Below are 45,409 nucleotides of genomic sequence, written 5' to 3' on the forward strand. Positions count from 1 at the left end.
TAGCAGGCACGTTCAGCCCTTGAGCATTCAAGCGCAGCATATGCGCACGGTCACGGGTCCGATAAGGAACTGTCTGAGCTTGCCGCAGTTCACTTAAGGTACGGTCTTCCTCCTCGGTCAAAATGATACGCAATGGGGCGGGCATAAGGGGGCTTTCTAGTTAACCCTCCCATCTTACGTTTAATTCAAACTCCCTACTTAGGTTGGTTTGAGGCACGAGACCCAACGCCCGCATGGGTTACGCTATCGCTAACCCATCCTACATTTGAACCAGCTCACCCACTTATTGATTAGCTTTTAATTGCTTTAGTAACCGTCCCCTGAGCGGAGTCGTTTGCGGAGCCGCCCCAGATAGGCAAAGGGACATCTCGGGCAAGTTATAGAAAAAGTTTCAGCGATCGCACTTGGTCATTCCTTACTTCTCGAACTAAAGTGCAGGCTTTCTCCATATATAGACTCCTAGCACAATCATCCAGAAAAGTAGTAAGGAGCTAGAGGGCATGTTAAGCGCCATTGCCAACCCAGAGAATCCTGTATAGGCCATTACAATACCTGCGATCGCAGTCGGCACACCCCCCAAAATTGCAAAAAAGCCCAACCATTTTGGAAAAGCTGAGTCTATCAACAATGCTACTCCGTATATGGTCACCGTAATGCCAAAGAGCAAGCTCATAATACTCGCAAAACCTATCTCGATTTGCCTAACCGCAAACGCTGAGTAGAAAAGCATCTCTTTTTCTGGTTCTGGCGCGTTGCTCCAGGCTGTTACCATTGCTTTAAGCGCTATGCCATCAACCGCTTGTAGTCCTGCTGCCACAGCTAAACCGACTACTGCGCCAACTGCGCCCAAAACTGCTGCAACATGGGCCGGTCCTTTTGCTAACTTTTGGGCAAGGAGTATGAGTGCAACGACAATTAATGCAACACCAAGGAGCTGCATCAAATGACTGGCTACCCAGTTGCGATCTGCGGCGTATTCTGTAAAAGCGGCCAATGGCACATTAGGATCAGCACTCATTGGATGCAAAATTGTGCCAATTAGCAAAAAGAGTGCACCGCTAATAGCCGAAATTGCGGTTATTTTCTTCCCGTAAGGCTGAGACATAACTCTCCTTAGCATTTGCTGATGCAGTTATTGTTCTTCGCAAAATCTCAGATGGTTGGATCGCTCGTTGCTTTCAGGTCTACATCGTGAACGTGAATTGAGTTTGGCAAAAGATCGCTTAAACGATTTGGCAGCTTAGGCAACAGGTTTTCATCCGTCAAATCAACCTACAGGAGATCTGCGATCGCGCTACTTACCTCATTTGCCGCTGAAATCCACGGTACCGAGTTCCTTGATAGGTCAATGTGCCTTGGTCTCCCTCAACAAGCTGGCCGTACTCTTTACCAGAAATACGAAACTCGTGTCGCTGACCACGTTCATCCTCGAAGGTGCAGTAATAACATGTTGATGTAGTACGAACGCGATCGGGTGGAGCATGTCCACTCACTCGTGTTCGCTTGGTAACAACACGAGATGCCATAGATAAAACGGGTTGCGTATTATTGTGCTGCCATTTCGCTATTGCTTTTATTATTGTAAATATGAGGATGCCGACTATAAGGATGGCGATTAGCGCAATAAAAATCGGAACAATTGTGGATATATCCATGGATAGAGGTTGCCGATTGTAGGTGACAACGGTGAATAAGTAGATGGCTGCTGGGGGTTAGACGCGGCGATCGCGCATGGTGAGTGAAGGAATTTGTGCGCTTAGGGTTAGGTTGTTGGGCAAGAAAAATATTAGAGAAGTTGGGCTTCCTTCGTCAACCTAACCTACAGGAGATCTGCGATCGCACTGCAATCGCTCTTGGAACCATTTAATCAAAGCTGTCCAAGCCGCTGCATAATTAGATCGGCAACCTCTACCGGCTCACGCCCCTCGGCGTTGACATAACCATCAATAGAAAACAGGCCTGAAATGTCAGCATCATTTAGGCGCACCAGCATAATCTCGGCACTCTTTTTCTGCTTCAGCAGGTCTCGCACCGCTCGCCATTCCAAGCCACACCATTCCTTCTGTTCGTATTCAGTGCAGATAAACACCACCACCAGTTCGGCTTGTTTATGGTAGATATTCTGCAAATAAGTATCCAAATTAGGGCGGGCCAGCTCTGCTTCGTAATAGGCATCGTAGAACACACGTTCACGGCGGCCCATCTTCGCCGCCAATGTGTCAGCTACAGTTTTGACAAATTGCCGGTGCTCACCTGGGAAAGAGAGCGCAATGTCAAAGCGTTTTCTACTTTCCGGGGTACTCTCCACTGTCCTAATTGGCATTTGCTCCCAGTGCTGGTGCAAAGATTCGCGCAGCGGGGCGAAACCGGCGTGGTCAAAGGGAATGGCGTACAGGTTTAGCACCAAATTAAACAGGCTGACCCGGTAATGGGTGTCATCGCAGAAATTACCAGGGCTGCAACCCTGCAGATTGTGTGGGGATGGCGCACCAGCTTTGCTTTCTAGGGTGAGGGCAATCAAACGACGTTTGTTGTTGCCTAGCCGCGCTTTGACGAGATTGACGTCTGCTTCAAATGCCGAGGTGGGGTGGCGATAGACGTGCTGATAGGCAGATGTATCCAGCACCACAACATAGTCATCCGCTCCTACCTGCGTGGTTGTTTCGATAATTAAGATACCTGCGTCCTGCAAGTCATGTTTGATTCTTTCTGCATCGCGCGTTTGTTCGGGAGCGTGGCTAAGATAACAACGGGGTGCGGCCCACCCACGCCGATAGCCTTTGACACGCACCAGATGCGCTTCATACGTGCTGCGCAGACGTGCTACCGATTCTTCGCGCTGGAGCCACCCGATTGCCTCAATGCCGATGCCGGGCTTGTCAAGCTCGGGCAGATCGACCTTGGCTCCACATTCGGCACAGAAGGCGAAGGTTTTGCCCTCGCGGACGCGGCTGACGACTGTGGCACGTTCTAAGCGGTGTTCTTCTGGACATATCACTGGCGGATAGCGCGTTACTTCGACATCGCGCAGGTACAAAAAGCGTTCGAACAAGGCCTGAAACTCCTCTCGTCCGCGACGAGGCATCTGCTCGCTGTAATAGAGAATCAGTTCGATCTCGCCTTCGCGATCTTCAACCATACGAAAGCCGCAAATTTCGGCCTGCCCCATTTCGTACTGGGCCTGGTTTTGCCACTGGTTGATGCGAGCAAAGCTGGGGGTATAGCCCAGCAGCACCACCAGCATCGAGTAGAGGTTCTCGATGCGGCCGCGAACCACGTAAGAGACGTCATCAGTTGCCGGGAAGTCGTCATCCAGGGGACGCCGTTGCTTGATCAGTCCGGGGAAAATGAGCACGGTGTCGCTGTCAAAGGTCTCGCGGAAACAGACGTTGTGTTCTAAAAAACGCTGCACCGCCGCATCGAGCAGGATGTGTTGCTCTGCCTCATCCAGGTTGACGAGTTCGTCAAAGGCGTAGTGCCCCTGCAGTAGTTCCGTTTCGTCGACCGCGCCCAGTTCGCGCGGGTGTTTATCCGCCAGCAAAACAATCGACGAGACTAGATCAACCAGCAAAGCAGGCATGAGCAAAATATATTGATCGCCCGATGAGCTTTTTAAGATACTCACGAAGCCGTGGGTTGCCAGATGGCCGACGGCTGTCATCATTTCGGCATCGCTGAACTGCCAGTCGGTGTCGGAGGCTTGTAACTGACGGCGCAGCTCAGCTGGATTGACCAGAAGATTTTGAGGTCCGCTTTCTTCCTCAAGCGCCAGTTGCTCTTTGAGGGAAAGCACATGCTCTTTGATGCGTTTAAAGGTGCGGGTCGTGACCGTTGTGGTCATCTCATCCCAGGGTATTTGGTCTTTGAGGGTAGCCAGCAGTTGCTCTACGCCGTCGCCGCCTTTAGCGCTGGTGCTGATGTAGCCACCGCTAATGCCGTAGCGCTGGCAAAACTGCTGCAAAAACTCTTGGGAGACGGTTGAACCACCGCGATCCATGCGAGCCCCGACTAGTACGCTAGGCGGTAGTTGACCTTTGCCTTTCAACTGCTCCAGCCAGAACTCTGCCCCTTTGAGCGGATCTTGCCGGTTGGTGGGGTCAAAGAGAACCAGCGAGGCATCAACTTCGTCCAGGAAGATGGCGTGGATAGGGCGGTAGACGTGTTGCCCGGCTAAATCCCATAGCACAGCCTCGCACTTGGTGCCGTCGGCACGAGTGGTACCAAGATCATCAACCACCCAAAACTGCTGACCGTGAGTAGAGGCGTGCTCTTTGAACTGACCATGGGCCAGCCGCCAGCCCAAACCAGTCTTGCCCACACCCGAGTCGCCGACCAGGACGAGTTTGGCGGAGGTACTTAGTGGTGCAGAAAACTCCTGAAACCCCTATAAATTAAGGATTCTCACCGAGATGGCGATATTGAGGTTTATCGGGTAAACGAACGAGGGCAATGGGTTTCAGGCGCTGATTTAACCGTTCAGGTCATCCATCATGAGACTCAAAAAAGTTTTCTGCACCACTAAGGGCGGAGGTATAGCGTACAGACTCAGTGGTTGTTTGGCCTAGCAGAACTTCTGGATCAATATCCCAGATGCGTATGACAGTGTCCTTTTCGCCGAGGGTGGCGAGGATGTGGAAAGCAGGATGAAAAGCTAGACCTCCGTGACTACTGTCATGAGTTTCCTCGAAAGCTGCCAAAGTTGACCAAGTATCGGTACGCCAAATACGAACAGTCTTGTCACGTGACTTAGAAACAAACAAGAAATCGTTTTTAGAGAAAGAAATTGCGTTGATACTTTCAGTATGACCTTCGAGGAACTGTATCAATTGTGAAGTCTCAGTATTCCAAACAGCAATTGTTCGAGAAAATCCAGACGCTGCTAATAATGGCCTAGATGATGCCCAAGCAACATTACTTACCGTCTCAATGGCTGCACCAAGCCGATGACTTTTCTGAGTTGCCTCATCATATAAATGGACTCCTTTATAAGAACCTAAGGCAAGGCTTTTGCTGTCGGGTGACCATACCATGCCGTAGCTACTCGTAATGCCTAATTGACCTGATGATACCAACCTATTTGAAACAAAGTCTAAGTAGTAGATGCACTCGTCACGCCCCCTTAAGGCTAGTTTTTCCCCATCCGGCGACCACACCACGTTTTGGATTCCTTCTTGGTGTCCCTCAAACACAATCAGGTTTCCCAAAGCCTCAGCATCCCAGATGCGGATAGTCTTATCATCAGAACCTGAAGCTAGTCTGCGCCCATCCGGCGACCACGCCACGCTATTGACCTTATCTTCATGCCCCTCAAGTACAGCTGTACATTTTCCACGGGCGACGTCCCAGATGCGGATGGTTTTATCATAAGACGGCGAGGCCAGGAAACGGCCATCCGGCGACCATGCGATGCGGTTAATGCTACCTGTATGCCCACGCAGGATGCGCTTCAGAGTCAGGCCAGGTACGGGGCTTTCGCCCACGCGCACGCCGTCGGCGGGTTCGGGGTCATAGTTGGGCAAGTCGGGGAGGAAGTCGGATAGGGGGTTGGTTTGATTTGGGGTAGTCATAGCTCCACCTCGATTTCGGTCCACATAGGGGTTTGTGTGACGCCTAGGTTTCCGCCGCCCAACTCGAAATTAGAGGAAAACTTTCCACCCAATCATTCCTATAGGGGTATTAGACGGAGGACTTTAGTATAACTGTCCTCTCAAGTCAGCAAAAATTTCTCGAACTCCCTTCATGCCTGCTTTTCACCCTACGGTTGACGGCGATCGCTAGCAGCACTATCATCATCCATTAAGCCGTTCAGCAGAGCGGTGGTTACGCAGAACTCGAAAATTTTGGCGCTGTCTGAAGGTGGTGGAACACCAACAGACAGCTAACCCCGCAAGTCTGACCGGCAGATTGCGAGGCTAAGGTCCATCGTACCCTAGCCCCCTCAGTTTGCAATTCAAGCGTGGGTGGCTAGGGTTTTCGCGTTCTGTCTTCCTAACCCACAACTGGAGACAGAAGCGATGTTTGAATATCTCGAACCCGATGCCAGCGGGGCATCTAATCTTCCGCCGTCTTCGCGCAGCACCCCTCAGCCTCGCCCAGAGCGGGTGCGCCACATGCTCTACGGCAGTTTGGCCGCCATCGATCGCACCATCAAGATCCTCCACGCTCTCGGCTACGCCGACCCCAACGACTGGAGCGACCCCATCCCCGCGCCGCCTGGTGTCGAGACGCGGTCATCGAGCGGAGTCGAGATGCCAGCGTCGAGCGGAGCCGAGACGTGGATGGCTATTCTTACCAAAACGGTACTGATTGAGTAAGTCTCTTGATCACAGGTACCGGGTTCCTTTGCCAATAGCCTGGTTTGGGCGGCAACAACAAGAACCTGGTACCTTATCGCCCCCATTCTTAATCTGCGCCCTGCGATCGCCAAACTGGCACAGCAGTTTGGCATGTTGCACCCTGCGATCGTTAAACTGGCACAGCAGTTTGGCATGTTGCACCCTGCGATCGTTAAACTGGCACAACAGTTTGGCAATGTGGCACAGCAGATCGCCAATGTGGCACAGCAGTTTAATGATCTGCACCCTCAGATCGCCAATGTGGCACAGCAGATCGCCAATGTGGCACAGCAGTTTGGCATTGCAGGCTAAAAGATCGGCACTGCGGTAGGCCAGTTAAAGATAATTCGCTCTCCATTGATAGTTTGCCGGGCCATTTGACCATGTTTGCCGCAAACTCATTCGCGGCAGTTGGCAGCGGCAAACTTAATGCCCGGCTCAAACCTCCAGGGCAACCCCAGCGGCCAGCCAACAGTTCATATAATATCCAGACAGTTGTGGGGGAAAATGCAGGCGTACCCTGCCTGCTCTTTGCTGCCCTATGCTGCTCCGCTACCGATCGCTGAGGCTATTCTCTGCCCTTGCCCTAGGCCTGGGGGCGGCCTTGGCCACCGCCCTACCGCTGCGGGCCGCAGACAGCGTAGAGCTAGAGTTTGGCCCCTTTAGCCGCTCAATACCAGTCGAGTCGCTGACCACCTTTGCCGAAACGGGCACCGTTGACCGCCAGCTGGCTCCCTTTTTGCGGCGGCTCGACCTGACCCAGCAGCAGGGGTTGCGCTCTGCCCTGAGCCGCAGCCGAGCGGTGAATGTGGTGCCGATTTCTCAGTGGTTTAACAGCCCGATGGGCGATCGCAGTCTGCAATTTTTGGGCCAGCTGGCCCAGACCGAGGCGGGGCTAAACGGCGGGCAGGCGCTGCGGGCGGCGATCGTGGCGGCGGCGGCTGAGGATGGCGACATTTCGCTGCTCGATATTATTCGCCACTTCCCCACCAGCAGACTGCGGCTAGATATCGCCCAGGGTATGACCATCGCTGGCCAAGTGCGGGCCGAGGCGGTAGCTACCCGCTCGATTGTCGAGGCCGTTAAACAGCAGTCTGAAGCCGAGGCGGCCCAGCCCCCGGCGCTCGATCTAGCTGCCCTGCCCGACTTAACCCAGCCTGGCCCCTACGGCAGCCGCCGGGTGTCGCTCATGCTGACAGACGCCAACCGAGGTCGCACCTACGCTGCTGACGTATTTTTGCCCCAAAATCTGGCGGCTGTGCCCGGCCCCATCCCCATCGTTGTGATCTCCCACGGCCTGGGCGACAGCCGCACCACCTTTTTTGATTTGGCGACCCATGCCGCCTCCCACGGGCTTGCGGTGGCGCTACCCGAGCACGTGGGCAGCAACAGCAGCCAAAAGAATGCCATGCTCACCGGGCTCGATCGCGAAACCTTTAAGGCCCGCGACTTTTTAGACCGGCCTTTGGATGTGAGCTTTTTGCTCGACGAGCTGGAGCGGCTCAATGCCAGCCGCTTTGAGAATCGGCTGAATGTGGAGCGGGTGGCGGTGGTTGGCCACTCCTTTGGCGGCTATACCGCTCTGGCCGCAGGCGGAGCCATCATTGATTTCGATCGCCTGGCCCAGCGCTGCGACCCCGCCGCCAACCTGCTGCTCGATGCCGCTATGGTGCTAGAGTGCCGAGCCCTAGAACTGCGCACCGATACGGCAGTAATGGCACGCTTTGCCCAGGGCACGAAGGACGATCGCGTTCAGCTCGTGATGGCTTTTGCCCCGGTAACTAATCTGTTTGGCCCCCAGGGGATGGCCCAGGTGGCGGTGCCGGTGATGCTGTTTGGCGGCGAAGTCGATCTGCTGGCTCCGGTGGTGCCGCAGCAGGTGGCCGCCTTTAGCTGGCTACAGGGCCGCGATCGCTACCTGTACTTGGGCGAAAATACCTCCCACGGCCCCGACTTTACCAAGCTGGCTAGCCGCTTTTTGTACCTCGACGATGCCTTTGAGCAGGGCATTGACGAAGCGCTGGCCGCCACTCGTGGGGTAAATAAGTCGCTGGTGGTAGCGTTTAGCCAGGTGTACCTGGCCCAGCAAGAGGCGTATCGACCCTTCTTGCGATCGCACTATATTGAGGCCGTTAGCGCCGACCCCTTTCGGCTGCATCTGGTGCGCGAGCTGCCAGCCCCGGTGGTCGAACGGCTATCGGGGCTACCCGGCCTGGAATAATAGGAAAGATCCTTTTCTGTTGGCCGACCTATGACCGCCCCTACCCTAGATACCCCGCTGCCCCTCACCCTGCCCGAGATGGGCTGCGGCACCTGGGCCTGGGGCAACCAGCTGCTGTGGGGCTACGACCCGAGTATGGATGCCGACCTGCAACAGGTGTTTAACCACTGCCTCAGCCACGGGGTGACACTGTTCGACAGCGGCGACTCCTACGGCACCGGGCGATTAAACGGGCGCAGTGAGGCATTGCTGGGGCAGTTTGCGAAAGACTACCAGGGGCCGTATCGAGAATCCCTCTGTTTGGCTACCAAGCTGGCCGCCTACCCCTGGCGGCTGACAGTTGGTTCGGTGGTGAAGGCTGGAGCCGCCTCAGCCCAGCGGTTGGGCCAGCCGATCGATCTGGTGCAGATGCACTGGTCGACGGCCAACTATCTGCCCTGGCAGGAAGCCCCCTTTCTCGACGGGCTGATGGATTTGGTGGAGCAGGGCCAGGCTAGGGCAATTGGTCTGTCAAACTTTGGCCCCAAACGGCTGCGGCTGGCTCAGCAGCGATTTCAGGATCGGGGGCTGAGCATTGCCACGCTGCAAGTGCAGTATTCACTGCTGTCGACCTACCCCGTGACCGAGCTGGGCCTGAAGGATCTCTGCGACGAGCTGGGCATTCGGCTGATTGCATACAGCCCCTTGGCATTGGGCTTACTGACAGGTAAATATTCGGCCCAGGGGCCATACCCAACGGGGATTCGAGGATTTCTGTTTCGCCAGCTGCTGCCGAAGATTCAGCCCTTGTTAGACACGGTGGCTGCGATCGCCACCCACCGCCAAAAAACCTCGGCTCAGGTTGCCCTCAACTGGTGTGTTTGCAAAGGCACCATTCCGATTCCAGGGGCAAAAACCCTGGCCCAGGCGGAGCAGAATATCGGTGCCCTAGGCTGGCGGCTCGACACCAGCGAAGTGGAAGAACTGGATCGGGCCGGGCAAACGAGCGATCGCCAGATGGTGCAAAACATCTTTCAGTCTCGGTAGCTCAAAGCTAGGGCTGACTGGTACTGGTTAACGTCATCGCATACCAAATCCGCCTTGGCTACCCCCCGTTGGGCTAGGCAAACACCGTTTGCCCCTGCGCAAGCCTCCTAATTTGGAATCGGGGTTGTGCGATTCGGTTTTGGTATCAGCTATCAATCCAACGATATAGCTGTAGCCAGTCTAGTAAGGACTGTTTCCCTGAGAACGTTCAAACGTTTGAACGTTCTCAGGCTTTATGGATGTCCTAACCCAGGTGACTCTGGCTATATACCCAGGCAAAGAAAATTCTGTCCTAGGGAAGACGGTGCCTATGACCAACGGGCAGATGCGCCAGTGGATTCAAATCTTGATAATCGTTTCGTTGGCTCGACAGCCAATCTCGTTCAGTCGCCCTTCCCCCTTAGGAGAATCTCCATGTTACGCTACGCGATCATTTTTCTGGTTGTCGCTTTAATCGCCGCTTTCTTTGGGTTTGGTGGTGTAGCAGGTACAGCCGCCGGTATTGCCCAAATTTTGTTCTATATCTTCCTAGCCATTTTCGTGATTTCGCTGATCATGAGCTTCGTCAAGCGGACCTAGAATCAGGGATTCAATAACGTGGGATAGCCGTCTCGGCTGCCCACGGTCAGGCAGAATGCCTGATCCTGAATCCGCTTTGGCTACCCCCGACTGGGCTGGGCAAACACCGTTTGCCCCTGCGCGAGCCTCCTGTTTGGATCGGGGTTATGTAATTCGGATGTGCTCTGCAAATGGCCGTCCCATCGACTTCGCTCAGGGAACGTTTACTTCACCCCTCGCAGGGCTACCATCCACCGGTTGGGCTTGCGTTTGGTGCGGGCCGTTACATGCCAGACCCGACTGCCGGAGAAATGGTTGACCACGGCTACCATGCCAATGAGCGCCTTCAGCCAAAAGTAAATGGGCGACAGCAGGCAGTAGAGCACTCCATGGCGGCGAGTATAGGTGGAGGCTGCTGGGCGCAGCCCCATTGCTACCGCTACCTGTAGCACAACGCTGAGCGTGAGTAGCCCCATCAGCAACAGGTTGAGGTTCTCAAAGTTGAGATCGCGCGTGCTGCGGCTGAGGTGAATGCTGAGCAACATGGGCACTACCTGCCACACCAGCGGATAAAAGCCCTGGCTAAAGAGCAGCATGAGCACCCAGTAGGGCTTTTGGGCGGTGTCTAGGTGGGGCGATCGCAGCACCGGCCCCAGGTGTAGGCCTGCGATCTCTAGCCAGCCCTGGCTCCATCGCTGGCGCTGTAGCCACAGCCCGCGCAGATTGTCGGGGGCTAGCTCGGTGGTGACAATGGCCGGGTCGTGCACCAGGCGAGCGCCCTCCAGCAGGCTCCGCACTGTAACATCAATATCCTCGGTTAGGCGGGTGGGGTGAAAGCCCAAGTGGCGCAGGGCGGCGGTGCGCCAGTAGCCATTGGAGCCGCCAAACAGGGCGGTATCGGCCAGCAGCGATCGCCCGTAGTGGCTGATGCCATAAATGCACTCAAACTCCACCGCAATCAGCTGGGTTAGCCAGCAATCTTGGGCATTGCGAATAATATTGCGCCCCTGCACCATGTCGTAGCGCCCCTGATAGAGCCAGGCCCAGGCTCGGCTGAGGCAGTCTGCCGCCGGGTGGTGGTCAGCGTCAAAAATGCCGGTCATTTCTCCGGTGGCCGTCTGTAAGGCGGCATTCAGGTTTTCAGCTTTAGAGCGGCTGTTAGCGACAGGCAGCAGCACCAGGGCCGGGTAGCGTCGGGCCAGGTGCTGTAACCGGGCTTCTACCGGCAGTCGAACCGGGCTGTTGTAGGCCAAAATAATTTCCCACCCCTGGGCCGGTGGCGTTACCCGAGTCAGCCAGTGGAGCAGGGTGTCTTCGATAATGTCTTGCTCGTTGGGCAGGTAGGCCGCCACAATGATCGAGACAAAGGGCACTGAGGTGTTGGGTTCCGAGATGGTGGGTACCGAGACCTGGGTGGGCAGTAGCGCCGGGGCTCGGGAGGTCTGCGCCAGCGCCGCCGGACGACGACGAGAGCGCCCCAACCGACCCAATCGCTGCAGCAGACCTCGGTTAAACCAGGGGTTAGATCGGCGGCAGCTATAGATCACCACGGCGGTTTCGGCATTAATCACCACTAGACCAATTAGGGAAACGATCAGCAGTGCCCCCTGCAATATCCCCAGGCTGTGGTTGTGGTTAAGGGCGACAATGTACACCGCCATCGGTATCCACAATAACCAGGTGCTCAACCAAAGCAGCCGCCTGGCGATCGCCAGAATAGGCTCAGCAAACAGCGCCAGGTTCAACTTCATAGGCGGGGGTCAACTCCTTGTGGGTAGGTAAAAAGGCCAACAGACCAACGATAACCCTGAGCCGCGAACAGCCGTAGAGCACTGTGACAGCCAGGCCAAAATTAGCCCTGGGGCCACCTGGCCAGTTCTCTGGGTGCCCCTCAGGCCCTAGCGAGTATTTCTTACCTGCTGATTGTCCCAAAAAAAGCGAATTATGGATGAACCTTGGCGGCGATTGCTGCCCCGGCCCATTGAAGTTGCATTGATAAAACATTGGCTAAGGTCGCGATCGCTCGCCAGGAGCTAGTCTCGCAGGTTGCCATCCTGGCTGTCGCGGCGATAGCGGGGGTCGCGCCAGGCCCCGCCCACGCCGCGCAAAATCCCTCGCCCAATCAGGCCAATGCCGCGCCCAATCACGTCGGTGAGCACGTAGACGATGCCGCTGCCCACCAGCGATACCGCTGAGCGAAATCGGGGCGCGATCGCATCGCGGGCCTCTACCGCCAGCGTGACCGCCCGCTGTAACCCCGACAGCTGCTCTAGCTCGTCGCGTCGGGGCGAGTACACGGTCTCAGATTGAATGCCGCGCTCGGTAAAGCCAAACAGGCGGTACTGGCTCTCAAAAATGGCCCTGGGTTCGTTAATCAACCCGTCCCAGCGATAGCGCCAGGACAGATCATTGCGAAAGCGCTCAATGTCGCGACTGGTCATCAGGCGACGGTGGTAGAGGTTTTTCTTCAGCAGTTCCACATCGGCAAAGTGGTTGAGCACCGGCTGTACGACGGCATTGGCCAGCTGAATCAGCAGGTGCTCTAGCAAGGCCTGACTGCGGGCCATCGCCTCAGGGCTGGTGGCCTCGTAGAGGCCGCCGTCCACCACCAGCGATTCGTTAAACAGCAGGTGGCCCAGCAGATCGGGCACCAGGGGAATGCGATCGAGAATGGCGGCCTGCACCACCGGGGCCTCGACCAGCAGCGTAGGCACCACGGGTTGCTCCAGGTTACCGACCTGGAGAGTGTAGTAGCGGCCAAAAAAGTCGGTGATGGCGGCCTGCCACAGGTCTTGCAGCACCAGGGGGCTTTTTTCGCTGAGCTGGCCCGGCAGTACTCCGGCCTGGCGCAGGTTGTCGAGGCTGTCTTCGACCTTGCGCAGCACCAGGTAAAACAGCTCTCGCTTTTTGTCGTTACGCAAAATATCGGTTTCGAGGGGTACCCCGCTGGTGTTGTCGAGTAGCCCCTGGAGCTGGTTAAACACCCGCTCAAACACCAGGCTCGCCAGATCGCCCTGGCTGAGGGTGAGGCGCTCGGCGGTCGCAACGGTTAGGGCCGATTCTGGCGAGCCAGCCACACCCTCCTGTGACATCGAACGCGGTGACATCGAACGGGGTGGAATCGAGGGCATGCGTCGATCTACGCTGGGGAGCATCTCCTCCGAGTTTGGCCCTAGCCCTCGCTCAGGGCGACGCGAGGCCACGGCTGGCTCTAAGTCAGCCAGGTTGGGGGTGGCGAACAGTCTGCACATCAGCCAGCGAGCGGCCCGCAGCTCTCGGTAGCGCCCGGCCAGTACCGCCTCGTTCAGCAGCGACCCCCGCCCCCGCCGCTGCTCGGCTTCGATCGCGGCCATAACCGCCTCAATTTGCTGCACCGACGATCGTCGCAGGCTGAGTCGCAGGTTGGTGAGGGCACTGGGCGCTGGGTTGAGGTTAGGCAGAGGCACCTCTCGCATCGATACCGCAGGCGATCGCACTGGCTCAGGGCGCAGTCTTTCCCCAGCCGGTTGGCGGTTGAGTCTTGGCCCTGCCAGCTGCTGAATCAGGTCGCCCAGATCGGCGACGGCCATACTGCGAGCCCCAAACCCATCCGCCCCCATTTGGCGGGCGGCGGCCTCTAGCACTGGCTCAGCCTGGGCGCTGAGCACCAGCACGGGCAGGGCGGGGTAGCGAGCTTTGATATCGGCACAGAGGCGCAGGCCCGGCAGCTGGTCGGGTTGTCCGGCTCCCAGCCCCAGGTCAACAATTACCAGGTCGAGGTCGGGGCGAGGGCGATCGGCTGGGGTGGCCTGGGTATCGGCCCATTCGGAAATGGCCTCGCCACTAGTCGCCTGCGCGGCGCGGCTAGCCAAAATAGCCAGGGCATCGTCGGCTCGGGTGGCCTCGGCTACGATGCTGTACCCGGCGGTTTGCTCCAGCCAAATGCGTAGACCCAGCCGAAATACGGGGTCTTCGTCTACCAGCATCAGGCGCAGGGGAGCGATCGTCATTCTGACTCGGTCGTTGAGGAACTGTCCCCACCGGGCACCGGGCGGCCCTCGGCCTCCCAAATCGACCAGATGTAGGCGCGCTCGGCTTTCCAGAGGGCGATCGCATTTCTGGCCTCGTTGTAGAGCGCCCGACCCGGCCCAATTTGCCCGGCCAAATTGATCGCCGCCGTCAGGCTGCCGCCGTAGGCCAGATCCTTAGCCTCATCCAAAATCGGCTTGTCTTCGGCAATTTGAATCGAGGCTGTCCACTCCTGCACCAGCCCCTGGGCGCGGCTGTGGAGGGCACGACCGGGCTCAATTTTGTTCGCTTCGGCGATCGCCTCTTTGAGCTGATCTTGCTCGGCCAGGGCCACCGCCGCATCGAGAATGGGCCGGTCTTCGATTACCTGAATTTCCTGCTGCCACTGGGCCACCAGGGTTTGGGCCTCTACCCGCAGGGCGCGACCCAGTTCGACCTCTGACGCCTTGGCGATCGCGGTTTCGAGGGCGGCAATCGTGCCGGGTTTGGCCAAACTGCGGGCCTCCGCCAAAATGGGCCGGTCGGCAATCCGCTGCAGGTTGGCCTGCCACTGGGCCACCAGGGTCTGCCCCTGAATCCGCCTGGGGCGGTCAACCTTCACCATCTGGGCCTGGTGTATGGCCCACTCGTAGGTGGTGCGCTGGCCCAAGCGAGCCACCATATCACTAAACTTTAGCCGTCTCAAATCGGTAATCTGCTCGCTCCACTGGTCTGTTGACGATAGTTCAGCCGCCGCATAAGGACTGTTCGCCGGGAGCTGATTGACGGCACTAATGGCGGCCATCAGCCCAAACATGTGGCCGTAGCGCGGCGCTACACCCTCAGGCGCGGCCTGTTGGGCCAGCGTCTGTGCATGGCTCAGGGCCAGCAGATCTTGGGCGGCGGGCAGTAGGTCAGGGCTGGGGGGCACCACGCTGGCTAGCTCCAGGGCACCGGCGCGATCGCCCACCTGCCAGCGCTGTAGGGCCACATCCAGCACGGTCTTACTCCAGGCGTCGATATCCCGTTCGGCGGCCTGCCACACCTGGCTGCGCAAGTCGATGCCGCGCGCCAGCACCACCGCCTGGCGCAAATTCTCAATTTGGTTAGTGCTCGCCAGGGTACGGGCCTGCAACAGCTGATTCCATGCCTGCTGCTCAACTAGAAACTGCTGCTGCCAAAATACATAGCGTGCGGTCAGCCAGTAGTCACTCTTGAGGGATTTAAACTCCTGCAGGTGGGTTTTGGCCAGCGCCCAATCGCTAGCGGCCAGCGCTGGTTTAAGCTTGGCTTCGATCGCCCGGCCCTGTTCCCAGTCTTGTCGCCATTCAAAAATGACCGCCTGGGCCGACTTGCGCAGGGGCGTATCGAGGGGAATTTTTTCCGCCAGCGCGATCGCATCATCGAGCTTGCCCGCCTGAGCCCAGCGGTTGGCTAGCACCAAAATCTGCTCCGAGGCATTCTCCAAAACCTCCTGCGACTCGTCATACTGCGAGTGGGTCTTGGGCCAGTTAGCGGTCAGCAGCACCGACTGCACCAGGCTGTTGGGCTCGCCCGTGCGGGCTTGGGCTTCAGCGCAGTACAGCAGGTCGCTTTCTGAGTGAAAGGGCGTAATCTGGTCGCAGTCGGGCAGGGGCGGAATGCGGGTCAGCCACATCAGCGCCCAGCCGCAAAATATCCCCGACCCCGCCAGCAGTACTACCCATAGCGTCAGCCAAAACCACTCCCACGGGTTAACCTGACGGCTCGGTTTAGGTCGCTGCCGACGCGAACTCAAAGGCGAAGAGGCCGGTGTAGATGCCATGAAGTCGAACTACCGAGAGCGAGCTGTAGAATCTAGACTGTCAGAATGGTAAGAGCCAGCCTTAATTGACTCAAACCCTCGCTGAAGGCAAAGATGCTGACACATTGTAGAAGCAATCTATCGACTTGACTCTAGCTTTTGGGCCTATTTTTTGAGGGATGATATTGGGATGGCGCACGGCATAACGAAACATTTGGATAGTTGGCCTCAAAAGCCTGGGCTGGCTAGGGTTTGGCCCCAGCGGGCGATCGCCCTGGCGGCCCTGCTAGGGTTGGCAGCTGCGCCCGTCGCCGCCAGCGATCAGCTGCGGCAGTTTCTAATTACCCACAACTGCGTGGGCTGCGACCTCAGCGACAGGGTGCTGGCCGGAGCTAATTTAGAAGACGCTGACCTGACTGGGGCCAACCTGGCGCGGGCTAACCTACGCCAAACCCGCCTACCCCGCGCCCAGATGACCCAGACCGATCTGCGCCAGGCCAATCTCAGCCAGGCCGTCATCAGCCAGTCCGATCTATCAGAGTCTGACCTGGCTGGGGCTAATCTACGCGAGGTCACCCTCACGGGCAGCCGCCTGGTCAGGGTCAATGCCGTCAACATCAATATGGAGAATGCCGAGGCCCGCGACAGCAACTGGGCCAACAGCAATCTCAGCGACAGTCGCCTAGACGGGGCCGTATTTAACCAGGCCGGCTTTTTGTCGGCTAACCTGAGCCGCACCACCCTAACCGATGGCAAGTTTTACCGCGCCAATCTCATTGGCGCACAGCTAGACGGGGCCGACTTTACCGGAGCTGACCTGCGAGAGACCCTGATTCGAGATGCCTCGGTCAACGGCACTAACTTTACCAATGCCGACCTACTGGGCGCAAATCTGGCCCGCACCGACTTCAGCAACGCGCTGTTTTGCAACACCCGTATGGCCAATGGAGACATCAATAACGATCACTGCGCCGCCGTCAGCCCCTAAAGCGATCTCTGGAAAAGAGTTTCCCCTGGTAAACCCAACAGTTCGGTACCTAAGCCTGGATTTGAGAGCGGGTTTCATAAACGGTTTCTAGGTAATCTTCAAAGTCTGAGCCTTCTCAAGTTTCGGTATGGCTGAGTAGAGAACCACTCGATGGGGGGCGGAAGTCGACAGATTCAGTGACCTGAGGTTGGGCTTTATGCTTGGTATGAATTAGAAAGTTGAGGAAGTCAGCTACCAGGCGGAGGCGATCGCCGTGGGGGAACCTTAGGGCCTGTAAAAAATTAAGCTCATGGTTCTGAAATGCTTCTATTCCACGTGGGACGGGCTTTCGGTATCAAAGCGTGAACTTGTTTCTTTACAGCTCCTTAAAGGGTATTGCTTTTACCAGGTGAGCATCCCGAGGAGAAGACCCCAGAGTTTTTCAAAAACTCTGGAGTCTGGATTGTTTTGTCTCTACCCCAGCACTGGCTCTGCGATCGCACCCTGCAAATACCCCAGCCACTCGGTCAAATTTTCGGGCTTGAGAATGCCCAGGCTGCGCACCACTTTGCCGCCGCTGTAGACAAAGCGCAACTGCATATTGCCGACTCCCTAGCCAACCAGAACTATGACTGCGGAATTGCCTCAATAAGGGCTCTTAGGGCTTTATTAACCGATTCAGGAGTCGTGAACACCCGAGCCACATCATCATCTAAAACAACAACCCTCAGGTTCTCAGCCTGATTGCGAGCTGCAAAACGATTGGGCTTTGCTTTTTGGTAGTCAAACCGATATTCAGGCTGTAAATCATCTTCAGGACTGGATATAGGGTCAGAGGGCATTTCGTTCATAATCCTCACGCTCTGGTCGGGTGGTTAAACGGGCGCTAATGACTCGAATCTTGCCAGATCGCTCAGTGAAGGCAACTAGCAACAGCCGATTCTGCTGGGAATGGCCAATGATAATCTCACGCTGCTCATCCATTGAATGAGCTGGATCATCAAAGATGACGGCCAGAGAGTTGGCAAAGACAGTTTGAGCTTCCTCAAAGCTAACACCATGCTTTCTGAGATTGCTATCTGCTTTAGCTGGATCCCACTCAAATTTCATCGTAGGACTCCTTTAGTTTAGCTAGCCAGCGGTTCTGCGATCGCACCCTGCAAATACCCCAGCCACTCGGTCAGACTCTCCAGCTGCTTTTCGGGCTTCAGCACGCCCAGACCGCGCACCACCACCTTGCCGCCGCTGTAAACAAAGCGCGACTTCAGGTGGCTGGGCAGCTTTTCGCTGATCTTCTTCCAGGCGGGTTCTTCCATGGGGGTTTCCATCACCACGTGCTGCTTGCCCTCGGGCTTGATGCGCGAGAAGCCTGCCGCTTTGGCCACTAGCTTAAGTTCGAGCATGCGCACCAGCTGCTCGGTGGCGTGGGGGATAGGGCCGTAGCGATCGCTTAAATCGGCCGCAATTTGCACGAGTTCTATCTTGCTGCTGGCTGAGGCTAGCGATCGGTAGGCCCCCATCTTCTGCTCCAGGTCGGGGATGTAGTCGTTGGGCACAAAGGCGGTGACGTTGAGATCGACCTGGGTGTCTTCGACCTTGGGAATATCCTGACCGCGAATTTCGGCGATTTCTTCTTCGAGCATGTCCATGTAGAGGTCGAAGCCGATCGCATCCATCTGCCCCGACTGCTCGGCTCCCAGCAGGTTGCCGACGCCGCGAATTTCCATGTCGCGCATGGCCAGCTGATAGCCGGAGCCGAGTTGGGTAAATTCCTGAATGGCCCGCAGGCGCTGGCGGGCTTTGTCGGTGAGCGATTTTTTGGGGTAAAACAGCCAGGCGTGGGCCTGAATGCCTGCCCGACCTACTCTGCCCCGGAGTTGGTAGAGCTGGGAGAGGCCAAAGCGGTGAGCGTCTTCGATCAAAATCGTGTTGACGCGGGGAATATCGAGGCCTGATTCGATGATGGTGGTGCAGAGCAGCACTTCGGCGTCGCCATTGCTGAAGGTGAGCATGGTCGATTCCAGTTCGCCTTCGTCCATCTGGCCGTGGGCGATCGCGATCCTCGCCGTGGGCACCATTTCGCGAATTTTGGCGGAGGTTTCTTCAATGCCCTCGACCCTGGGCACCACGTAAAACACCTGGCCACCCCGGTCAAGCTCCTGGCGAATGGCGGTGCGGATCGCTTCGGGATCCATAGGCGATAGGTGGGTTTTGATCGGTCGGCGCGACGGCGGCGGCGTGGTAATTAGGCTCATTTCGCGCACGCCGGAGAGGGCCATGTAGAGGGTACGCGGAATCGGGGTAGCGCTGAGGGTGAGCACATCCACTTGGGTTTTGAGCGATTTGATCCGCTCTTTTTGGTTGACACCAAAGCGCTGCTCCTCGTCTACCACCAGCAGGCCCAGGCCCTTAAAGGTGACGCCTTTGCCGAGCAGCTGGTGGGTACCCACCACAACGTCCAGTTCACCCGTTTTTAGCCGTTGCAGAATGTCTTTTTTCTCCTGCTGAGTGCGAAAGCGGTTGAGCAGCCCCACCTGGATGGGGTAAGGGGCAAAGCGCTCTTTGAGCGTGTGGTAGTGCTGCTGGGTGAGAATGGTGGTGGGGGCCAGCAGGGCCACCTGTTGACCAGCGGTGACGGCTTTGAAAATAGCCCGCAGCGCCACTTCGGTTTTGCCAAAGCCGACGTCGCCGCAGACCAGGCGATCCATGGGGCGATCGCTCTCCATGTCGCGCTTGACATCCTGCACGGCCTTGAGCTGGTCGGGGGTAGGCTGGTAGGGAAAAGAGTCTTCCAGCTCCTGCTGCCAGGGCATGTCGGCAGGGTAGGAAAAGCCCTCCATTTTGGCCCGCTGGGCGTAAAGCTTGAGCAGGTCCACCGCCACTTTTTGGATCGCTTTTTTGGCCCGACCCTTGGTTTTTTCCCAGGCGGTGCTGGTCATTTTGTTCAGCACTGGGGCCTGACCGCTGGCGGCTCGGTAGCGGGAAAGCGAACCCACCTGGTCGGCGGCTACCCGCAGCAGCCCGTCAGCGTACTGAATTACCAGGTAGTCGCGGGTTTCGTAGTTGAGCACCAGGCTTTCCAGCTTGATAAATTTGCCGATGCCGTGGCTGCGGTGAACGACAAAATCCCCCGGCTTCATTTTGTTGGGGTCGACCTGCTTGGAGGCGGCGCGGCGGCGCTTGCGCACGTAGCCGCCGGTTGCCAGGGTGTGCTGACCAAAAAATTCGCGATCGGTAACGACCACAATGCGGAAGGTGGGCAGCACAAAGCCCTCCAGCTCCGCTAAGCCTGAGTACTTCACTGCAACGGGTACGTGCTGGGTGTGCAGTTTGTCGATCGCATTGAAATCCCTGGGGTTGGGAATGAACTGGGCCGGACAGTCGTGCTCTTGCAGCAGCGCCACCGAGCGCGAGGGCTGAGCCGAGGCCAGCCAGACGGAATACTTGCGATCGCACTCTTTGCGAATCGTCTCCGCCAGCTTGCCAAACTGGTGCGGAATAGCCTGCACCGGGCGGCTGGCCAGGTTTAGACCATTGTTGGCCTCAGCGATTTCTGATAGGTCGATGCGGGGAAAAATGTCGGCATCGCTCAGAGCATCGAGGAAAGAACGATGGATTTTGGGGAGCTGAACAGCCAATTCTCCCTCTGCCGGGCTGGCGCTGTTGACCTCCTGCCAGTGGTCTTCGACATGCTCTAGCCAGCGATCACTGTGGGCTTGACACTGATCGACCTCATCCACTGCAATCAAGCTGTTCTCCGGCAGATAGTCCAGCAGAGAGGCCGGTTGCGAGAACGCCAGCCCCAGCCAGCGGCGGGTGCCTTCTGGCAGAATGCCGCTGGCTAAGCCTTCCTGGGCCGCCTCAGACAGTAACCCATCGAGCTTGCCCTGCTCGCGCAGGTGCTCAATAATCACTGGACCGTACTGGGTAGGGGTGAGCACCAGGTGGTCGATCGCATCGAGCGATCGCTGGGTTGCTGGGTCAAATTCCCGCAGCCGCTCTAGCTCATCGCCAAACAGTTCCAGGCGTACAGGCAGCTCCGATGCCACCGGATACACATCAATAATGTCGCCCCGCTGCGCCCATTGGCCCTCGGTCTCGACTACGGTCACTCGCTCATAGCCGAGGGTAGCCAACCGCTGACCCAGTGCTTTGAAGTTGATCTCTTGCTTTAGCTCCAGCCGCAGGCAGTAGGGTTCTAGGGCTGAGACCGGGGGCAGGTGGGGTTGCAGGGCACGTTCGGTAGCGACGATCGCCAATTTTCGCGCCGCAGAGTCTTCTCCCCGCAGCGCCAGCAAGTCTGCCAAAACCTGAAGCTGGCCCCAGGTCATTTCCGATTCCTGGTCGAAGGGATCGTAGGGCGACGCTTCTGAGGTGGGGTAGAAGTGCACCGTATCCCAGCCCATGGCTTCGAGCTGGGTGGCCCAGCGTCCGGCTTCTTCAAGGGTGGCGGCAATGGCTAGTAAAGGCCGCTGCTGGGCCTGAGCCAGCGCTGAAGAGACTAACCCCTTGGGCAATCGGGCCACGCCGTTGAGTACCAACTTGCCCTGCTGGTCGAGCTTGGTCAGCAGTTCGCCCATCAAAGCCGAGCGTTGCAGGGTACGCGTAATCGAAGAAAAAGCCATAGAAACCGCTACAGGGAAGTTGAATCAGGCTCAAGCTCAGAGGTGGGGTCTCACCAGTGAGAAACGCTACGTCTAAGCTCGATATAGAAGCACAAAAACCCCTCAACTTTGCAGCCAAGGGCAGGGGCGATCGGCCTTAATAGCTGGCCTCACGTTACTTATTTTAATAATTGCTGTCTATTATGACAGAATTTTTAGACCGAGAAACGCTAGAAGCAGCTGTTCGCGTTCACAAACAAACGCGTCAGACGCTACTTATCATGCAAGTAGTGTCTGACGGGATGCCAAACTCTTGAGAGCAAACCTCTACAGTGCCGACGGAAACGTTAGCCAATCCAGCTGTAATTACTCCGTTGAAAACTCCGTTAAAAATGGACCGCATGGGGATTGGTATCAACCGCTCAGCAGGGCTTCGACAAACTCGTAGCTGGAGAAGGGCCGCAGGTCTTCGATGCCCTCGCCCGCGCCGATAAAGCGAATGGGCAGGCCGAGCTGCTCGACCACGGCTAGGGCCACGCCGCCTTTGGCGGTGCCGTCGAGTTTAGTCAGCACCACGCCGCTGAGGTTGGCGGCTTCGGCGAAGACTTCGGCCTGGCGCAGACCGTTTTGGCCCAGAGTGGCATCGAGCACGAGCAGGGCTTCGACCTGGGCGTCAGGGGCTTTTTTGTCAACGATGCGGCGAATCTTGGCCAATTCGTCCATAAGGTTCTTTTTGTTTTGCAGGCGTCCGGCGGTATCGACCAGCAATAGCTCAATATGGCGGGACTGGGAGGCGGCGATCGCATCGTAAACCACCGCCGCCGGGTCGGTGTTTTGGCCGGGGTTAGCGATCACATCGACATCGCTGCGGGCACCCCAGGTTTTGACCTGTTCTACAGCGGCGGCGCGGAAGGTGTCGGCGGCGGCAATCAGGGTGTTGTAGCCCGACTTTTTGGCGATATGGGCCAGCTTGCCGATGGTCGTGGTTTTACCCGCACCGTTAACCCCGGTCATTAGCCAGATGTTGAAGCTGCCTTTTTCGGGGGTAAAGGTGAGGTTGTGGGCATCACCCAGGGGAGCATCGAGCATGTCCCGCAGAATGGATTTCAGGTAGGCGATCGCCTGATCGGGCGGCAGCACCTCCTCGCGCATGCGGGCTTGCAGCGCTTCGATTACTTTGTCGGTGGCGGCAACGCCAACATCGGCCTGCAGCAGCAGGGCCTCAATTTCCATTACCGCATCGTCGTTGAGCGGCCCCTGGCCGACGATGGCCTTGAGCTGGTTGACCAGGCTGAGGCGGGTTTTGTTCAGCCCCTGGCGCAGCTTGTTGAGCCAGGTAATTTCTTCAGCCGAAATATCGTCGGGTCGTCGGCCCTGGGCAGCCAGCACTTCCGCCGACCAGAGAAACGCTTCGTCGAGATCAATATCGAGCAGGACGGGTGCGGGCGGAGCAGCGGCAGCGACGACTGACTCGGGCTCGGGTTCTACGATCGCAGTCGCTTCAAGCTGGGCTAAGCGCTGCTGGCGTTCTGCCTCGGCTTGAGCCCAGAAGGGACGAGGGGCAGCGGGTTCAGGCTCGGGTGCTGTCGTCTCAGGTATGGTTGCCTCGGGCTCAGGCACTTCGGCCCCGGTCGCGTCCTCAGCTACTTCTGGTTCAGCAGGGGCGGCTACAGCCGGTTCGGCGGGGGCTGGAGTGGCTGCGATCGCCTCGTTGCCAGTCGCCTCGTCCTCAGAGGTTTCTACAAGGTCAGCAGGTTTGGCCTCAGCCTGGTCAACCACGGCTGCGGCTACAGGTTCTATGACTGGGGCGGCAGCCGTGGCGTCAATGTCAGTTACTGCTGCCGCCGGTTCCGGCGATGGCTCTTCGGGCTTTTCCTCGGGCTTTGCTTCACTCTGCTGCTTTTGAATGTTTTGATAGGCGGCCTTGGCCCACTTCAGGTAGTCTTCGGACGAGAGCTGCGGGCTAGCGGGACTAGACTCCTTTTCGGTTTCAGCTCCTTTAGCCCCAGGCGCTTTGGCCTCAGATGCTTGAGCATCGGGAGCTTTAGCCTCAGCCTCGGCGCTGTCAGATTTATCAAAACTGCGCTGAAACCAGTTGAACCCAGCCATATCAGAGCTACCTTGCGGACGTCGTTACTATTTTTAATCGTATCGTTCTCGGGGCCTAACCAGAGGGGTCGCCAATCTGCCCGTGGGACAGCCTTACCCCACGGGCGGGGCCTAGCCCACTGGACTATCCACCGTTGCCTCACTGCTTGCTGCCTCGTCCCCCAAACCTCGGGTGACCACGCGACGCAGTACGCCGTTGATAAAGCGATAGCCATCGTCGTCGCTGTAGCGCTTGGCTAGCTCTACCGCCTCGTTGATAGCAACCCGGTCGGGGGTGCCCAGGTAGGTCATTTCGACCACGGCCAGGCGCAAAATATCGCGATCGATGCGGGCTAGGCGCTTGAGGTTCCAGGCCACCATGGCTTCATCGAGGACGGTATCGACGTCGCGCTGGTGCTTGGCGGTGTTGCTGAGCAGCTCCAGGGCAAAGGCTTCAATCTCAGACTGGTTGCTGAGGCGAATAAACTCGGGCAACTCGACCGCATGGGCCAGCCGATTAATAGCGGTCTGGGTGAGGGCGATCGCATCTTCGACCATAGCCCGCCCCTTTTCGACATCGCTGGCGCGGGTGCCGCTATCGACTAGGTGCTGGTTGCCCCGCTTCAGCTCATCGGAGGCAGTTTCAAGGGCGTCTTTAGCTTCGGCAGTCAGGGTTTGAATCGCGGTCAGCAGCAGCTTCTCAAAATCGCCCATGGCTAATTTGCCAGGCTTCTCAGAAAGCTGGCTGAGGCCCAGCAGGGCCAACTCGCGAGCCATACGGCGAGCTTGCATAGTCAATGTCTCCCAGAAGCAGCGGTGTAGAGTTCTGGCCCAGGTCAAACTGGCCTGGCGCGGGTTAGCGCTCATGCCAACGATCGACCTATTGCAGGGCCGACATCTGGGCTAGAACCAGGCTATATCTTAGCAATCTTCTTCCATGGGCAAGACGGAAAGTTGCTGGGGGAAGTCGGCGGTCTCGGCGTCCATCTCGGCCTCTCCCTGGCCTAGCGAGATGGGCCTGTCGCCTTCATCGACAACCGCCATAATGCGCTCAGGGGGAACAGCTGAGGCCAGATTGGGGCCAACGATGCCACCAGACAGCAGCACCTTGAAGGCATCTTCAATCGAAATTGACAGGTTCACGACGTCGGTTTCAGGCACGATGGCGTACCAGCCGCTGGTGGGGTTGGGGGTGGTAGGCACAAACACGCTCAGCATGTTTGAAGTACTGGGTGCGGCTGCGGCCGTCATAGCGCCGGTAACAAAGGCGATCGCCCAAATGCCTTTGCGAGGGTACTCCACCAGCACCACCCGACGAAAGCGCGTATTTGAGTCTTGAAAGACCGTTTGCAGCAGCTGTTGCAGAGTTTTGTACACTGACCCGGCCAGCGGAATCGACTGCACAACCTTCTCGCCTACATCGAGCAGCCAGCGCCCCGCAATATTGCGCGCCATCAGACCAATTATCAAAATCGCCAGCAGCGGCACCGATAGGCCAATCACCAGGTTGATGACATTCAGCAGAACGGGGTTAAGGCCATCAAAGGGGGTCAGCTGCTTGGGAAAGCGGGTCAACAGGCGCACAACCCAGGCCGAAATCGTGATTGTCAGCCAGATAGTGGTAGCCAACGGAATAATCACCAGCAGCCCGGCGATCAGATCGTTTTTGAGGTCTTGCTTGATCTTTTGCAGCACGGAGGGCTCGGGGTGATCAGGGCTCGAAAGCGACGGGTTGTTCAGAGTGGGCGAACCGTTTAAATCCATAATCCCAAAATGGTGTCTAGGGATGGCTGAGGCTGCGAAGGTGGAACGGCGGTTGAGCTAGTTTGTGAACCTGCTGTGAGCTGATCTAGAGGCGTTGATTGAGGTATGGGCAACCAGACTATCTAAAGTACAACTACCTTACACAAACATTGTAAACATTTGTATCGAGAAGCGGGTGAAAAGTACAGCCCTATGATCAGATTGTGGACCAGAGACTGGTCACTATGCTTCTATCCTAAGACAAATAGGTAGCGAGGCTAACATAATGGGCGGAGAGATGGGGGTTTGGGTTGAAGGTTCGAGGTTCAAGGTTCAAGGTTGAAAGTTCGAGGTTCAAGGTTCAAGGTTGAGGATTTAATTTCGTCTAACACCTTGCACCCTGATTGACGGACAAAAGTTGTAGCGTAGGTTGGCGTTGAGCGAAGCGAAACCCAACGCCAGAGACCCTTTCGATGGGTTACGCTGACGCTAACCCATCTTTGTATCTTTTTAAGAGTGCGGCAGAGAAAGGAATTCAGGAGTTTTGTCAGTCAACCAGCCTTACACCTGACACCTTGCACCCCACACCTTGCACCTCAAACCCTGCACCTCACACCTCACACCTTTGCCCTAAGCCGTCCCCAGCATGTAGCGGGCCAGATTAAGGTAGAGCAGCACCCCAAGCACATCGACAATGGTGGTGATAAATGGGGCCGACATAAGAGCTGGGTCAAACCCCATGGTTTCGAACAAAATGGGTAGGGTGCCGCCAGCGGTAGAGGCCAAAATAGAAATCGCTACCAGGCTAATGCCTACGGTCATTGCGACGGGTAGGTTGCCCTGTAGCAGGTAAGCCCACACGGTGACTACGGCCCCCAGCATCAGGCCCAGTACGGTACCGGCGATCGCCTCGCGCCGGATCACCGAAAGCGCTTGCTTGGGGCCAATTTCTTGGGTATTGAGTCCGCGAATTACCACCGTAGACGACTGCGCCCCTACGTTGCCGCCGCTACCAATTAAAAGGGGAATGAAGGCCGCCAGGGCCACCACCTGCTGCAAAATATCTTCCTGGCTGCGAATGACGGCGGTGGTGACGGTATTGGTGATCAGCAAAATCGAAAGCCATACCACCCGCTTACGGGCGACATCAAACAGATTGGATTGAAAGTAGCTGTCGCCGCCGCTCTGCACACCGCCCAGGGTGTAGATGTCTTCGGTGGTTTCGGCCTCGATCACATCGATCAGGTCGTCGACGGTGATAATGCCCACCAGGCGGTCCTCGGTGTCGACCACCGGCACCGCCAAAAAGTCGTAGCGCTGCACCAGGCGAGCCACATCTTCCTGGTCAGTGTCGGTGCGCACCGAGATTACTTCACGGGTCATCAGGTCGCCGATGGTTTGCTCGGGCTGACCCGTGACCAGGTGCCGCAGCGAGAGAATGCCGGTCATGCGGCGGGCGGCGTCGGTGACAAACAGGTAATAGATGGTTTCGCTGACGAAGGCGCGGCTACGAATGTAGTCGAGGGCGCGCAGCACCGTCCAACCTTCCTTGAGGGCGACGTACTCCGGGGTCATGATGCGCCCGGCGGTACCGGCCTCGTAGCCCAGCAGCTGGGCGGTGGCCTCGCGCTCCTGCGGGCTGAGCTGGGCGAGCAGGCTGCGCACAAATTTGGCGGGTAGCTCGTCAAACAATCGGGCTCGGTCGTCGGGCGACATTTTGTCGACGATATCGAGCACGTCCTGGCGCTTAAAGTCTTCGATTAGGGCCTGCTGAATGCTGGTATCGAGGTTTTCGTAGACCTCGATCGCCTCGCCTTTGCCCAGCAGTCGAAAGGCGATCGCCTGCATGGCCTCGGGCAACTGTTCGATGGCCTCGGCAATATCGGCAGGCTGCACCGGCACCAGGAGGGCTTTGGCCCCTGGCAAATTGCCCTGCTCCAGCAGTACCTGTAGCTGCGATCGCACCAGTTCTTGCAGTTCTCTGCGGTCTACTGTGAGGGGAATTGGTGTAGCTTGCGCATCGGTCAACGACTGCATCTCGACTAAACAACTGCCAATAGTCTAGTGGCCCCTGGCCTCCCAGAGAAGCTAACCCATCAGGATTATTCTCTCAGCCCTGGTAAACAAAGGTTCTAGGCCTGCAACTAGCCTGATCTGGTCTAGTAGATTGCCAAGCCAATATGACAGATCAGCGGGGTTCAGGGTTTACGATTTCAGGTTCACGGCCTGCCTGCACCGTATACCTTACACCTCAAATCCTGGGTCACTGCCTCTTGTCACAATTCACTTGGTTCAGTACTAGTCGGGGAATGCGTTCAGCGACGGCACACCCAGGCCAGCGACATAATAGGCATAGACCATCTTAAACCCAAACTCCCACCATGGACTTTGCTCGGGCCACCCGCGAGATTATCGATGGCCGCTACCGCATCCTAAAACCCCTGGGCCAGGGCAGCAGCGGCACGACCTATGCCGCCGAAGTGCTAGCGACAGGTCAGACCATTGCCCTCAAAGAACTCTCCCTACGCGGCCTGCAAGACTGGAAGAAAATTGAGCTGTTTGAGCGTGAAGCCAGCGTTCTTAAGACCCTTAATCACCCCGCTATCCCGCAGTACATCGACTTTTTTCAGGTCGATACCGCCGACAACCGCTGGTTTTATCTAGCCCAAGACCTGGCCGACGGCACCTCCCTGACCGACTGGGTCAAGGCCGGGGGCCGAGTCGATGAAGCCGAAGCTCGCCACATTGCCGCCGAGGTGCTCAGGGTGCTGGTCTATCTCCACGGCCTCAGCCCGACCGTCATTCACCGCGACATCAAGCCTCAAAACGTTATTCGCCGCGACGATAGCCATATCTATTTGGTCGATTTTGGCGCAGTGCAAACCGTCTACCGCAACAGCCTCAGCCAGGGCAGCACCGTGGTAGGCACCTACGGCTACATGGCCCCCGAGCAGTTTCGCGGCCAGGCCGTACCTGCCACCGATCTCTACAGTTTGGGGGCCACGCTGCTGTTTTTGCTCACCCACCAGTCGCCCGCCGACCTGCCCCAGGAGCGGCTGCGGATTAACTTCCGTCCCTACGTATCGGTATCAAACGCCTTTGCTGACTGGCTCGACCAGCTGATTGACCCCCTGGTCGAAGACCGCTTTGCCTCGGCTGAGGTGGCGCTGAAGGCTCTGACTCAGCCCGCCCCGCTGGCTACTGCCGCCGCGCCTCGGCCCCTCGCCCCTCGCCCTCCGGCGGGTACGCGGGTGCAGATACAGCGATCGCCCACGCAGCTAGACATTGTTATTCCACCCCCTGGTTTACGGGGTGAAACCGTTGGCATTGGTGTGTTTGGTCTATTTTGGAACGGCTTTGTGCTGGCCTGGACGATTGGAGCTGTTACGGGGGGCGGTTCGCTGTGGTTTGGTCTGTTTGCCCTCCCCTTTTGGTTTGTCGGCTTTGGCATGATTGCCGGGGTTGTGAATGCTCTGCTGGCCCACGTCAACCTGCGCATCGATCGCCAGCGCTTTTCGCTCATCCGTCGCCTGCTCTGGTGGACGCGCCAGTACGAAGGCCATACCGCCGACCTGGCCAAGGTAGATCTGCAAACGGCTTACACCCACAACAACCGCCCAGTACAGACGATTCTGCTGCTGGAAGGCGTTAATCAGCATAAGTTTGGCACGCCCCTAACTCAGGTCGAAAAAGCCTGGTTAGTGGACGAAATTGACGCTTTTCTGCACCAGGCTGGCAAAGATCCCCGGGTTCTTAAAGAACCCGGGGATCTGGGATACTCAGCCAACAATTCATAAACAATTCATACCTTACTCCCTGAACCAGGTTCAACGTTTTGGCAGTAGACCACCGCATTTCTCTAGTCACCGGCCCGGCGCGATCGGGCAAAAGCGAGTGGGCCGAGGCTTTGGCTGTCAACTCGGGCCAATCTGTCATCTACATCGCAACCTCCAGCGTTGACCGGGCGGACCTCGACTGGCAAAAGCGGGTGAAAATGCACCGCGATCGCCGCCCCGCCCACTGGCACCTGCAAGAAGTGCCCATCGCCCTCCCCGCCGCTATTCAATCCGCCACCGCCCAAGACTGCCTGCTGATCGACTCCCTCGGCACCTGGCTGGCCAACCTGCTGGAGCAGGACGACGATACCTGGCAAGCCACCCTGCAATCGCTGGTTGAAAGTCTGAGGCAAACTCCTGCCACCGTGATTCTCGTTTCTGAAGAAACCGGCTGGGGCGTGGTGCCCGCCTACCCGATTGGGCGCTTGTTTCGCGATCGCCTCGGCAGTCTCACCCGCCAGGTCGGCACCGTCGCTGGAGCCGTGTATTTGGTCGTCGCAGGGTACGCGGTGGATGTGAAGGCCTTGGGGAAAGGGGTTTAGGGTTTAGGGTTTAGGGTTTAGGGTCAGCCGTATACCCTGAACCGCAAACCGTAAACCCTAAACCCTAAACCCTCCTATTTACACCTCAAACGCCTCCATATCAAACCCTTTCCAGTGGCCGTCAAACTTCTCCGCTACCAGCGGGGTTAGGGTCAGCTTCGGCGGGCTGCCTGTGGATACCTCGACTCGCAGGCCTGAGTAGGGGCGCTTGAGGTGGCTGCCGCTGCCGTTGCGGCCCAGGTACAGGTGCGATGTAGCAACCGTGTAGGACATGTCATTGACGGTTTCGTTCAGCTCGGGGCCTTCTGGGCGCTGCCGCCGCAGGCTGTAGCCGCTGCCGCCGCAGATTACCCAGGGTATGTGGGCATCGCCGTGGCCGGTGTCGCCTGTGCGCACATAGTCGAAGCAGTGGGCATGGCCGTTGAGCACCAGATCTACCAGGGGACGCCCCTGGGCGAGATCGCCTACTTCAGCGGCCACGGCGTCGAGCACCTGGCGCAGGTGGTGGCGCACCGCCAGGGTTTGGCCCTGGGGCCACTTGGTCGCCTCGGTGACGTAGGGCGGATGGTGAAAGAACAAAATGCGCCCCCGCACGGCTGGGTTTTGCCAGGAGGCAATCAGGCGATCGCGCACCCATTCCAGCTGTTCAGCATCTACGGTTGAAATTCGAGAGCTGTCAAGCTGCTTGGCAATGTCGTTCAGCTGCTCGTCAATCGATTCGAGCTTTTCGGTGATGTCTTCCTTGGGGTCTTCACCGTCGAGGCTCAAGACTTCCATACCGGCTTGCCGCATCAGGTCCGCCTTTTCCTCCTCTAGCTGCTGGCACTGCTGCTGTAGCGCCTGGCGGCTGGCCCGGTCGTGAATCACCGGCAGGGGCTGGTTAAAGGTGTTGGAGTCGAGGGCAAAAAAATCGATGCCACCGTAGCGAAAGGTGTAGTAGCGGTTGGGTAACCGGGTAAACTCGCCGGGGCGATAGGTGAGGGCGCGACTGCCCCCGACCGGATCGCTGACAGGGCTGGTGTAGTGGGTATCTAAATGCTTGCCCAGATCGTTCTGCGGCACCGCCTTTAGGTAGTCTAAAAAGGCCCTGGCGTAGGCATCTCCCCGGTGAGACCCGCGCCAGCTGACGTCTAGATCGAGGTAAGAGCGGAGGGCATAGCGCAGCGGCCCGGTTATCCCTGAAACCAGGCCAACCAGGGCAGGCAGGTCGTAGTAGTCGTGGTTGCCCGGCACCGGCAGAATGGGCTGCTTAAAGACCATGCGATCGTAGGCCATATGCCGGTAGTCGTCGCCCCCCACCACCCACTCCCGATAGGGCTTAATGAAGTTTGACTGGTACTGGTCGCGCGAGCCCACCAGGTACACCACATCGCCCGTGTGCAGCATAAACCGGGCCGAGTCGGCGTGGTTTAACAGCTGCTCGGCCACCTGCCGCTGGGGGCTGCTGCTGCGGTGCCGCCCGGTACCGCTGTCGCCCACCACCAAAAATGAGAAGGTGTCGTCATCTACGCCGCTGTCGTCAATCACCAGGCGGGTTTGGTCGATGTCGCGCTCAACCAGCTGGGGATGCTGCCACCGCACCCGCTGCCGCATACAGCGAATTTTGGTCTCAATCGACGGTTCAGTGATTAGTTTGAAAGACATGGTGCTTAGATGCGGTGTGTAGAATAACCCATAGCATGGATGGCGCTAGACCGACGGAGCTGTAGCCCGATGGGCCTTTACAACGAAAAAATTCTGCCTTACCTGATCGATTGGTCGATGGCTGGCCCTACCCTGGAGCACTATCGGCAGGCGGTGCTGGCCGAGGTGAGGGGTGAAGTACTCGAAATCGGCTTTGGCACCGGGTTAAATTTACCTTACTACCCCGACCATGTGCGACAGCTCGTCACCGTGGACCCCAGCCCTGGGGTGCATCATCTGGCCCAAAAGCGCATTGATGCTTCACCCATTACGGTAGACCACCGCATGCTGAGCGGTGAGGCGCTGCCCATGGCAGACGACACCTTTGACAGTGTAATCAGCACGTTCACGCTGTGCAGCATTCCGCAAATTGATCAGGCCCTGGCCGAAATTTATCGGGTGCTCAAGCCCGGTGGCCGCTTCTTTTTTGTTGAGCACGGCCTTAGCCCTGACCCCGGTATTCAAATCTGGCAAAACCTGCTGACGCCTCTACAAAAACGCATGGCCGGAGGCTGCCACATTAACCGCAATATGCGCCAGCTGATTGAGCAGCAGTTTGATGCGGTAGACGTAGACGCCGACTACGCAGAGAAGATACCCAAGGTGGCAGGTTATTTTTATAAAGGGGTCGCTACCAAGTATTAGGGGTAAGCAGGTCTGATTGCCCCAGACATGGCTAAATAACGGTAGGGTGCCGTTAGGCTATTAACCATGCCTAGCGATCGCGCTTAGCTTCCCCAACCGCCCGAAGCTTATCTGTTAGAGACTCTGCCCACCATGGCCACCCGCCTCTGGAATTTTCTGACCACTGACTCACGAGCGCTGACGGCGCTGGATGTCGCCGATGCCGCCGATGTGGTGCTGGGCCTGGCTGCGGTACTGGCGGCAGAAGGCCCCAGTAGTCAGAAGTTGGCCCCGCTGGTAAACCACCTCGACTCGCTGCTGGATGCGATCAATGCGCCTCTGGGCAAGCTCATCGGTACAGCGCTGCCCATTGCTTCTGTCGGTACCGGGCTGCTGATGTTTTATGCAGAGACTACCAAACAAGAGCCTACCCTGGCCCAGTCGGTGGCACTGGTGAGTCAGGCCGCCTACTTAGAAAGTTTTCGGGAATTTGCCCGGCAACATCCCAAAATTGAGCAGTGGCTGACGGCTAAAGACGGCACCCCCCAGGCCAAAACCATCACCCTTCCGGTGAAGGCCTTAGGGCTCTTTGAGCTAACCGATCAAGCTACCCGCTCCGCTGTGCTGCATTTCCATCAGTCGGATCTAGCGAAGGCGTTTAACAGTGCGCTCAGGGCGCGACTGATACAGCTGGGGGCAACCCCTGAGCAAGCCAACCGGATGACTGAAGTCGTGGCCAAAAATACAAATCGGCACCTGCGAAGTGCGATCGCCGCCGCCAAAGATTCATTTCAGCACCAGTTTGACTGCGATCGCCCGTAGATGGCTTTCAGCTAGCTCAGTCCCCTGACCAACCGGCAGTATTCCTCGTACAGCCAATGCACTACACGTCATCGATCCAGCTTTCGCCGCTGTGAGAACTCGGTTTCTTGCGGCGGCGTTGACCCATCTGGGGCAGCAGTAGGTGGGGCCAACAGGCTCATGGTTGGCCAAAAATAAGTTGAAGCAGAGGTAGTAGCTTGACAGCGCGCCCTTTGCTTGAAAGGCTTGTGATATTTTACTCTTGCATGTACCTGGAGGCGACTGAATGCAGTTTTTACTGCGGGTTTCGGGTTGGATTGATCAAATTAGCAGGTGGTTGGGTGGGCTCACCATTGGTTTCACCTTGATTATGACCGCTGTAGGGGCCTACAACGCCATTACCCGGTACCTTAGCCACTACATGGGTACGAACCTGAGCTCTAACCGCTACATCGAGGTGCAGTGGTATCTCTTTAGCCTGGTATTTCTCTTGGCGGCGGCCTATGTGCTGCAAAAAGGCTCCCATGTGCGAGTCGATATTTTTTATAGTCGACTGTCTGTTAAACAAAAGGCCTGGGTCGATTTGCTGGGCACACTGCTGCTGCTGCTGCCATTTTGCGCGATCGTCATTTTCCATTCTCTACCCGCCGTGCTGAACTCCTGGAGCGTGCTAGAACAGTCCTCCGATCCCGCCGGTTTAGCCCGGTACCCGCTTAAAACGATGATTCCTGTCGCCTTTGCCTGGCTTGGTATTCAAGGTATTTCTGAGGTGATTAAGCAGGTGGCTATTTTGCGCGGACTGTCCCCCCTCAATACTGAGGAGGTGGGGTCATGAACAACGATATACTCGGCCCGCTCATGTTTGTGGGCGCTTTAGCGCTCATTTTTACGGGTTACCCCGTGGCCTTTTCCCTGGCTGGGTCGGCAATTTTGTTTGCCATTATTGGCAACCTGCTAGGACAGTTTGACTGGATTCTGTTCAGTGCCCTGCCCAACCGCATTTTCGGCATTATGGGCAACTATGTGCTGTTAGCCATTCCCTTCTTTATTTTGATGGGGACGGTTTTGCAGCGATCAGGTCTGGCAGAAGACCTGCTGGAGACCTTTGGCATTTTGTTTGGGCGACTGCGGGGCGGTCTGGCGATCGGGGTGATTTTGGTCGGCACGCTGCTGGCCGCCGCCACTGGGGTTGTGGGGGCAACGGTGGTGTCGATGGGCATGATTTCCCTGCCGATTATGCTGCGCTATGGCTATAGCTCCTCGTTGGCAACTGGGGTAATTGCCGCCTCGGGTACCCTGGGGCAGGTGATTCCTCCCAGCGTGGTGCTAATTGTGCTGGGCGACCAGCTGGGAGTGTCTGTGGGCGACCTGTTTTTGGGGTCGTTGGTACCGGGTCTGGCGCTGGCGGGGTTTTATTTAGTTTACGTCGTCATTATCTCGATCTTTAAGCCTGAGATGGCTCCGGCCCTGCCAGCTGAAATAATTGATATTTCTAAAGCCGACTTAGCCAAGCGTGTTTTTAAGGTGATGCTGCCCCCGTTGGCGCTAATTTTAATTGTGCTGGGCAGCATTTTTGCCGGGGTGGCCACGCCTACAGAAGCGGGGGCTATGGGGGTATTGGGTGCGCTCGTGCTGGCGGCCCTAAACCGCCGCCTCACCCTCAAAATGCTGATTCAGGCGCTCGACTCGACGGTCGAACTCACCACGATGGTGATTGTGCTGCTGCTGGGGGCCACTATATTTAGCCTGGTGTTTCGAGGCGTTGGTGGGGCTGAGTCGGTCGAGCAACTGTTGACCAATTTGCCGGGGGGTAGGGTTAGCTTTCTGTTGTTTGTTAACCTGCTGGTGTTTTTCCTCGGCTTCTTTCTCGACTACTTCGAAATTGTGTTCATTATTGTGCCGTTAATGGCACCAGTAGCTTTAGATTTTGGCTTTGATCTAGTTTGGTTTGGGGTGATGCTGGGGGTCAATTTACAAACCTCGTTTTTGACGCCACCCTTTGGCTTCTCGCTCTTTTATCTGCGTGGTATTGCTCCACCCGAAATCGCAACGACCAGTATCTACAAAGGTGTGATTCCGTTTATTGCGATCCAGGTGACGGCGCTGTTGTTGTTAATTCTGTTTCCTCGCATTGTGACCTGGCCTCTGAGCTAGTCGGATGACGCTGTAACCATGTAGGTTGAACAAAAACCCCTGACTGGCCAAGGTTGGCCAGTCAGGGGTTTTTGCGTAACGGCGCGGGTGTCATACGAAATCTGCATTGAGACACCCCGGTTCAAAACAGGGATCTCGTAGAGGCATTGCAGGGCAGCAATGCCTCTACACATCGGGTGCAGCCAAATAGGATTTGGCGTCAGTCGATCGCAGGGTTAGGCATTTTGGGCAAAGACAAATTCGTTGAAGCCCAGCTCTGCCGATGAGAACCAGCGGTTTGAGCCTTCGCGGAACGTGTTCCAGGCGTCGTATACCTTGCGGTAAGACGCATTCTCAGCGGCTAGCTCTTCGTACAGATCAAAGGACGTTGTTTGAGCGGCGCTCATGATCTCATCGGGGAAGCGCTTCAAATCAGTACCCTGTTCTAGCAAGCTGGTGAGGGCACCGGGATTGAGGGCATCGTAGCGAGCCATGATATTGAGGTGGGCCTCGCTGGCCGCTGTTTTGAGGGCTTGCTGATAGGCCGGGGAGAGGTCATTCCAGGCATCGAGGTTGAAGTAGAAGGAGTATTGAGAACCGGGCTCCCACCAGCCGGGATAGTAGTAGATGCTGGCGGCTTTGTGGAGGCCCAGTTTTTCGTCGTCGTAGGGACCAACAAACTCAGCTGCATCAATGGTGCCCAGCTGCAGGGCCTGAAAAATTTCGCCCCCGGCCAGGTTTTGCACATTGACGCCCAAGCGTTCCATGACCAGGCCGCCTAAGCCGGGAATGCGCATGTTGAGGCCCTGCAAATCGGCCGCTGTGTTGATCTCTTTGTTCCACCAGCCGCCCATTTGGGTACCCGAATTGCCGCCGGGGAAGCTGATGATGTTGAAGTCGGATAGCAGCTCGTGGATCAGCTCTAGACCACCGCCCTGGTAGAGCCAGGCATTTTGCTGACGGTAGTTAAAGCCAAAGGGTACCGCTGTATCGAAGGCCAGGGCCTCGTTTTTGCCCCGGTAGTAGTAGGAGTTGGTGTGCCCAGCCTGGGCAGTGCCCTGCTGCACGGCATCGAGTACTTCTAGCCCCGGCACGAGTTCGCCAGCGGCGGAAAGAGTGATTTTAAACTGGCCATTGGTGAGTTGGCTCACCCGTTCGACAAAAACCTCGCTGCCCCCATAGACGGTGTCCAAACTGGGGGTATAGCTGGAGGCCATGCGCCACTCGACGGCTTTAGACTCGTCAGTTTGTACGGCAGGACTGCTGCCCGTGGTCGATTGACTGCATGATGCGATCGCAACGGTTGTTGCGGCTCCGGCAGCTGCACTCGACACAAAGATTCTTCGTTTCATAATTACGCTCAATCAAACTCTGGAGGGCACAAAATTGACCCCATAATACTAGAACCGGAAGAAATAATATTCTTCACCTTTAAAAAACAGTCGCTTCATTACAAAAACTTTGTAGCACCGGCACAAACTAAATACTGTTGGAAGAGTGAATAGCAGCCCTGCTTTGTAGGCTTATTCTCTTGATTTAGTCCCTGTAAGGCCCTGATCAACTTACCGACTGAGCAAGTGGTTTGACTAAGCGGAGGTGAAGCAAACCGATAACATCATGCAAACTTGGGGTTGAAACCTGTGCCTAGATAAGTGAAAATAGGCTATTTTGTTTTGACTATAGCAAACCTTTATGTAAGCACTAATTGGCGAATCTCGCTGCCTTTTTTGATACAAAGCTTTTCTTTTGACCGGCTGGACTGTTGCGTCAGGCGACGCGACGAGCCTGACGGCGTAAGCTGGTCTTGCCCTGTTTGTAACCCCGTTTTGAGGTCGGCAAGTTGAGCTTATTTATAATATTCAAGATGAGGTAAATAGAATAGCTTGCCCTGTTTGTAACCCCGTTTTGAGGTCGGCAAGCCCGATCGCGCCATGCTGATGACGTATCTTAAGCTGCTGATTACCATGCTGCTCTGGGGCGGCACCTTTATCGCCGGGCGGCTGGTCGTGCAGGATATGGGGGCCTTTGCGGCGGCTTTTTGCCGGTTTGCGATCGCATCTCTAGCCCTGCTTGGGCTCACCTACGCTGTCGAGGGCACCCTGCCCCGACCGCCCCGTCGGCTGTGGCTGTCGATCGCGCTGCTGGGGTTGACGGGCATTTTTGCCTACAACGTGTTTTTCTTCTCGGGGCTAAAGACCGTTGAGGCGGGGCGAGCGGCGCTGATTATTGCCCTCAACCCGGTGGCGATCGCCCTGGGTGCCGCCGTCTTCTTTAAAGACCCCCTCAGCCGCACCAAGCTGCTGGGCATTGGCCTCTCGCTGCTGGGGGCGGCGGTGGTGATCAGCGATGGCAATCCAATAAAGCTCTTGCGGGGCGATGTGGGCCTGGGCGAACTCTATATGCTGGGCTGCGTGATCAGCTGGATGAGCTACACCCTGCTGGGTAAGGCGGTGATGGCGGAACTTTCGCCCTTTGCTGCCACTACCTACGCCTGCGGCACTGGGGCGCTGCTGCTGCTGGGGCCAGCGATCGCAGAGGGGCTGGGAGCCGCGATCGCCCGTGCCACCGCTACCACCTGGGGTAGCTTGATCTACCTGGGGGTCCTGGGGTCGGCGGTAGGGTTTAGCTGGTATTACGACGGGCTGCGCCAGCTGGGGCCAGCGCGAGCGGGGGTGTTTATTAACCTGGTGCCGGTGTTTGCGATCGCCCTGGCAGCTCTGTTTTTACAAGAAACCCCCACCTCATCGCTGCTGCTGGGCGGCAGTTTGGTGATTGCGGGCGTGGTTTTAACCAACCGCTAGCCCTCTCCGCTGACCTTGGTAGCATGAGACAGAAGCAACTTGTCTCAAGAGGTACCGATGGATATTGACAGAGCAATGGTCAGCCCAGGGAGCGTCTTTGCTACTCCAGCGGCGGTCTGCGATAGTCTTGAGCTGACCCAGGAGCAAAAAGTCGAAATCTTGCGGCGCTGGGAATATGACGCCCGAGAACTCCAGGTTGCCACTGAAGAGAATATGGCTGGCGGTGAAGACGTCCGCCTAGAGGATGTCATGGCGGCGCTGCACCAGCTGGGGGCTAGTGCGGGCCAGTCACCCCCAACCAAGCAGTAGGGGAAATCTCCAGGTGGGGCGTTGTTGATGACAGCCGTGTCGGTTGGGCGCAACGAAGGGAAACCCAACTACAACTAGCCCAGCTTGGCCAAATTTTCGCGGCAGCGCACCGTCCAGGGGTGCTCGGCCCCCAGCTTGGGTTCGAGAATGGCGAGGGCTTGCTGGTAGAGCGATCGCGCTTCTTCGGTGCGGCCTTGGGCAGCGCGGAGGGTGGCGAAATCATCCAAAAAGCGACCGTTTAGCTCGTGATCTGCGGGCAAAGCGGCTTGGGTAATCTCTAAAGCTTCTTGGCAAAGTGCTTCGGCGCGATCGTAATTAGCCGTTTCGCAATAACACCGAGCCAAGTTATTAAGGCTGATAGCTAAATTGGGGTGCTCATTACCCAGCAACTGTCGACGCAAATTTATAGCTTCTAGCAACAGGATTTCTGCTTCCCCATAGCGGCCTTGATTGCTGTAGAGAAAGGCCAGATTGTTGAGACTATTGGCCACACTAGGATGCTCGTCGTCCAGGAGCCGTCTGCGCATTGCCAGGGCCTCTTGGTAGAAGGGTTCTGCCTCGTCGGTGCGTCCTTGAATGTTGTAGAGAAAGGCTAGATTGTTTAGGCTACTGGCCACACTAGGATGCTCGTCGCCCAACAGCCGCTTATGTGCTTCTAAAACTTGCAGATAGAGGATTTCGGCATCGTTGTAGCGTCCCTGCATTTGATTTAGATAAGCTAACCAATGGAAGCTTTGGACGGTTTCTATATGGTCTTTGCCCAAAAACCGTTTTCTGATATCCAGAGAGTCCTGAGCAATCAACTCAGCATCTTTATATAGTCCTTGAGCTGAATAAAGCGAACCCAAGTTGTTAAGGCTAAGGGCGACATCGGGATGCTCGTCACCCAAGAGCCGTTTTCTCATCGCCAGGGCGTCTTGGTAGAGGGGTTCTGCTTCCTCATACCGACCCTGATAGTTCTCTAGCTGTCCAAGACTATCGAGACTAGAAGCAATATCCTCGTGCTCGTCCCTCAGCAAGCTTTGGCGCAATCTTAGTGATTGTCGCAAGAGCGGGTCAGCCAGGGTATATTGCCCTCGTCCCATAAGATAAGTGCCCATTGCGTGAAACATATCGGCGGTAGTGGTCGAGGCAATATCGCTCTGCTGGCAGTGGTTAGCCAGATCTTGTACGTGGTTTACTAGAGGGGCCAGGGTGGGCCAATCTTCATATTCAATGTCTTTCTCTTTTGCAGGAATCAGCCGCCCCATTGCCCCAAACAGCGGTTCCACCCAGTTCTGGCAGCCCTCAGCCCCCAACTCTGCTCGTATCACCTCCTGCACCAGACGATGCAGGCTAAAGCTCTGGTTCTCCGGCTCCACTCGCACTAGAGAATAGCTGCACAGCGGGCTCAGCAGGTCGTAAAGTTCTAGTGGGTCGTCGGCAGCGTCGGCCAGGACAGTCGCTAATGGCTCACCTAGTTCTGCAGCTCCGTAGCTAAACAGGTTAAAGGGTATCGTGTCGGGATGAAGAAAGGCGCAGTAGTTCAACAATGCCGCAGCGGCGGGTGCGGTTTTCTGCACCTCCTTGAGGTTTAAGGCCCAGGTGGTGGCAATGGAGTCGGCGTAGTGGCCCAGCTTAGGTTTGGCTTTTTCGAGCCGCTTGAGCCGCTGTTTGCGATAGCTCTTGAGGTAGTCGGCAAAAGACACCCGGTTGGTGACAATGTAGGCGGCGGCCTGTTCGAGGGCGAGGGGCAGGTAGCCCAGTTCGGCGGCGATGTTGGTGGCGGCTTTCCATTCAGTAGATTGTTCGTTGTCGAAGTTTTGATCCCCCCTAGCCCCCCTTGTCGAAAGGGGGGACGAGTTACCTGCGGTTGCACCAGGTCTACCGCCCCCCTTTTCAAGGGGGGTTGGGGGGATCTCATCTCGGCGTAGAGCACTCTGCCCATCTGGATTGTCTGCTAACGGTTCAATTACTTGCATTGGGCGAACGCCATTCGCCCCTACGGGGTGGGTGCGTGCGGTGCGGGTTAGGAGGAATGCTACGGCATCTTCTGGGTTAAGGGTTTCCATCGTGATCGCCTGCACAATGCCCAAGTCTTGAAAATCTTGGGCGCGGGAGGTGACCAGAATATGGCCCTTAATCTCGCGGGGCAAAAACGGCTGCACCAGTTCGGGGCGATCGCCGTTGTCGAAAATCAGCAGCCAGCCCTCTTCTCGCCCCAGCCACGCCCGCACTGACTGCACGGTTTCATCCTGGTTTTCGGCATCCTTTAGGGGCAGGTTAAGGCGCTGGGCGATCGCAACATAGCCACTGGTCAGCTCCAGTTCCGTATCGGCCCCCACCCAAAACACGTAGCGGTAGTCGTCGCGGTAGCGGTAGGCATATTCCACTGCTGTTTGGGTTTTACCAATGCCGCCTAACCCGCTAATTGCCTGAGTCTGAGAAATTGCTGCCGCCTGCCCCTCATGCAGCTGCTGGTACAGCGTCGTCAGCACCTCATCTCGCCCGGTGAAATAAGGATTGCGGCCATAGGGCACCATCCACGACGATTCTCCCCCATCTTCCCTACCTCCCGTATCCAAATATCCGGGACAAACCTGCTCCACCACCTCATTCAGCCGCTCTAGCCCGCAACCCGTCGCCCCCTCCACCCAGCTCAGCAACGCTGCCACTCGGTTGCCCTGGGCGGCGATCCCTTCGGGCACCAGACCCGGTGGCGGGTTGAGGGTAAACCGCAATTGCTCAAATTGGGAGGCAGGCAGCGCACTCAGGGTTTGAAATAGCTTCAGCCGCCGTTGAGAAGACATAATAAGGAAATCCTACAAGGCTCAGTGGAGGCATGGCTGAGCTAATCTTACCCCAAGACGTTTGGCGGTATTGAAGCGTCTTTTCACACATCAGGAGATTGCTAATGCGTAAACAAATTGTCGAATACACCTCGCCCTTAGATGCGCTGATTGCCCTGGCCAAGCAACTGCAAACCTACGAAACTCAGTACGAAATGGAGTCCTCTGAGTTCTTCGCAAAGTACAATCAGGGCGCAACCTCCGACGACGAAGACTTGATTGAGTGGGCTGGTAATTACCAGCACTACTTGGCCCTGCGTCAAGAACTCGCAGACAGGCTGCAAAATGTCGCGTAGGGCTCTATTCGCCTATTTTGATAGTATTGAGCAGCATTTATTCGCTTTGCCTAACCTCTATGTTGAGCAGTTCAATGCCACTATCCTGACAGCAGAACGAGCTAATCTCAAGCTACAGCTGCGGTTCAAAGGCAAATATCTGCTGGCCATCAGCGAAGCCCTACTGGTTGTGGATGGTCAAATCACACAGATTGACTACCGCTATCACTTCCAAAATGAGAATAATCAGGTGATCTTTCGCTACGATAGCACTCCTCATTTTCCTAATTTATCCACATTTCCCCACCACAAACATCTTACCGATACCGTTATCTCAGCCGAAAAGCCTGACCTCACTCAAGTTTTACAAGAAGCTAGTACCCTTGCCGAAACTAAAGACTAATAGAATTCCGCATCGAAGACACCTTTAGCGATAGCCTCACCTGGCTAACCGGCCAAGTGCAAAAGCCTCCAAAACCGCCACCTTTGACCTCCAGAATCGAGGAGCGACTACTTATGACCCTCGCTATAGCCGCCCAACAACCAGCAGAACCCAAGCCCAAGCTCTCGACGGTGGGGCGGTTTTTGCGGTATTTTGCGCCCTACCGGCAAGAGCTACCGATCGCGCTGCTGCTGGTTGCCATTGGGGCGACCACTCAGGCGATCGGGCCGCTGCTGATTGGCTGGGCGATCGACAACCTGATTTTGGCGGGCAATCTGTCGGGTCTGCTGTGGATGCTGGCGGCGCTGACGGTGATTTACTTTGTCGGCATCTGGGCGATTCGGGGTCAGATCTGGCGCATGGGCGGCATTGTGCAGAAGCTGCTGGGGCAGCTGCGGCAGGATATTTTTGACAAAATTCAGAGCCTCCCGGTCAGCTTTTTCGATCGCAGCGAAGCGGGCGATCTGATGAGTCGCCTGCTCAATGACGTAAACACGGTGAACCAGGCCTTTGGCCTGACTATTCCCCAGGTGCTGGGCCAGACCTTTAGTTTGGTGGGCATTATCATCGCTATGCTGGCGATCAATGTGCAGCTGGGCCTGCTGAGCAATCTGGTGGTGCCGCTGATGATTTTTACCACCGGGTTTTTCTCGCGCTGGGCTAGGGGGCGGTTTCGCGTCACCCGGCAGACCATCGGCGACCTGTCGGCCAAGCTCGAAGAAGACATTGGCAGTGTAAAAGAGGCCCAGGCTTTCAACCGCACTCAGCTCAACATTGAAGAGTTCGACAGCCTGAATGCGGCCAATCGCAAAGCCAACGTGCAGGCGGTGGCGGTGACGGCGGCTTTTTTGCCCTCCATCGACTTTCTCAATACCCTGGCCACCGCCGGGGTGATGGCCTACGGCGGCTACCTGGCGGTGACGGGGGTGATGACCGTGGGCACGGTGACGGCATTTTTGCTCTACGTGCAGCAGTTCTTTCGCCCGATTCAGATTCTCAGCCAGTTTTATACCCAGGCCCAGTCGGCCCTGGCGGGGCTCGATCGCATTTTTTTGCTGCTGGATGAACCCGCTACTCTGCAAGATGCGCCCAACGCTGCCGAGATGCCGCCCATTGACGGGGAGGTGCGGTTTGAGTCGGTGGGGTTTGGCTATACCCCCAACCAGCGGGTGCTCAAAAACGTCAGTCTCTACGCTCATCCAGGGCAGATGATCGCTTTGGTGGGGCCAACCGGGGCGGGCAAGAGCACGATTATCAACCTGATTATGCGGTTTTACGATGTGTCGGAGGGGGCCGTCAAGATCGATGGCATTGATGTGCGCGATGTCACCCAGGCCAGCCTGCGCCGACAGATTGGCATTGTGCTGCAAGACAACTTGCTTTTCAGCGGCACCGTGGCCGAAAACATTGCCTTTGGCGCACCTAATGCTACCCAGGCCGAGATTGAGGCGGCGGCTCAGGCGGCGAATGTGCATGAGTTTGTAACCTCGCTGCCTCAGGGCTACAGCACTCGGCTGGGCGAACGGGGCGCGCCGCTGAGCCAGGGCCAAAGGCAGCTGGTGAGTATTGCCCGCGCGGTGCTGATTGACCCGCGCATTTTGGTGCTGGATGAGGCGACCAGCAGCATTGACACCAGGACTGAGGGGCTGGTGCAGGATGCGATCGCCACCCTGCTGAAAAACCGCACTAGCTTTGTAATTGCCCACCGGCTCAGCACCGTTACCCAGGCCGACCAGGTGTTGGTGATTCAGCAGGGCGAGATTGTTGAGCAGGGCACCCACGCTGAGCTAATGGCCGAGGGGGGCATCTACGCCAATCTCTACGCGCTTCAGCTCGGTACAGCGGACTGATGCTCAAACCGTAGGGTGGGCACTGCCCACCTTCCCACCCAGCTATCACCAACCCATCGGGAACACTACTTTAGAGTATCTTCCCCTACCCCCAAATGCCCAATTATCAACGCGCCTACACTCCCGGCGGGGCAATCTTTCTCACCCTGGTCACCTTCAACCGCAGACCAATCTTTGCAGAAGCCGATAACGTAAAGCGCCTGCGCCAGGCTGTAGCCGCTGTTAAAGCTGAAATGCCTTTCGATATTGCAGCCGCCGTTGTGCTGCCCGACCACATTCATTTTGTGTGGACCTTGCCCTAGGGCGACGGGCAGTGCCCACCCGACTGCTACTGATCATATAAAGTATATTCACTAAATTTCCAGTAACCGTTACCCGAAACTTGCAAAGATTTCCAACCCTGAGCACGTAACCTTTGAGCAATTAAGGAATTCATAATCCCGTGCCCTAACAGCAATATTGAACCCTCTTGTCGAGAAAGTGCTTCAAGTTTCTGAACAACAATTCCTGCTCTCACATTTGCTTGTGCCAACGATTCAGTCTGCGCTGACCAACCAATAAACCAAGCAAGACGACTCAACGCACACCAAGTTCGTGCAGACATTTTAATTTTTACAAATCGGGGTGTAGGTAGTTCAGCTTCACGAGCCTCAAATAAAACGTGATGATTCAACTCAGGGGCAAGTACTTTAGCGGACTCAACCGATCGTCTTAATGGACTCGTAACGATGCAACGAATGCTACTTACAGTAGTTAAAAGAGGTAATGGGGGATGGCAACTAGGATCAATTGGAGCGTGATTATAACGCTGAACCCATTCTGCTAGCTGTGACCCTGTAATTTTCTCTAAGTCATCAATCATTGGCTTACCGTGTCGAATCAAAACAATTTTTAAGCAGCGATTTTCAACCACGATTCACTTATACCCTCAGAGAATTGATGATCACAACATATTACTTAAAGAGTGAATCTGGGCTTCTCAACTATGTTTTTCTCTACTACCACAATCTAGAAACGAAGCAGTCGAATAACTTATTACAATAGTCCGGACACCTTGGTGGTGCAGAAAAGTCCTGAAAGGGTTGTTGTGAAAGGAGTCCCAAATGAGACAGGGTAGATGGGAAGGGGCATTTCATGAGAGGCTTGAATTCCCCAACTCAAGGCCAGTCTCATGGAAACACCCCTCTTGTATCGTCAACTGCAAGACCAATTGAGTCAATGGGTGCAGCCCAAAGACCAACGCCATCTGCAAGGGTTTGCGGAAATTGTGGCGGCGGTGTTGCAGTCCGGCGAGGCCTGTTTAGGGCGATGGATACCCTATCTCTCGCATCGTGACTGCGGTGCCCGCGCCCATATGGGACGGCTGAGCTACTTTCTCCATAACGAGCAGATCACAGCGGAACGGTACTACGAGCCTCTCCTGCGGCAAGCGCTATCAGCCTTTGCAGGAGAGGCGATTCTTCTGACGCTGGACACCAGCATGCTGTGGGATCAATTTTGTTTGATAGACGTGTGCTTTGTCTGGGGTGGACGCTCCATTACCCTGGCCCAGGTGGTGCTGGAGCATGGCAGTGCTACCGTGGGCTTTGAGCAGTATAAGCCCGTGCTAGAGCGTGCCCAAACCCTCCTACCGCCGAAGGTACAGGTGACGTTGCTGGCCGACCGAGGGTTTGAACATGGTGAGTTGATGCGCTGGTTGAACAAACAACAGTGGGATTGGGCGATTCGGGTGAAGTCAGACCTGTTGGTGACCACCAAGGGCGGTCGAACTCAATCGGTAGAGCGCCTCTTTCCGCCCCCAGAACACGCCTATCTGGTGGGGCCGGTGCGGGTGTTAGGGGATATTGATTAGACGACACTGAACGTGGCGGGTGACGACAGCTAGATAGGCGGGAGAGGTGTTCTCCCTGCCCCTTGAGTCATCACTGAGACCGGATCCAATTTAAGCTAATAAGAAAAGACACTGAAGGTAT

General features: G+C 56.7%; 39 protein-coding genes and 1 pseudogene. 19 read left to right on the forward strand and 21 right to left on the reverse strand.

Going from position 1 to position 45,409, the window contains the following annotated elements:
- Positions 1-427: 427 nt before the first annotated feature.
- The 6 genes and pseudogenes from IQ273_RS03885 to IQ273_RS03900 all read right to left on the reverse strand — a co-directional run bounded on the left by IQ273_RS03885 (position 428) and on the right by IQ273_RS03900 (position 5,567).
- Positions 428-1,105 carry a DUF4386 family protein gene (locus tag IQ273_RS03885; protein ID WP_194021860.1) on the reverse strand — a complete coding sequence of 226 codons (678 nt, stop codon included), beginning with the start codon at positions 1,103-1,105 and terminating at the stop codon, positions 428-430.
- Positions 1,106-1,152: 47 nt separating this feature from the next.
- A complete protein-coding gene (locus IQ273_RS35650) occupies positions 1,153-1,266 on the reverse strand; it encodes a hypothetical protein (protein ID WP_397196986.1) in 114 nt (37 codons plus the stop codon).
- A gap of 32 nt (positions 1,267-1,298) precedes the next feature.
- Positions 1,299-1,655 carry a DUF2500 domain-containing protein gene (locus IQ273_RS35655; protein WP_194021861.1) on the reverse strand — a complete coding sequence of 119 codons (357 nt, stop codon included), beginning with the start codon at positions 1,653-1,655 and terminating at the stop codon, positions 1,299-1,301.
- A 212-nt stretch (positions 1,656-1,867) separates the two neighbouring features.
- Complete coding sequence (locus tag IQ273_RS35310) at positions 1,868-3,841, reverse strand: TIR domain-containing protein (RefSeq protein ID WP_313898014.1); 1,974 nt, start codon at positions 3,839-3,841, stop codon at positions 1,868-1,870.
- A 24-nt stretch (positions 3,842-3,865) separates the two neighbouring features.
- A pseudogene (locus tag IQ273_RS34305) lies at positions 3,866-4,339 on the reverse strand (Rab family GTPase); the annotation flags it as partial.
- A gap of 142 nt (positions 4,340-4,481) precedes the next feature.
- Positions 4,482-5,567 carry a WD40 repeat domain-containing protein gene (locus IQ273_RS03900; protein ID WP_194021863.1) on the reverse strand — a complete coding sequence of 362 codons (1,086 nt, stop codon included), beginning with the start codon at positions 5,565-5,567 and terminating at the stop codon, positions 4,482-4,484.
- 447 nt (positions 5,568-6,014) lie between these two features.
- On the opposite strand from IQ273_RS03900, the gene IQ273_RS03905 reads away from it, so the two are divergent.
- From IQ273_RS03905 to IQ273_RS03925, 5 genes are all read left to right on the forward strand, one after another.
- Positions 6,015-6,314 carry a hypothetical protein gene (locus IQ273_RS03905; RefSeq protein WP_194021864.1) on the forward strand — a complete coding sequence of 100 codons (300 nt, stop codon included), beginning with the start codon at positions 6,015-6,017 and terminating at the stop codon, positions 6,312-6,314.
- A gap of 132 nt (positions 6,315-6,446) precedes the next feature.
- Complete coding sequence (locus tag IQ273_RS03910; protein ID WP_194021865.1) at positions 6,447-6,647, forward strand: hypothetical protein; 201 nt, start codon at positions 6,447-6,449, stop codon at positions 6,645-6,647.
- Positions 6,648-6,876: 229 nt separating this feature from the next.
- Positions 6,877-8,556 (forward strand): alpha/beta hydrolase, encoded by a 1,680-nt coding sequence (locus IQ273_RS03915; RefSeq protein WP_194021866.1) that lies wholly within the window; start codon positions 6,877-6,879, stop codon positions 8,554-8,556.
- Between the two features lie 30 nt (positions 8,557-8,586).
- Positions 8,587-9,582 (forward strand): aldo/keto reductase, encoded by a 996-nt coding sequence (locus IQ273_RS03920; protein WP_194021867.1) that lies wholly within the window; start codon positions 8,587-8,589, stop codon positions 9,580-9,582.
- 414 nt (positions 9,583-9,996) lie between these two features.
- Positions 9,997-10,161 carry a DUF1328 domain-containing protein gene (locus tag IQ273_RS03925; RefSeq protein ID WP_194021868.1) on the forward strand — a complete coding sequence of 55 codons (165 nt, stop codon included), beginning with the start codon at positions 9,997-9,999 and terminating at the stop codon, positions 10,159-10,161.
- Between the two features lie 203 nt (positions 10,162-10,364).
- On the opposite strand, the gene IQ273_RS03930 is transcribed toward IQ273_RS03925, so the two are convergent.
- From IQ273_RS03930 to IQ273_RS03940, 3 genes are all read right to left on the reverse strand, one after another.
- A complete protein-coding gene (locus IQ273_RS03930; protein WP_194021869.1) occupies positions 10,365-11,891 on the reverse strand; it encodes a glycosyltransferase family 2 protein in 1,527 nt (508 codons plus the stop codon).
- A gap of 282 nt (positions 11,892-12,173) precedes the next feature.
- Positions 12,174-14,129: a DUF3685 domain-containing protein gene (locus IQ273_RS03935; protein WP_194021870.1), complete on the reverse strand. Its 1,956-nt coding sequence runs from the start codon at positions 14,127-14,129 to the stop codon at positions 12,174-12,176.
- Positions 14,126-15,931, reverse strand: a complete 1,806-nt coding sequence (locus IQ273_RS03940) for a hypothetical protein (RefSeq protein WP_194021871.1) — start codon at positions 15,929-15,931, stop codon at positions 14,126-14,128. The genes IQ273_RS03935 and IQ273_RS03940 overlap by 4 nt, the downstream gene beginning before the upstream one ends.
- A gap of 193 nt (positions 15,932-16,124) precedes the next feature.
- Here IQ273_RS03940 and IQ273_RS03945 point away from each other — a divergent pair, with 193 nt between their 5' ends.
- Positions 16,125-16,898 (forward strand): pentapeptide repeat-containing protein, encoded by a 774-nt coding sequence (locus IQ273_RS03945; protein ID WP_194021872.1) that lies wholly within the window; start codon positions 16,125-16,127, stop codon positions 16,896-16,898.
- A 453-nt stretch (positions 16,899-17,351) separates the two neighbouring features.
- Here IQ273_RS03945 and IQ273_RS34310 read toward each other — a convergent pair whose 3' ends face one another.
- From IQ273_RS34310 to mgtE, 8 genes are all read right to left on the reverse strand, one after another.
- The gene (locus IQ273_RS34310) at positions 17,352-17,477 is read right to left on the reverse strand and encodes a hypothetical protein (RefSeq protein WP_255534362.1); all 126 of its coding nucleotides are present in this window, start codon (positions 17,475-17,477) and stop codon (positions 17,352-17,354) included.
- Positions 17,478-17,503: 26 nt separating this feature from the next.
- Positions 17,504-17,728: a hypothetical protein gene (locus tag IQ273_RS03950; RefSeq protein WP_194021873.1), complete on the reverse strand. Its 225-nt coding sequence runs from the start codon at positions 17,726-17,728 to the stop codon at positions 17,504-17,506.
- Positions 17,709-17,987 (reverse strand): BrnT family toxin, encoded by a 279-nt coding sequence (locus IQ273_RS03955; RefSeq protein WP_194021874.1) that lies wholly within the window; start codon positions 17,985-17,987, stop codon positions 17,709-17,711. The genes IQ273_RS03950 and IQ273_RS03955 overlap by 20 nt, the downstream gene beginning before the upstream one ends.
- 17 nt (positions 17,988-18,004) lie before the next feature.
- Positions 18,005-21,502 carry a transcription-repair coupling factor gene (gene mfd, locus IQ273_RS03960; protein ID WP_194021875.1) on the reverse strand — a complete coding sequence of 1,166 codons (3,498 nt, stop codon included), beginning with the start codon at positions 21,500-21,502 and terminating at the stop codon, positions 18,005-18,007.
- A 393-nt stretch (positions 21,503-21,895) separates the two neighbouring features.
- Positions 21,896-23,590 carry a signal recognition particle-docking protein FtsY gene (gene ftsY, locus IQ273_RS03965; RefSeq protein WP_194021876.1) on the reverse strand — a complete coding sequence of 565 codons (1,695 nt, stop codon included), beginning with the start codon at positions 23,588-23,590 and terminating at the stop codon, positions 21,896-21,898.
- A gap of 111 nt (positions 23,591-23,701) precedes the next feature.
- The gene (gene nusB / locus IQ273_RS03970) at positions 23,702-24,361 is read right to left on the reverse strand and encodes a transcription antitermination factor NusB (RefSeq protein ID WP_194021877.1); all 660 of its coding nucleotides are present in this window, start codon (positions 24,359-24,361) and stop codon (positions 23,702-23,704) included.
- A gap of 129 nt (positions 24,362-24,490) precedes the next feature.
- Complete coding sequence (locus IQ273_RS03975) at positions 24,491-25,264, reverse strand: DUF502 domain-containing protein (RefSeq protein ID WP_397197001.1); 774 nt, start codon at positions 25,262-25,264, stop codon at positions 24,491-24,493.
- A 678-nt stretch (positions 25,265-25,942) separates the two neighbouring features.
- A complete protein-coding gene (mgtE, locus tag IQ273_RS03980) occupies positions 25,943-27,340 on the reverse strand; it encodes a magnesium transporter (RefSeq protein WP_397196995.1) in 1,398 nt (465 codons plus the stop codon).
- Between the two features lie 353 nt (positions 27,341-27,693).
- On the opposite strand from mgtE, the gene IQ273_RS03985 reads away from it, so the two are divergent.
- Both IQ273_RS03985 and cobU read left to right on the forward strand, forming a co-directional pair.
- On the forward strand, positions 27,694-29,109 hold the full coding sequence (locus IQ273_RS03985; RefSeq protein WP_194021880.1) for a serine/threonine-protein kinase: 1,416 nt from the start codon (positions 27,694-27,696) through the stop codon (positions 29,107-29,109).
- A 38-nt stretch (positions 29,110-29,147) separates the two neighbouring features.
- Positions 29,148-29,690: a bifunctional adenosylcobinamide kinase/adenosylcobinamide-phosphate guanylyltransferase gene (gene cobU, locus IQ273_RS03990; protein WP_194021881.1), complete on the forward strand. Its 543-nt coding sequence runs from the start codon at positions 29,148-29,150 to the stop codon at positions 29,688-29,690.
- Positions 29,691-29,768: 78 nt separating this feature from the next.
- On the opposite strand, the gene IQ273_RS03995 is transcribed toward cobU, so the two are convergent.
- On the reverse strand, positions 29,769-31,334 hold the full coding sequence (locus IQ273_RS03995) for a metallophosphoesterase (RefSeq protein ID WP_194021882.1): 1,566 nt from the start codon (positions 31,332-31,334) through the stop codon (positions 29,769-29,771).
- Positions 31,335-31,403: 69 nt separating this feature from the next.
- On the opposite strand from IQ273_RS03995, the gene IQ273_RS04000 reads away from it, so the two are divergent.
- From IQ273_RS04000 to IQ273_RS04015, 4 genes are all read left to right on the forward strand, one after another.
- Positions 31,404-32,018 carry a class I SAM-dependent methyltransferase gene (locus IQ273_RS04000; RefSeq protein ID WP_194021883.1) on the forward strand — a complete coding sequence of 205 codons (615 nt, stop codon included), beginning with the start codon at positions 31,404-31,406 and terminating at the stop codon, positions 32,016-32,018.
- Between the two features lie 132 nt (positions 32,019-32,150).
- A complete protein-coding gene (locus IQ273_RS04005) occupies positions 32,151-32,819 on the forward strand; it encodes a hypothetical protein (RefSeq protein ID WP_194021884.1) in 669 nt (222 codons plus the stop codon).
- Positions 32,820-33,084: 265 nt separating this feature from the next.
- Positions 33,085-33,633: a TRAP transporter small permease subunit gene (locus tag IQ273_RS04010; RefSeq protein WP_194021885.1), complete on the forward strand. Its 549-nt coding sequence runs from the start codon at positions 33,085-33,087 to the stop codon at positions 33,631-33,633.
- Entirely contained in the window at positions 33,630-34,952 is a 1,323-nt protein-coding gene (locus tag IQ273_RS04015) for a TRAP transporter large permease subunit (protein WP_194021886.1), read from the forward strand. Before IQ273_RS04010 ends, IQ273_RS04015 begins: the two co-directional genes overlap by 4 nt.
- Positions 34,953-35,167: 215 nt before the next feature.
- Here the strand turns inward: IQ273_RS04015 and IQ273_RS04020 are convergent, their stop codons facing one another.
- Positions 35,168-36,283, reverse strand: coding sequence for a TRAP transporter substrate-binding protein (locus IQ273_RS04020; protein ID WP_194021887.1), 1,116 nt, complete (start codon positions 36,281-36,283; stop codon positions 35,168-35,170).
- A gap of 579 nt (positions 36,284-36,862) precedes the next feature.
- Here IQ273_RS04020 and IQ273_RS04025 point away from each other — a divergent pair.
- Together IQ273_RS04025 and IQ273_RS04030 are read left to right on the forward strand one after the other, a co-directional pair.
- Complete coding sequence (locus tag IQ273_RS04025) at positions 36,863-37,732, forward strand: DMT family transporter (protein ID WP_228052297.1); 870 nt, start codon at positions 36,863-36,865, stop codon at positions 37,730-37,732.
- A gap of 57 nt (positions 37,733-37,789) precedes the next feature.
- Complete coding sequence (locus tag IQ273_RS04030; RefSeq protein ID WP_194021888.1) at positions 37,790-38,041, forward strand: hypothetical protein; 252 nt, start codon at positions 37,790-37,792, stop codon at positions 38,039-38,041.
- Between the two features lie 74 nt (positions 38,042-38,115).
- Here the strand turns inward: IQ273_RS04030 and IQ273_RS04035 are convergent, their stop codons facing one another.
- A complete protein-coding gene (locus tag IQ273_RS04035) occupies positions 38,116-40,830 on the reverse strand; it encodes a tetratricopeptide repeat protein (protein WP_194021889.1) in 2,715 nt (904 codons plus the stop codon).
- A gap of 104 nt (positions 40,831-40,934) precedes the next feature.
- On the opposite strand from IQ273_RS04035, the gene tumA reads away from it, so the two are divergent.
- The 4 genes from tumA to IQ273_RS04055 all read left to right on the forward strand — a co-directional run bounded on the left by tumA (position 40,935) and on the right by IQ273_RS04055 (position 43,738).
- Positions 40,935-41,165: an antitoxin TumA gene (tumA, locus tag IQ273_RS04040; RefSeq protein ID WP_194021890.1), complete on the forward strand. Its 231-nt coding sequence runs from the start codon at positions 40,935-40,937 to the stop codon at positions 41,163-41,165.
- Positions 41,155-41,547, forward strand: coding sequence for a toxin TumE (tumE, locus tag IQ273_RS04045; RefSeq protein ID WP_194021891.1), 393 nt, complete (start codon positions 41,155-41,157; stop codon positions 41,545-41,547). The genes tumA and tumE overlap by 11 nt, the downstream gene beginning before the upstream one ends.
- A 113-nt stretch (positions 41,548-41,660) precedes the next feature.
- Complete coding sequence (locus tag IQ273_RS04050; protein WP_194021892.1) at positions 41,661-43,436, forward strand: ABC transporter ATP-binding protein; 1,776 nt, start codon at positions 41,661-41,663, stop codon at positions 43,434-43,436.
- Positions 43,437-43,531: 95 nt separating this feature from the next.
- Positions 43,532-43,738 carry a transposase gene (locus IQ273_RS04055; protein ID WP_194021893.1) on the forward strand — a complete coding sequence of 69 codons (207 nt, stop codon included), beginning with the start codon at positions 43,532-43,534 and terminating at the stop codon, positions 43,736-43,738.
- Between the two features lie 26 nt (positions 43,739-43,764).
- Here the strand turns inward: IQ273_RS04055 and IQ273_RS04060 are convergent, their stop codons facing one another.
- Complete coding sequence (locus IQ273_RS04060) at positions 43,765-44,349, reverse strand: histidine phosphatase family protein (protein WP_194021894.1); 585 nt, start codon at positions 44,347-44,349, stop codon at positions 43,765-43,767.
- Between the two features lie 258 nt (positions 44,350-44,607).
- Here IQ273_RS04060 and IQ273_RS04065 point away from each other — a divergent pair, with 258 nt between their 5' ends.
- On the forward strand, positions 44,608-45,288 hold the full coding sequence (locus IQ273_RS04065; RefSeq protein WP_194021895.1) for a transposase: 681 nt from the start codon (positions 44,608-44,610) through the stop codon (positions 45,286-45,288).
- The last annotated feature ends 121 nt before the right edge of the window (positions 45,289-45,409 follow it).

Origin of the sequence: Nodosilinea sp. LEGE 07298 (assembly GCF_015207265.1) — a bacterium.
GTDB lineage: Bacteria > Cyanobacteriota > Cyanobacteriia > Phormidesmidales > Phormidesmidaceae > Nodosilinea.

What these genes read in the sequence shown, in the direction of transcription:
- IQ273_RS03885 (WP_194021860.1), bottom strand. Translation starts at nt 1,105, where the DNA reads ATGTCTCAGCCTTACGGGAAGAAAATAACCGCAATTTCGGCTATTAGC.
- IQ273_RS35655 (WP_194021861.1), bottom strand. Translation starts at nt 1,655, where the DNA reads ATGGATATATCCACAATTGTTCCGATTTTTATTGCGCTAATCGCCATC.
- IQ273_RS35310 (WP_313898014.1), bottom strand. Translation starts at nt 3,841, where the DNA reads ATGACCACAACGGTCACGACCCGCACCTTTAAACGCATCAAAGAGCAT.
- IQ273_RS03900 (WP_194021863.1), bottom strand. Translation starts at nt 5,567, where the DNA reads ATGACTACCCCAAATCAAACCAACCCCCTATCCGACTTCCTCCCCGAC.
- IQ273_RS03905 (WP_194021864.1), top strand. Translation starts at nt 6,015, where the DNA reads ATGTTTGAATATCTCGAACCCGATGCCAGCGGGGCATCTAATCTTCCG.
- IQ273_RS03910 (WP_194021865.1), top strand. Translation starts at nt 6,447, where the DNA reads ATGTTGCACCCTGCGATCGTTAAACTGGCACAGCAGTTTGGCATGTTG.
- IQ273_RS03915 (WP_194021866.1), top strand. Translation starts at nt 6,877, where the DNA reads ATGCTGCTCCGCTACCGATCGCTGAGGCTATTCTCTGCCCTTGCCCTA.
- IQ273_RS03920 (WP_194021867.1), top strand. Translation starts at nt 8,587, where the DNA reads ATGACCGCCCCTACCCTAGATACCCCGCTGCCCCTCACCCTGCCCGAG.
- IQ273_RS03925 (WP_194021868.1), top strand. Translation starts at nt 9,997, where the DNA reads ATGTTACGCTACGCGATCATTTTTCTGGTTGTCGCTTTAATCGCCGCT.
- IQ273_RS03930 (WP_194021869.1), bottom strand. Translation starts at nt 11,891, where the DNA reads ATGAAGTTGAACCTGGCGCTGTTTGCTGAGCCTATTCTGGCGATCGCC.
- IQ273_RS03935 (WP_194021870.1), bottom strand. Translation starts at nt 14,129, where the DNA reads ATGACGATCGCTCCCCTGCGCCTGATGCTGGTAGACGAAGACCCCGTA.
- IQ273_RS03940 (WP_194021871.1), bottom strand. Translation starts at nt 15,931, where the DNA reads ATGGCATCTACACCGGCCTCTTCGCCTTTGAGTTCGCGTCGGCAGCGA.
- IQ273_RS34310 (WP_255534362.1), bottom strand. Translation starts at nt 17,477, where the DNA reads ATGCAGTTGCGCTTTGTCTACAGCGGCGGCAAAGTGGTGCGCAGCCTG.
- IQ273_RS03950 (WP_194021873.1), bottom strand. Translation starts at nt 17,728, where the DNA reads ATGAACGAAATGCCCTCTGACCCTATATCCAGTCCTGAAGATGATTTA.
- IQ273_RS03955 (WP_194021874.1), bottom strand. Translation starts at nt 17,987, where the DNA reads ATGAAATTTGAGTGGGATCCAGCTAAAGCAGATAGCAATCTCAGAAAG.
- mfd (WP_194021875.1), bottom strand. Translation starts at nt 21,502, where the DNA reads ATGGCTTTTTCTTCGATTACGCGTACCCTGCAACGCTCGGCTTTGATG.
- ftsY (WP_194021876.1), bottom strand. Translation starts at nt 23,590, where the DNA reads ATGGCTGGGTTCAACTGGTTTCAGCGCAGTTTTGATAAATCTGACAGC.
- nusB (WP_194021877.1), bottom strand. Translation starts at nt 24,361, where the DNA reads ATGCAAGCTCGCCGTATGGCTCGCGAGTTGGCCCTGCTGGGCCTCAGC.
- IQ273_RS03985 (WP_194021880.1), top strand. Translation starts at nt 27,694, where the DNA reads ATGGACTTTGCTCGGGCCACCCGCGAGATTATCGATGGCCGCTACCGC.
- IQ273_RS03995 (WP_194021882.1), bottom strand. Translation starts at nt 31,334, where the DNA reads ATGTCTTTCAAACTAATCACTGAACCGTCGATTGAGACCAAAATTCGC.
- IQ273_RS04000 (WP_194021883.1), top strand. Translation starts at nt 31,404, where the DNA reads ATGGGCCTTTACAACGAAAAAATTCTGCCTTACCTGATCGATTGGTCG.
- IQ273_RS04005 (WP_194021884.1), top strand. Translation starts at nt 32,151, where the DNA reads ATGGCCACCCGCCTCTGGAATTTTCTGACCACTGACTCACGAGCGCTG.
- IQ273_RS04010 (WP_194021885.1), top strand. Translation starts at nt 33,085, where the DNA reads ATGCAGTTTTTACTGCGGGTTTCGGGTTGGATTGATCAAATTAGCAGG.
- IQ273_RS04015 (WP_194021886.1), top strand. Translation starts at nt 33,630, where the DNA reads ATGAACAACGATATACTCGGCCCGCTCATGTTTGTGGGCGCTTTAGCG.
- IQ273_RS04020 (WP_194021887.1), bottom strand. Translation starts at nt 36,283, where the DNA reads ATGAAACGAAGAATCTTTGTGTCGAGTGCAGCTGCCGGAGCCGCAACA.
- IQ273_RS04025 (WP_228052297.1), top strand. Translation starts at nt 36,863, where the DNA reads ATGCTGATGACGTATCTTAAGCTGCTGATTACCATGCTGCTCTGGGGC.
- IQ273_RS04030 (WP_194021888.1), top strand. Translation starts at nt 37,790, where the DNA reads ATGGATATTGACAGAGCAATGGTCAGCCCAGGGAGCGTCTTTGCTACT.
- IQ273_RS04035 (WP_194021889.1), bottom strand. Translation starts at nt 40,830, where the DNA reads ATGTCTTCTCAACGGCGGCTGAAGCTATTTCAAACCCTGAGTGCGCTG.
- tumA (WP_194021890.1), top strand. Translation starts at nt 40,935, where the DNA reads ATGCGTAAACAAATTGTCGAATACACCTCGCCCTTAGATGCGCTGATT.
- tumE (WP_194021891.1), top strand. Translation starts at nt 41,155, where the DNA reads ATGTCGCGTAGGGCTCTATTCGCCTATTTTGATAGTATTGAGCAGCAT.
- IQ273_RS04050 (WP_194021892.1), top strand. Translation starts at nt 41,661, where the DNA reads ATGACCCTCGCTATAGCCGCCCAACAACCAGCAGAACCCAAGCCCAAG.
- IQ273_RS04055 (WP_194021893.1), top strand. Translation starts at nt 43,532, where the DNA reads ATGCCCAATTATCAACGCGCCTACACTCCCGGCGGGGCAATCTTTCTC.
- IQ273_RS04065 (WP_194021895.1), top strand. Translation starts at nt 44,608, where the DNA reads ATGGAAACACCCCTCTTGTATCGTCAACTGCAAGACCAATTGAGTCAA.